Raw genomic sequence first — 55,410 nt, forward strand, 5'->3', positions numbered from 1 at the left:
CCGCACCCCGCACCCCGCACCCCGCACCGGAGGATCCATGCCCGCACGACACTGCGTCTTCATCGACTTCGACGGCACCTTCGCCGCTCACGGCGTCGCCCCGCCCCAGCATGCCGACGCCGTCCGCCGTGCCCGCTCGGCCGGACACACGGTGCTGCTGTGCACTGGGCGGCCCGCCTCGATCGTCGCGCCCGACGTCGCCGAGCTCTTCGACGGGATGGTCGCGTCCGCGGGGGCGTACGTCCGAGTGGGCACGGACGTCCTGCGCGATACACGCTTCCCCCAGGAGCTCGGCCGTCGCTCCGTGGAGATCCTGCAGGGGCACGGCGTGGCCTTCGCCCTCGAGGCCCCCGAAGCGCTGTACTGCACGCCCGAGACCGCAGCACGGATCCGCGCCGGCGTCGGCTCCCCGCAGCCCGGTCTCGCCGGCGGTGTCGGCCGCGGCCCTCAGGACATCGTGGACGCCGCGCGGACGCCTGCGGACCTCGCGTCGTGCTCCTTCGCGAAGATCTCGCTGTGGGGCTCGCCGGTCCGGGTCGAACAGCTCGCCGAGGAGATCGGCCCGGAGGTCGGGGCGCTGCCGAACTCGATCGCGCAGGACGACACCAGCTCCGGGGAGCTGCACCTGCGGGAGATCGACAAGGCCGACGGCCTGCGCCAGGTGGCCGGGCATCTCGGCATCGACCTCACCGCGACGGTCGGGATCGGGGACGGGATGAACGACCTGGGGATGGTGCGAGCCGCCGGGACGGGCGTCGTGATCCACGGAGCACCGGCTGCGCTGCGCGAGGCAGCAGATCTGGAGGTGCCCGGCCCCGCCGAGCACGGTGTACTGATCGCCTTCGAGCGCCTCGGGCTGCTCTGAGGCACGGGGTCAGCTGCGGCGGCGGAGGCCGACCAGGACCAGTCCCGCGGCTGCCACCAGGGCACCGACGCCGAGCAGGATCACGCCCTGGGGCATCAGGTCGGCCGCGAAACGGACCTCGAAGGCCTGGACGATGGGACCGATGAAATCCGCCCGGTCCACGGAGTCCGGGACCACGGTGCCGATCTGATCAGCCAGCAGGCACGTCAGCGCGCCCGCCAGGATCCCGGCGATGCCCGCCAGGATCAGGAACGACCGACGGTGCGCGGCGATCGCCAGAGCGAGGACGGCGAGGGCGAGGGCTGCCGGTCCCATCCAGGGGGTCCAGGGCGCGAGGGTCGCTGCCTGGTTCAGCAGCGGTACGTCCGGGATGGTCGCGAGCGTGACGGTGGCATCGTCGGGCCGCGGGATATCGAACGGGATGACCTCTTCGACGGAGACCAGGAGCTCGTCGATCACGGGGCCGAGGTCGACGCCGAGCGCGTCCTCGCCCGGCGTGAACAGGGCCTCGTGCAGGTCCGCCATGGTCTCGTCCCAGAGGGTCGCGTACATGTCGGTGCCGGTGATCCTCGGGGCCTGCTCCTGGGCGATGGGAGCGACCTGGTCCGCGACCCAGCCGGGGATCCGATCATCGTCCAGCAGCGTCTCCACCGCACTGTCCGAGAGGGTGCGCTGGACCTCGGGATCCTCCGCGAGCGGCTGGGCGACGTCGAGGAAGCCCTCCTGGTCGATGACGTGCTCATGGAGCCACACGCCGGGCAGCCAGAGGGCACCGAGGACGGTGGCGAGGGTCAGCAGAAGGGCGGCGAGAAGATCACGTGCGGAAGACACCCGCACACGGTACCGGGACCGCCCGGGAGATCCCCGTACCCCGACCGCCGGGACGAGATCGGCCCCGCACCACCAGGTGGTACGGGGCCGTGCTCGATGCGGGACGGATCAGCCGATGCGGATGTAGGTCCAGCTGCCGGAGTAGATGTTGCGCTCGGAGGTGTCGACGCGCTTGTTGCCGGCGTCGACGAAGGTGTTGCCTCCGGCGTAGATGCCGATGTGGCCCGGCTTGTAGACCAGGTCGCCCGGCTTGGCCTGGGACTTGGGAATCACGGTGCCCGCCGAGGCCTGGCCACCGGCGCTGTGCGGGAGGCTGACGCCGTGCTGGGCGTAGACCCACTGGACGAAGCCGGAGCAGTCCCAGCCGGACGGCGAGGCGCCGCCGTACACGTACGGCGTCCCGATGCCGGAGCGGGCGGTGGCCAGCACGGAGCTGCCCTTCGCGGCCGACGGGGCCGGTGCCGACTTCTCCTCGGAGGACTCGGAGGACTCCTGCGACTCCTCGTCCTCGGACTCGGAGCGCTCGTCCTCGGAGTCCTCGCGGCTGGAGCGCTCGTTCGACCGGGAGGCGTCCTCGTCCTCGCGGCTCTCGCGCTGCTGGTCGCCCTCGTCCTCGGAATCCTGCTGGGCCTCGTCGCTCTGGGCGTCCTCGTCGGACTCCTCGTCGACGGGCTCGGGCTCGGGTTCCGGCTCGGGCTCGGGAAGCTCGACGGTGATGTCCGCGATGTCGGCGGTGGCGCTCTCGGCCTCGTCGTCGCCCTCGGCGGACTCGGCTGCGGGGATGCCGACGGCGGGAGCGGTCACGGGGGGCAGGACCGCGGGAGCGGCACCCTCAGCCTGCGGGGCCTGCGGAGCATCGTTCTGCGGCTCGGCGGTCGCGGCGGCGGCACCGCCCAGCAGCAGGCCGGCGGCCATCACCGTTCCGGCGGCGGCGCGTCCGGCGCGGACAGCAGGGGTCACCGTGCGCATCGCGCGGCGGTGAGTGTTGTTCGCAGTCTTCGACACGTTTCGCTCCCAGCCCCGGGCATCGGCCCTCGCGCTCTGCAGCTCTCGTACTCCGCACCCGGTGCGCGATGGGCTCTTCCGGGGGGAATGTCGAGGCTCGGCCGCCTCGGCACGTGTTCGACCCTAGGGGCCAGAGCCGTCCCTGAGAGCCGAACTGAAAGCTTCTGGGGAAGAGCTTGACGGACGCTTTACCCGGCCAGAAGAGGGGTCACGTGGAGCTGGGTCGCGACAATCTCGGGCACAGCGACCTCCCCGCCGGCCGGGCCTCGCAGAACCACCGTCCCGGCAACCCTCTCCGCGCGCATCTCGACCCCGGGAAAGATGTCCTGAGCTGCGAGTTCACCGAGAAGTTCCACGTCGCTCTGGACGCGCTCGCCGATCCGGTCCAGCCGTATCGTCGCGGTGCCACCGTCGGCGATGGCCTCGAGCAGCTCCAGAGGCGGATTGGCGGGGGTTTTACCCTCCGTGGTGGCGTGGGTCTCCGCGATGCCGAGGGCGGCGAGGCCCGGGATCGGGTTGCCGTACGGATCGGTGAACGGCGGCTCCAGCTTCTCGGCAAGCCGCCGCTCGACCTCGAGGCTCATCACGTGCTCCCAGCGGCACGCCTCCTCGTGGACGTGGGCGTAGTCCAGCCCGATCACGTCCAGCAGGTGACGCTCGGCCAGCCGGTGCTTGCGCATCACGTCGACGGCGACCTCGGTGCCCTGCTCGGTCAGGCGGATGCGGCGCTGATCGTCGAGATGGAGCAGACCGTCGCGCTCCATGCGGGCGACGGTCTGGGAGACCGTCGGGCCCGAGTGGCCCAGTCGCTCGGCGATCCGGGCACGCATCGGGGCGACACCGGCCTCGTGGAGCTCGAACACCGTCTTCAGGTACATCTCGGTGGTGTCGATGAGATCTCCGGTCACGAGGCCCCTCCCTTGGTAGGCGCGCTCGGCGGGCGCGCGGTAGCTGCGACAAGCTTAGTCCGTCAGGCGGGATGGCCGTCCGCAGCGCCCGCCGAGCACAGCCACCGCACACAGCGGCACGCCCCGGACCGCGCGGGTCCGGGGCGTGCCACGGGTGGTCGAGGACGGGCCCCGACGAGGATCTGAGCTGCCCGGTGGGGGCAGCTCCGCGCTCAGGAGAGCCCGGAGACGATCTCGCGCATCAGGTCTGCGGTCTCGGTCGGCGTCTTGCCGACCTTGACCCCCGCGGCCTCGAGGGCCTCCTTCTTCGCCTGCGCGGTGCCCGCGGAGCCGGAGACGATGGCACCGGCGTGGCCCATCGTCTTGCCCTCGGGGGCGGTGAAGCCCGCGACGTAGCCGACGACGGGCTTGGTCATGTTGTCCTTGATGTACGCCGCGGCGCGCTCCTCGGCGTCTCCGCCGATCTCGCCGATCATGACCACGCCGACGGTGTCCGGGTCGGCCTCGAACGCCTCCAGGGCGTCGATGTGGGTGGTGCCGATGATCGGGTCGCCGCCGATGCCGATGCAGGTGGTGAAGCCGAGGTCGGCCAGCTCGTACATCATCTGGTAGGTCAGGGTGCCGGACTTGGAGACCAGGCCGAGCTTGCCCGGACCGGTGATGTTGGCCGGGGTGATGCCCGCGTTGGACTTGCCGGGGCTGATCACGCCGGGGCAGTTCGGCCCGATGATCCGGGTGCCGCCCTTGGCCTGGGCATAGTTGAAGAACTCCGCGGAATCCTTGACCGGGATGCCCTCGGTGATGATCACCAGGAGCTCGATGCCGGCGTCGATGGCCTCGATCGCGGCGGCCTTGGCGAACTTCGGGGGCACGAAGACCACCGAGACGTTGGCGCCGGTGGCCTCCATGGCGTCCGCGACGGTGCCGAAGACGGGGACCTCGTGGCCGCCCTCGAAGGAGACCGTCTGGCCCGCCTTGCGCGGGTTGGTGCCGCCGACGATGGTCGTGCCGGAGTCGAGCATGCGCTGGGAGTGCTTCATGCCCTCCGAGCCCGTCATGCCCTGGACGATGACCTTGCTGTTCTCATCGAGAAAGATAGACATGTCGAGTGCTGCTCACTTTCCTGCGGCGGCGAGCTCGGCGACCTTCGCGGCGCCGCCGTCCATGGTGTCGGCCTGGGTGACGAGGGGGTGGGCGAAGTCGGCGAGGATCTTGCGGCCCTCCTCGACGTTGTTGCCGTCGAGCCGGACCACCAGCTGCTTGGTGGCGGCGTCGCCGAGCTTCTGCAGGGCGCCGACGATGCCGTTGGCGACCGCGTCGCAGGCGGTGATGCCGCCGAAGACGTTGACGAACACGGCGGAGACCTGCTCGTCACCGAGGATCACGTCCAGGCCGTTGGCCATCACCTCGGCGGAGGCGCCGCCGCCGATGTCCAGGAAGTTGGCGGGCTTGACGCCGTGCTGCTCACCGGCGTAGGCGACGACGTCGAGGGTGGACATGACCAGGCCCGCACCGTTTCCGATGATGCCGACCTCGCCGTCGAGCTTGACGTAGTTGAGGTCCAGCGCCTTGGCCTTGGTCTCCAGCGGGTCCTCGGAGCTGGCGTCGACTAGTTCGGCGTGGTCCTCGTGGCGGAACGCGGCGTTCTCGTCGAGGGTCACCTTGCCGTCGAGGGCGATGATGCTGCCGTCGCCCGTCTTGACCAGGGGGTTGACCTCAACCAGGGAGGCGTCCTCCTCGCGGTAGACGTCCCACAGCTTCTGCAGCACGGGGGCCACCTTGTGGGCGGTCTCCTCGTCGAAGTTCGCGGCCTGGACGATCTCGGCGGCCTTGGCCTCGTCGATGCCGACATTGGGGTCGACAGCCACGCGAGCGAGGGCCTCGGGGCGCTCGACGGCGAGCTGCTCGATCTCGACGCCGCCCTCGACGGAGCACATGGCGAGGTAGTTGCGGTTCGCCCGGTCCAGCAGCAGCGAGAAGTAGTACTCCTCGGCGATCTCCGCGCCGGCGGCGATCATCACGCGATGCACGGTGTGGCCCTTGATGTCCATGCCGAGGATCTCGGAGGCCTTCTGCTCCGCCTCCTCGGGGGACTTGGCGATCTTGACGCCGCCGGCCTTGCCTCGGCCACCGGTCTTCACCTGCGCCTTGACGACGACGACCGGGGTGCCGAGCTGCTCAGCAGCAGCCTTGGCAGTGGCGGGGTCCTCCGCGACGACTCCTCCGAGCACGGGCACACCGTGCTTCTCGAAGAGATCGCGGGCCTGGTATTCATACAGGTCCACGGGGTGCATTCCTCTCGATATCGGCAGTGGGCGGCAGGCCTCACTCGGCCTCGGTGCCACCCCTGGGAATACGGCCAGGGTATCGCTTCCGCCGCACCGGCTCGTACGGCCGCCACCCGTGTGCGCGGTGTCTCACCCGGGGCCGGGAAACCGCCTCCCCCGCCCCCTGCCGTTCAGCTGCCCCGGATACGATGCGGAGATGAGCCGACGAAACCGCAGTCTCGCCCAACGCATCCGCGAGCACCTCGGCTTCAGCGTGGTCGCGATCGGCGTACTGTTCATCGTGCTGCGCCTGGTGGGCGTCCGTTCCACGTTCGCGGGCTTCGCCCTGTCCGTGGCGATCACGCTCGCCCTGAACGTCGGGCTGTCCTACTACAACGACCGCCGCGCCCGCTCCCCCCGCCCCCATGTCGAGCAGCGCGGGGGCGGCGACATCCGGTGGCGCGAGGACGACCGTCCGCGTGAGGACCGCTGAGGCGAGGAGACGCCATGGCCGACTGGAGAACCTACGCGAAGGCCGCACGCAACACGGCCCGCAAGCAGGCGCCCGCCGCCGGTGACGCCGCCCGGCGCGCCTCGTCCCGCGCGAGCGGCTATGTCCGCGCCGCCGGCAAGGCGATCGATGAGGGCCGGTCGGAGGACGAGGAGCCCCGCCGGCACGCCGACCGCGAGAGCGAGGGGGCTCGGGAGGAACCTCGCCGTCGCGATGCCTCCGATCGGGAGCGGGAGCCCCGCCGGCGCGAGGACATCGACGGAGACCGGGAGGAACCTCGCCGCTCCGCGTCCTCCCGGCCGGCTGCGACTACCGCGCGCGAGCGCCCGGCGGTCGACACGAGTCGTCTGCGCAAGGACGCGGCGGCGTACTACACGGTCGCGGAGCGGCGCGTGCACTCGGCGCAGATCGTCCCGCGGTTCATGCGCGCCCTGCGTGACGCCCTGCTGATCGGCCTGTCCCTATTCGTCTTCTGGATCGTGCTCGCAGCCGCCGGCATCCAGATCCCCTTCACGACTGTGCTGATCGTGGTGCTGGTCATCGTCGCGATCAGCTTCGCGACCGGACTGCTGGCCCGGCGCAGGTCCCCCGCCGCCCCTGACGACCCGGCCGAGGACCACGGGCCCGGCCCGGCATGACCTTCACGATCCTGCCGCTGACGGCCGACGACGCCGAGGACGTCCAGGCGCTTCTGGCCCGCTCCCCCGGCTACACGCTGCGAACCCGAGGGCGCTCGGTCGCCGCCGACGACGGCCACGGCGTCCTCATCGACCGCCCGCCGGGCACAGCGGCCTCCGCAAAGACCGTCTTCGGCCTGCGCGACGACTCCGGGGCGCTGCGCGGACTGTGCGACGTCATCCACGGGTGGCCCTCCCCGGAGACCGCCCACATCGGCCTGCTGCTGGTCGACGATGCCGCTCAGGGCAGCGGTCTGGGGCGCCTGCTGCACGACAGCGTGATAGCCCAGCTGCGTGCCCGCGGTGACATCGCGCAGCTCCGCGCCGGAATCGTCGGGACGAACGCCGACGCGGCACAGGGATTCTGGGAGCGGTTGGGCTACCAACCGACCGGCGAGGAGCACTCCGTGTCGGCGGGCACGATCCGATCCACCACCGCGATCCTCACCCGCCCGCTGGATCCTCCTGCCGCACCCCCGGCCTCCGGCACGACTGATTCACCCCCGACCTCCGGCACGAACCTGTAGCTGAGCGGCACTCGCCCTCCTCTGAGAGGGGTCTGGTGCCGCTCACCTACACCTTTTTGCCACACGGTCCCGGCCACAGGCCCCGGTCATGGACGTGCGCCCCCGGTCCTGCGGTCCCGGTCCCGGCCACGGGGTCCCGGTCATAGACGTGCACCCCCGGTCCTGCGCCCCCGGTCCCGGCCCTGGTTCTGTGGTCCCGGCCCCGGCCGAGCGGCCCTGGTCCCGGCCCTGCGGCCCCGGCCGGACCAGCACTATCGGTGAAGGGCACCACCGAGGTCGGCGATCGACGTCGCCGCCGCCTCGACGGCGTCCTCGAGCCAGTCGGGCATCTCGCGGGCGATGAAGGGGCGCGTGATCCCGTAGGGCGCGAGCCGGGTGGCGACCATCAGGAGCTCGCGGCGCTGCGGGGTCGGCTCCGGGTACAACCGCTCTGCCAACCGCTCGAGCGCCTGGTCCACGTCGTCGTTGAGGTGGGCGACCTCCCCGTGCAGCGACGCCGGTCCGGTCTCGAGCAGGCGCCGGGTGCTGAACAGGAGCATCGCGCGAGCGTCCGCGGGATGGCGTCGGCAGAAGGCGGGGATGTGCCGGGCGGAGGCGATCACGGCCTCTCGCGGGTCCGGGCGCGCGGCGGCCTCGAGCAGGCCGACATGGAAGCGCCGGACGGAGCGGATCCACAGCCGGCCCAGCAGCTCCTCGCGCGAGGCGAAGCGGTGATAGATCGATCCGCTGGGCCCCTGGATCTCTCGGGCGACGTCGGCGATGGTCACCGTGGGGCCGACGTCGAGCAGGGCACGGGCGGCCCCGTCGAGCACGTCGTCCTCGGTGAAGCGGGCGGGTCTTGCCATGGGACGAGATCCTAGCTAGGTTTCAGATCATGCGTTCTGGAATCCGCTCTCTATTAAAGGTGGAGGGCACCGGCAGGCCCCCTCCCCGCTGGGCACGCGCGGCAGGTTGGGCGTGCCTGCTGCTGCCGCTGCCCTCCGTCCTCTGGCGGCTCGCCATGCTGGCCGGCGTCGACGTCGGCTTCGCCGATGCGGAACTGTTCCGCGGTCAGCCTGGTCCCACGATGTACGTGCTGGGCCTGAACGCCGTCGAGCTCGTCGTCGGCGGGCTGTGCCTGGGGCTGATCATGCCCTGGGGCGAACGGCTCCCCCGGCGGGTTCCCGGCCTGGGCGGGCGTGCCATCCCCCGCACGGTGCCGCTCGCGATCGGAGGCGCCGGGAACGTGGCCATGTACGCCATCTTCGGGTCGCTGCTGGCATCGTTCGTCGGCAGCTGGACCGGCGCCACCGAGGCGTGGACGCCGGATCGGGGCATGGACGGCGCGGAGCGCGCCATGCTGGCCGTCTGCTACGTGCCGTTCATGCTGTGGCCGGTCGCCATCACGCTCGCCCTGGTCGGGTACGGAATGAGACGTCGATCCTGAGGACGCGACTCAGAGCTTGGTGATCGGGGCGTAGCGCAGCAGCAGGCGCTTCTTCCCGTTCGGCGGCTTGAACTGCACCTCGACCTGGGTTTTCTCGCCCTGACCGGCGACCTCGGTGACCGTCCCCATCCCGAAGGAGTCGTGGGTGACGCGGTCCCCGGCCGCGAGCTGCGGCATCGCCGAGGCGGGGGTGGGCGCACGTCCGGATCCGAGGCTGGGGCGACTGACGTCCCGCCGGCCGCCGCCGAGGCCGCCGCTGAACGAGGGACCTCGCTGGCCGCCGCCGTAGCCGCCCGACCCGTAGCCCCCGGACGAGCCCTGGCCGAAGCCGGCCCCGCTGAGGGTGGAACCGGCGCGGGCGACGTCGAGCACCTCCTCGGGGATCTCATCGAGGAATCGGCTGGCGGGCATGAACTGGGTCTGGCCCCACATGGCGCGCATCTGGGCGCGGGTGAGGTAGAGCTTCTCGCGGGCACGGGTGATGCCCACGTAGGCCAGGCGCCGCTCCTCCTCCAGCTCCTGGGGGTCGCCGAGGGTGCGGTTGTGGGGGAACGTGCCGTCCTCCATGCCGGTGAGGAAGACGACCGGGAACTCCAGTCCCTTGGCGGTGTGGAGCGTCATGAGGGTGACGAACTGGTCCTCGGCGCCGGGGATCTGGTCGGCGTCGGCGACCAGGGACACCTTCTCCAGGAAGCGATCCAGGAGGGAGGCGTCCGGATCCTCGGGGGCCGCCAGCGCCGCGTCCGGAGCGACATCCGCTCCGGTGACGTCCTCGCCGGCGACATCCGGGACGGCGTCGTCCGAGGCGGCGCCCTCGGGTGCGGCGGTCCCCTCAGTCTCGTCCGCCTCGTCCTCCTCGAACTCGCTGGCGGCGGCATCGGCCGCTTCCGTCTGCGCCTCGAACTCGGCGGCGACGCTGATCAGCTCCGCGAGGTTCTCGAGCCGGGATTCGTCCTGCGGATCCTCGCTGCCCTGCAGCTCGGCGTAGTACCCCGAGCGCTGCAGGATCGCTTCGATCAGCTCGGCCGGGCCGTCCCCGCGCCGAGCCATCTCCTGGAGGTCCTCGAGCATCGCGACGAAGCTGCGTACCGCGTTCAACGAGCGCGTCGCGATCCCGGGGGCCTCATCGGCCCGGCGCAGCGCTTCGCCGAAACTGATCCGTTCGCGCTCGGCGAGCATCGCGATCGCGGCCTCGGCGCGGTCACCGATGCCGCGCTTGGGCACGTTGAGGATGCGACGGAGGTTGATCTCGTCGGCCGGGTTGGCCAGGACCTGCAGGTAGGCGACGGCGTCCTTGATCTCGCGGCGCTCGTAGAAGCGGGTGCCGCCGATGACGCGGTAGGGCAGGCCCACGCGGATCAGCTGGTCCTCCAGCGCGCGGGATTGCGCGTTGGCGCGGTAGAAGATCGCGATGTCCCCGGCGGAGCGGCCATCGTCGACCAGGGCATCGATCTGGCGCCCTATGTACCGGGCCTCGGCCTGCTCGTCGTCGGCGACGTACAGAGTGATCTGGTCACCGTCGCCCTGGTCGGTCCACAGGTTCTTCTTGCGCCGGCCCTCATTGCCCTCGATCAGCGCGTTCGCCGCCGAGAGGATGCGCTGGGTGGAGCGGTAGTTCTGCTCGAGCACGATGGTGCGCGCCGAGGGGAAGTCCTGCTCGAACTCGACGATGTTGCGGATCGTGGCGCCGCGGAACGCGTAGATGGACTGGTCGGAGTCGCCGACCACGGTAAGATCCGCTCGGGGATCCTCCCCCACGAGTTCGCGCACCAGGGCGTACTGGGCGGTGTTGGTGTCCTGGTACTCATCGACCAGCAGGTGCTGGAAGCGGCGCCGGTACCCCTCGCGGATCGCCGGGTTCTCCCGCAGCATCGTCACCGTCAGACCGATGAGGTCGTCGAAGTCGACGGCGTTGGCCTGGCGCAGCCGCTCGGTGTAGTTCGTGTAGATCCGCGCCAGCGTCTTCTCGAAGGGGTTCTTCGCGGTCTCGGCCTGGTCGGCGAAGTCGATCGGATCGGTGAGGTCGTTCTTCAGCGAGGAGATGCGCGAGGCCAGCATGCGCGGCGCGTGCTTCTTGGTGTCCAGCTCCAGATCCTTGGCGATCGTCGTGATCAGCCGCAGGGAGTCGGCGCTGTCGTAGATGGTGAACGAGCTCTTCAGGCCGGCGGCCTGGGCGTCGCGGCGCAGGATCCGCACGCAGGCGCTGTGGAACGTGGAGACCCACATGCTGCGGGCCGCGGGGCCGACGAGCTCGCCGACGCGTTCGCGCATCTCGGCGGCGGCCTTGTTGGTGAAGGTGATGGCGAGGATCTCCCCCGGCATCGCCTCGCCGGTGCGCAGCAGGTGGGCGATGCGCCGGGTGAGGACGCGGGTCTTACCGGAGCCCGCACCGGCGACGATCAGCAGAGGGCTGCCCCGGTGCTCGACGGCCTCGCGCTGGGCGGGGTTGAGGTCATCGGTGAGCTCACCCAGGAGCGTGGCGTCCGGGCCGCCCCACGGGGCGCCGCGACGGATGTGGTCGACGCTGTCACGGTCCGCGGGGTGGGGAGCCTGGTCGTGCTGGGCCGGAGGCTGCGGCACGGCGGCCTGAGGTGGTTCCTCGTCGTGGGGCGGCTCATCGAACGGGGGCTCCTCCGGCGGCGGCTCCTCCAGAGGGGGCGCATCCAGCGCTGCCTCCGCGAGCCCTCGCGAGTCCGGGACGGGGTCCGCTGCCGGTGCGCCGTCGATGGCGCTGACCGCCGGCGCGCCGGCGTCGCCGGCCCCTGTGCGCTCGCCTGCTGTCCCTGCGCGCTCACCGGCGGCCGCGGGATCCGGGCTCGCCGGCGCCACCCGCACACCGTCCAGACGGCGGAAGGAGTCGGGCAGGGAGAGGTCGTCGAAAAGTGAACTCATGGGGACACCAGGATAGGCGCGGGGGCCGACGGTCAGCACGTGGCGCGGCCCTGGTGTGGACGACGGCACGCTGCGCGCCGATCCGACGCCGGGGCCCGAGACCGTGGCAGGGCCGACGAGCAGTGACGACAGAGGCCGGGTACCGGACGGACCGGGACCAACCGGCCGGGACCAGCCGGCCCGGACCGACCGGGTCTCAGACGAAGACGGCGATGACGATGTTGGCGATGATCGCGGTGGGGATGCCGAACCAGATCACCGACGGGGTCTGCTCGCGGCGATTGGCGGCCACGTAGGCGAACGCCGTCGCCACTGCCGCGACCAGGAACTTGATGCCGAGCTTCATGGAGTTCGCGTCGCCGGTGAGCGGGACCAGGACCATCAGCACCAGACCGAGCACGAGCGCCCCGGCGGCGGCATGGGACATGCCGGGATTGGGGACGCGGGTGCGGGCGGCGGCGACCCAGGTCCCCAGCGCCACGGCCCAGCAGATCATGTGGAGGACGACGAGCAGAGAGATCAGGACGGACATGGTGCCACGATACGTCGGCTTCCTCACCGGTTCCTCCAGGCCACATGCGAGAATCACCGCATGATCACCCCTGGCTCCACCCCTCGCGGTGAACCGTCCCCCGGTGATCCCGGCGATGGGGCCGCCCCGGGCCGGGGGCGCGCCGGCGACCCCGAGGTCACCGGGGGTCCCGAGACGACCGGCGGCCCGGCCGCCTGGCTCTCCGGAGATCTGGATCTCGAGCACCCGCCGCGCCTGAGTGGCCGGCGGATCGCTGCGGCGTTCGCATCGCTGCTGCTGGTCCTGGCACTGCTGGGCTGGGGCCTGCCGCTGGTGACCGGGGCCGGCTGGGCGCAGATCGGGCGACGTTTCGCCGAGATGCCCATCTGGTCGGTGCCGCTGATGGTGGTGCTCGGGGCGGTGGCCCTGGCTCTGGAGTCCGCCACGGTGCGCACCGCCTTCCGTGGTTCTCGCTACCGCGACGCCGTGCAGGGCCATGCCGCCTCCCAGGCGGTGGGGATGGCCGTGCCGGGCGGGTCGATGATCGGCACCGTCCTGCTGGGCTACCTGATGCGGCGTTCCGGCCTGTGCATGCAGGCGATCATCACCGGCGTGATCGCGGCGTCGCTGGTCGACATGGCCCTGACGTCGGCGGGGATCCCGCTGCTCGGCCTGGTGGCCTATGCCCTCACGCCCCTGGTCGGCCCGGAGGCCCCGGACCTGCCCGGTGGGCTGTGGGCCGCACTCGCTGCTGTCGCGGGCGGGCTGGTCACGCTGGGCCTGGCCGCCCTGCTCATGCGCCGCAGCGTCCTGGCCTCCGTGGTCGCGCAGATATCCCAGGTGCTCCCGGTGGCCGACCCGGAAGCGATCCTGCGCCAGCGCGATGCGCTCGTGGCCCTGCTGCGCACGCGCGCCGCGGGCCTGATCGGGCCGACGGTCCTCGCCCGGGCGGTGCAGTGGCTGGCGCTGCTGGTAGCGATCCGGACGCTCGGCATCGAGGTCCCGCTGCTGGTGACGCTCGCGATCTTCGCCCTGGGACGCGTGCTGGCGCTGGTTCCGCTCACCCCGGGCGGGACCGGGATCGCCGAGACCGTGGGGGCGGCGGCACTGGTCGCGCTCGGGACGGCCGGCGATGCGGCGGCGACCGCCATGCTGCTCCTGGCGGTGGCGACGTTCGTGGTGCCATGCCTGGCGGGCGGGGTCGCGGCGGCGATGGCCATGACGCGGGCTCCGGCCCGCAGGCGCTGAGCGCCGCAAGCGCTGAGAGCCGCAAGAACCGCAAGCGCTGAGAGCCGCGGGCGCTGGGGCTGAGGCCTGCGCTCGCTCTCACCCTCTTCTCGCGTCCCTCACTCCCGGTCGTCGTCCTCGTCGAAGTCCGGGGTCTGGGTGCCCAAGGAGTGCGAGACGTCCGGCAGGAACGGACGTGGTGCGGACGGAGCCAGCGGGTAGCCGCCGATGCTCGCACCGTGCTGGGTGCCGACGAAGTGCGCGACGTCGCCGACGTGCCGGTGCGCTTCCTCCCCGCGGCCCAGGAAGCCCGCCCCTGCGTAGCCGCCCAGTCTCCGCCCGCTGGAACGCTCGTGCACAGTGGCGACTTCGTCGAGCTGGGTGGCGCTGCTGCGCAGACCGCTCACGATCCGGCCCAGCTCCGGGTACACCTCGCTGGTCCAGCGCTCATGCAGATCTTCGCCGAGCCGGCGGGTGGGTTCGCTCCCGGATCGGGCGACGTCACCGATCGTGTTGGCCAGTCGCAGCCGGACGAGGGTGAGCCGGTCTGCGGCACGTCGCAGCGCGCCGGCCTGCGCGCGGAGCTCACGCGGGTCCGAGCTCATCGGGCTTCTCCTTCCCGCCGCTCCCGGTGCCCGGGCTGCTGCGGGGGTCGGCACCGTCGGGTGCCTTCATCGTAGGCGGTCGGCCGGCCACAGTCTCCAGCCAGTCGTCCAAGACCTCGAGGGCTCGTGCGCGGACGTCATCCTCGGAGAGGAAGACGTCGTGGCGGGCCCCGTCGATCGCCTCGATGCGGACGTCGGGTCCGAGCCGTCGGGCTGCTGCGGCGATCGAGCGGACGTCGAGCACCGTGTCCGCCCGGCGCATGTCCTCGCGGAAGCGCACACCGATCGCGGAGCGGGCCGCGTGCAGGACCAGGACGGGGATCGCGAGGGGTCCCGCCGCTGCCAGCCGGGCCTGCCCGTCCAGCACGGCGGCCAGCGTGGAGGCGGGGAAACGGTGCCCGCGCTCGGGTTTGAGGGCGAGGTCGTAGTCGAACGGTCCGCCGTACCGGGTGTGGACGGTGCGTGCGAAGTGGGAGGTGCCCGGCGGCAGGATGGGCTTGTTCTGGAGCCGCTGCGCGGCGGCCTGCACGACGGGCGCCAGCAGCAGGCGGGGCGCCGAGCCCAGGTGACTCTCGAGCCATGGGGAGTTCAGCGCGAGCGCGCGGAGGGTGCCGGGGTGGCGCTGGGCCCACAGGGCGGCGATGAGGCCGCCGGTGGAGTGGGCCAGCAGGACGGGCGGCCGATCACGGCCGATGATGCGCAGCGCTGCCCCGATCTCCTCGTCGTAGCGGCTGAGGTGATCGATCGCCGTGGGAGTCTGCCCGTCCAGCAGGCTGCGGCCGTGCTTGCGCAGGTCCAGTCCCCAGACGTCGTGGCCGAGTCCACCGAGGTGCTCGAGCAGGCCCCGGTCGAAGACGTAGTCGGACCAGCCGTGCAGGACCAGCACCGGAGCCACCTGGCGGCCCGTGGGCGGCTCAGCATCGCCGGTGCCCGGCTCACGATGGATCAGGGTGGCGATGACCGGGCCCTCGGAGTCACTTCCCAGCTCGATCCGCCGGGCCGTATATCCCTCCCCCAGCACCGGGTCAGCGCTCATAGGGCTCCGGTGCTCGCCCGCAGCAGCTCGAGGACCTCGTCCCGTCGGTACCGGCGGTGTCCGCCGAGGGTGCGCATATAGGTCAGTTTGCCGGACTGTGCCCAGCGGGTGACGGTCTTGGGATCGACATGGAACATCTTGGCGACCTGAGCCGGCGTCAACAGTTCTGCCGTCGGGTCTTCGCTCTCAGGCGAGAGATCCGTGGATCCGTTCATCGGGCGTGCGACCTTTCCAGCGGGACTTCGTACACAGGAGGCGTCGGCCACCGTTCGGGCACGCCCAGGACCCCGGGGCCGGCTGGACGAGCCACGGTCTACGGCCGGGCACTCGGGTCAGTCAGCCTAGACGTCAGACTTACGGTGTCGGGCAAACATTTGCCCCGGTTCCGGCCAAAGATCGTGGATGCTCCGGCCTCCACGGGCCCTGTGCCGCGTCCCCGCGCACGGGGCCGGAGAAGGGATGTTGGGCACGTCTCCCGGTGCGGGGTTCGCGGGATGCGAGGGCATGCATGTACTCTTGGATTCCGAATCAATGCCATCTTCCGGGCTGACACGAGGCCCGGCAGCCGACGCACAGGGGGTCAGTTCCATGGGTCGCGGCCGACAGAAAGCCAAGCACACCAAGGTGGCACGGGACCTCAAGTACTACAGCCCGCCCACGGACCTCACCGCGCTGCAGCGAGAGCTGCAGTCCGAGCGGAGCGAGGGCGCTGACGGCGACGACCTGGCCGAGGGCAGTGACGACTGGGCCGATGAGGATGCGCAGTCCGCACGCCGTCGCTGAGGACTGGCCACCACCGTGACGATGATCGAGGGTCGACCCACCGGGTCGGCCCTCGAGTCGTATCCGGCCATTTTCCTCAGGGCCCCTCAGGTCCAGCCGGGATGCTGACCGGCGAGCATGACGGATCCGCCCTCGACTCCCTTGGCGCCGGCGACGACCTGCTCCAGCGGTGAGCCGGGCTCCGGCAGGGAGTCCTCCCCGACGATCTCTCCGATCACGCGTGCGCCCAGGCCGCGGGCGGAGAGCACTGCGAGGGTCGCCTCCACCTGCTCGGCGTCGACCACGGCGACCATCCCGATGCCCATGTTCAGTGTGCCTTCGAGGTCTGTCTGCGGCACCGACCCCCACCGGGCGATCCGGGCGAACACCGCGCCCGGCTCCCAGGTGGAGCGGTCCAGGCGCGCAGCGAGCCCGGCGGGCATGACCCGGGCGAGGTTGGCGGCCAGTCCGCCACCGGTGACGTGGCTGAGGGCGTGGACCGCCCCGGCGGAGCGGGGATCGGCCAGCACTGCCAGCACGTCGGCGGCGTAGATGCGGGTGGGTTCGAGGATCTCCTCGCCCAGCGTGCGCGAGAAGTCTTCGATATGCGTCTGCAGTCCGAGGCCCTGGGCGGCGATCACGGCGCGCACCAGCGAGTACCCGTTCGAGTGCAGACCGGAGGCGTCCATCCCGATCACCACATCGCCGCGGCGCACGCGGTCCGGACCCAGCAGGGAATCGGCCTCGACCACACCGACCGCGGCGCCTGCGACGTCGTAGTCCTCGGGCGCCATCAGGCCCGGATGCTCGGCCGTCTCGCCGCCGACGAGCGCGCAGCCGGCGAGCCGGCAGCCCTCGGCGATCCCGCGCACCACGTCGGCGATCCGCTCGGGAACCACCTTGCCGCAGGCGATGTAGTCGGTCATGGCCAGCGGGGCGGCGCCGACCACCACGATGTCGTCGACGACCATGCCGACGAGGTCGCGGCCGATGGTGTCGTGCACGTCGAGCTCACGGGCGATCGCGATCTTGGTGCCGACCCCGTCCGTCGACGAGGCCAGCAGCGGCCGCCGGTAGTCCTTCAGGGCGCTGACGTCGACGAGTCCGGCGAAGGCGCCGATCCCGCCGAGCACCTCGGGGCCGTGGGTGGCGGCCACGGCTTCCTTCATCAGTTCCACCGCGCGGTCGCCGGCGGCGGTGTCGACCCCGGACCCCGCATAGGTGATGGCGGGATCCGCATCTCTGCTGGTGCTGGCGCTGGTGGTGTTCATGCGTCCTTCCCGGCGACGGCGAGCTCAGGATCAGGCTGAGCGAGGATCCCCTGCGTCCTGGCGACGGGCTCGGGAAGCGACATCGGGTACTTGCCGGAGAAGCAGGCGGTGCACAGCGAATCGGCGGGCTGCTCGGTGGCGGCGACCATGCCCTCCTCGGAGATGTAGCCCAGCGAGTCCGCCCCGAGCGAGCGGGCGATCTCCTCGAGGTCCAGCCCGTTGGCGATGAGCTCGGCACGGGAGGCGAAGTCGATGCCGAAGAAGCAGGGCCAGCGCACCGGCGGAGAGGAGATCCGGACGTGGACCTCCGCCGCGCCGGCCTCCCGCAGCATCCGCACCACGGCGCGCTGGGTGTTGCCCCGCACGATGGAGTCGTCGACGACCACGAGCCGCTTGCCCTCGATGACCTCGCGCAGCGGATTCAGCTTCAGCCGGATGCCCAGCTGCCGGATGGTCTGGCTGGGCTGGATGAACGTGCGGCCGACGTAGGCGTTCTTGACCATGCCCTGGCCGTACGGGATGCCCGACTCCTGCGCGTAGCCGATGGCCGCGGGCGTGCCCGATTCCGGGGTGGGGATCACGAGGTCCGCGTCGACAGGGTGCTCGCGGGCGAGGCGGCGACCCATCTCGGTGCGGGCCTCGTTCACCGAACGGCCGGCGATGTGGGTGTCGGGACGGGCGAGATAGGCGTACTCGAACACGCAGCCCTTGGGCCGCGAGTCCATGACCTGTTCGCTGCGCAGCCCCTGCTCGTCGATGACGATCATCTCGCCGGGAGCGACCTCGCGCACGAAGCTGGCCCCGCAGATGTCCAGGGCGGCGGTCTCGGAGGCCACCACCCAGCCGCGCTCGAGGCGGCCGAGGACCAGCGGGCGGATGCCCTGCGGGTCGCGTGCCGCGTACAGGGCGGTCTCGCTGAGCAGGGTGAAGCAGTAGGCGCCGTGCAGTCGCGGCATGAGATCGCGCAGCGCGCTCTCGAGCGTGCCCTCGGTGTTCAGCAGCGCGGAGACCAGGGCGGTGTCGGTCGTGTTGCCACGCGCCAGCTCACCGGTGCGGGGCCTGCCGTGGCGCTCCTCGACCAGCGCCAGCAGCTCGTCGGTGTTGATGATGTTGCCGTTGTGGGCGAGGGCGACCGTGCCGTCGGGCCGAGGGCCGAGCGTGGGCTGGGCATTGGACCAGACGGAGCCGCCGGTCGTGGAGTAGCGGGTGTGCCCGATCCCGATGTGCCCCTGCAGCGTCTCCAGGGAGGCTTCGTCGAACACCTGCGAGACCAGGCCCATGTCCTTGTAGACCAGGATCTGGGATCCGTCGGAGGTGGCGATGCCTGCCGACTCCTGGCCGCGGTGCTGGAGGGCGTACAGACCGTAGTAGGTCAGCTTCGCGATGTCCTCCCCTGGGGCGAACACGCCGAAGACCCCGCAGGAATCCTGCGGGCCCTTCTCCCCGGGGAGCAGGTCATGGGAGAGATTGCCGTCGCCGCGTGCCACTGGTCCATGATGGCACACCCCGGCAGCTGTGCTCGCGGCGTCGCTCGGCGGGCCGACGGGGCGCTCGTGGGCCGGCAGGTCAGCGGCCCCTCGGCGAGATCCGCAGTGGCTGTCAGCGGCCCCTCGGCGGGATGTGCAGTGTGTGTCAGCGGTCCCGTCGCCCGTGCCGGCGGTGCCTGATCGCATCGACCAGAGCGGCGATGGCCGCCAGGGGCAGGCCGATGAAGACCACGGCCAGGAGCACCAGGTTCAGGGCGGACCCCGCGTCCTCCAGGGGCAGCAGGGGCGCGGTGACCAGCGCGACCACGGCGGGCACCGCCAGGGCGAGTGCGACCCAGAAGCCCAGCGTGGGTGTGCGGCGGCGGCGCACATACAGCGTCGTCGCCTCCGGGTCCGGGGCGGCGGGGCGTTCAGCGCCCTCGGGGTTCGCGGCGCTCTCGGGTGCCTCGTGGTTCCCGGCGCTCTCGTGGTTCCCGGCGCTCTCGGGCATCTCGCGGTTCTCGGGCATCTCGGAGGTGTTCACAGCTCTCCTGCGGTCTCGACCGCGGCGGCGACGATGGCCGGGTCGGTCTCGGTGTCGGGTGCGCCGTCCTCGCGCGCGGCGCCGGGGCGGCGGCGGGCGGAGAGGTGCACGTCGGTGACGCCGCTGCGGCGCACGAGGTCACCGATATCGGCCGGGCGGACTCCTCCCCCGGCGCAGATCGCCAGCAGGTCCTCCGCCGCATCGACCATGGCGGCGAGGTCGTCGGCCCCCTCCAGTGCACGTTCGGCGCCGCCGGAGCTGAGGACCCGGTGGAAGCCGAGGCCGAGCAGGGTGGTGACGGCCTCGGCGCGCTCCTCGCGCGAGCTCATCGCGTCGACGGCGCGATGGCAGGTCAGCGACACCCCGCGCACAGCTGCCTGGGCGGAGCGCAGGGCACCGTCACGGATCGTCTCGATCGCGGGGACGTCGAGCGCTCCCTCGGTGGTCAGCGCACCGAGCACGACACCGGCGGCTCCGGCGGCGACGGACTCCCCGGCCTGGGCGGCCATCAGGTCGACCTCGTCGGCGTCGACCACGAACTCTTCGGGTCTGCCGAGGAAGTCCACTCGGCCCGCGCGTGAACGGATCAGGACGTGCACGTCGAAGTGCGGCTTCGCGTCGGCGGCGGCCACCAGCTCGGACGCCCGCCGGGTGCACTGCTCGACCAGTTCGGGCGGAGGCGTCGTGCCCCCGCTGGCGAGGTCCACGCACAGTTCGACGCGGTCGGCCCCGGCGAGCGCGGCCACCTCGAGCCCGGCGAGGTCCTGCACGGCGATCTCGACGGCGATGCTCATGGAGTCTCCTTCTGGCGGGCGGTGCGCACGGTGCGGCGGGGTCCGGGCAGCGGCAGCAGCTCGGCGAGGTCGCTGCGTTCACCGCTGGCGCGGACGCGGCCGTCGGCCACGGCGTCGGCCCAGGTCGTCTCGCCGCTGACGAGAGCCAGCCAGGTGGCGGCGTCGGTCTCGACCACGGCGGGCGGGGTGCCGCGGGTGTGCCTCGTCCCGGCGATCGCCTGGACCGCCGCGTGCGGGGGCACGCGCAGTTCGACGGCGCCGCCGGGGAACTCCTCGGCGAACAGTTCCAGGGTGTGGCGGACGGCGGGGGCCAGCACGGAGCGGGCGGTGGTGGCGGGGTCCATGGCCCAGGCGGCGAGGGCCGCGCGCCCCGCGTCGGGATCGGTGCGGCGGGTCACCACGTCAGTGCGTCGCCCGCGGCAGCAGGTCGTGGACGACGATCGTGTCCGAGCGGTCCGGGCCGACGCCGATGGTGCTGATGCGGCACCCGGCGAGCTCCTCGAGCCGGCTGACGTAGGCGCGGGCGTTCTCGGGCAGCTCCTCGAAGGTGGAGCACTGCGAGAGGTCCTCGGTCCAGCCGGGCAGCGTCTCGTAGACGGGGACCGCGTGGTGGAACTCGGTCTGGGTCATCGGCATCTCGCGGTGGATGACCCCGTCGACGTCGTAGCCCGTGCAGATCGGGACCTCGTCGAGGCCGGTGAGCACGTCGAGCTTGGTCAGGACGATGTCGGTGAAGCCGTTGATGCGCACGGCGTGACGGATCATCAGCGCGTCGTACCAGCCGCAGCGGCGCGGGCGCCCGGTGTTGACGCCGACCTCGCCGCCGGTGGTCTGGAGGTACTCGCCCCACTTGTCCTCGAGCTCGGTGGGGAACGGCCCGGCGCCCACGCGGGTGGTGTACGCCTTGACGATCCCGACGACCCGGTCGATGCGGGTGGGGCCGACGCCGGTGCCCGTGCAGGCGCCGCCCGCGGTGGGGTTGGAGCTGGTGACGAAGGGGTAGGTGCCGTGGTCGACGTCGAGGTAGGTGGCCTGACCGCCCTCCATCAGCACCACCTCCTCGCGGTCCAGCGCGGAGTTCAGCATCTCGGTGGTGTCGACGACCATCGGGCGCAGGCGCTCGGCGTAGGACAGCAGGGAGGCCGTGACCTCCTCGATGTCCACCGACCGACGGTTGTACAGCTTGACCAGCAGCTCGTTCTTCTGGCGCAGCGCTCCCTCGACCTTCTGGCGCAGGATCGACTCGTCGTAGAGGTCCTGGACGCGGATGCCGAGGCGACCGACCTTGTCCATGTAGGCGGGGCCGATGCCGCGCCCGGTGGTGCCGATCGCGCGCTTGCCCAGGAAGCGCTCGGTGACCTTGTCGAGGGTCTGGTGGTACGGCGCGACGATGTGCGCGTTGGCGCTGATGCGCAGCCGCGACGTGTCCACGCCGCGCGCGGAGAGCATCTCGACCTCCTCGAACAGCGCCTCGAGGTTGATGACCACGCCGTTTCCGATCACCGGAGTGACATCCGGGGAGAGGATCCCTGCGGGCAGGAGCTTCAGCTCGAACTTCTCGCCGTCCACGACGACGGTGTGACCGGCGTTGTTGCCGCCGTTGGGTTTGACGACGTAGTCGACCCTGTCTCCGAGGAGATCGGTGGCCTTGCCCTTCCCCTCATCACCCCACTGGGCTCCGACGATCACGACGGCGGGCATGGCAACTCCTAGACGGGCGGAGACGGGTGGTGACGGACGGACAGCGGCACATCGCCCACGGGCGGTGACGCACCGTGGGCCGTGAGGACGGGAAGGAAGTGCGCGTGGATCGTACCAAGCACAGCCTTGATCCCGACGGGGCCCACGTGATCCCGACGGGGCCCGCAGCCGCGTCGGACCGGGCCTGTGGGCCCGGCCCGGCAGGCGCGACCGGCCCGGCAGGCGCGACCGGCCCGGCAGGCGCGACCGGCCCGGCAGGCGCGACTGGGTCGGCAGGCCGGCTCGGCTCGGACGGCCGGCTCAGCCCAGCAGGCTGGGATCGGCCTCGCGCAGGAACTCGGTGACCCGGTCCGCCTCGGCCTGGTCGCCGATGCGGCGAGAGGTCTCCCCCAGCATCGCCAGGGCCCGCAGGAAACCGCGGTTGGGCGCGTGGGAGGCGGGGACAGGACCCTGGCCGCGCCAGCCGGCCTTGCGCAGGGCGTCGAGGCCACGGTGATAGCCGGTCCGGGCGAAGGCGTAGGCGGTGACCTCGTCGCCGTCGGTCAGCGCGTCCTGAGCGAGGACGGCCCAGACCATCGGGGATTCGGGGTGACGGGCGGCGATCTCCCGCGGCTCCCCGTGCTCCGCGAGCTCGTCGGTGACCTGGACATCGATGAAGTCGTCGGGCAGACGGGTCTCCGGAATGCCGAGGAGATTACCGCTGGTGAGGTTATCGGTACGATCAGCCATGCAAGCATCGTAGGCGCTGGCGCCTGATGACCACCCGGACCAGATAGAAACACCCATGTCACACACGCAGGACGGCTCGGAGCTGCTCACCGGGCCCGGAGCCGGAGGACTGCTCCGCTCGGCCGTGGGCAACTCCGGCGGTGTGCTGCACAGTTGGCAGCTGGACCACGTCGATCATCGTCCCGGCCGCAGCACGAAGGCGCTCTACCGCACGATGGTCTCCTGGCCCGAGCTGGACGGACCACAGGCCCCCGCCCGGGAAGAGCTGTTCGGGGCGAGCGCCCACATCGGCGAGCGTGAGAAGAACCTCTACGTCGCCGAGCAGACCCTGGTGATGACCGACGGCGACATCAACGTCCGCGTCTGGCGCTATCCCCACGACCCGTGGCTGCCGATGCTCCCGCAGGTCTGCTACCCCGACGTCGTCGGCCGCACTCTCCATGACCTCGGGGTGGCGATCGGCAGCGACCCCGACGTCCCGATCGCGATCGACGTCGTCTCCTACCGTCCCGGCCGGCGCGCGGTGCTGCGCGCCAGCCAGGGGGACCGGGCAGTGTTCCTGAAGGTCATGCAGCCTCATCGCAGCGGCGAGATCGTCGATCGTCATCAGCGGCTGCTCGCCGCCGGCGTCCCGGTCCCCGAGGTGCGCGCCCACCACGACGGTCTCGTCGTGCTCGAGGAGCTGCCCGGACGGCCGCTGGCCCGCGTCGTCATCGACGAGGGCGTCGAATCGTGCACCGCCCAGGATCTGGTCGCCCTGCTGGATCGGCTGCCGGCCTCGATGTATCCGCTGCCGCTGCGCCCGCCGTGGACGGACTCGGTCGAGTTCTACGCCGGGATCGTCGGCTCCTCGGTGCCCGTCCTCGGGCCGCGGCTGGATGCGCTCGTGCGCTCGATCCGCGACGGGCTGGCGGCGCTGGAACAGCGGATGGACATGCGCCCCCACGACGTGGTCCACGGCGACTTCTACGAGGCACAGGTCTTCGTGCAGAACGGCAAGGTGGTGGGTCTGCTCGATATCGACACGGTCGGTCCGGGCCGCCGCGCCGACGACCTGGCCTGCCTGCTCGCCCATCTCAGCGTCCTGGCCGACTACGGCAACGCCGGGCGCATCGATCGCGCGATGCAGGAGCGCGTCGAGGAGGCCATCGCCACCTGGCACGAGACGTTCGCCGAGCGCGTGGATCCCACCGAGCTGGCGCTGCGCTGCGCAGGCGTGGTGCTGTCCCTGGCCACCGGGCCCCATCGCCAACAGGAGGCGGCGTGGGAAGCGGCCACCGAGGCGATCGTGCGGGTGGCCGAGGAATGGGTCGAGCGGGCGCGCGCTGCGGAGTCCCGCCGCATGGCGGCCGCCGCCGGGGACACTCCCCCGCCCTCTCCCGCACCGTACGCCGGCCCACCCCGCCCGTCGGCCACGAGCGTCCCCAGCGGCCCCCCGCCCCGGGGCGCCACCGGCGTCCCGCCGGCGCCGCAGCAGCCGCCCGCAGCGCAGCCCGCGCGGCCCGCCCCCTCCGCGGCGACCGGCCAGCGACCGGCTCCCCCTGCTCAGCCGCCTCCCTCCCACGGGACTGCCGCGCCGTCGCAGCCCCAGCAGCAGAACGTGCCGCCCGGATACCAGGCACCGAACGGCGCAGCACCCGCGAGGCGTCCCGCTCCCCCGCAGCCGCCGGCGGCCGCGCAGCAGCAGCACCCGCCGCAGTCCCCGGCTGCCGCGGCCGGCCAGGCGACCACGCAGCAGCAGCCCCCGGCTGCCGCGGCCGGGCAGGCGACCACGCAGCCCATCCCGCTGCGTGATCGGCCGGACGCCGGTGACACCGTCGACAGCGGTGACGACTCCCCCACGCAGGAGCGTCGGATCGGGTCGATCCTGCCCGGATGAGGGCGGTCCTCCCCGGCTGACTGCACCTGGCTCGGCGCCTGTGCCACGATCGGCCCATGCGTGCAGTGATCCAGCGAGTCGATGGTGCCCAGGTCGAGGTCGACGGGGAGGTGATCGGCGCGCTCGAGGGCGAGGGACTGGTCGCTCTGGTCGGCGTCACCCACGAGGACGGCCCCGGGCAGGTCGCGACCATCGCGCGCAAGATCTGCGAGCTGCGCCTCCTCACCGGCGAGCGCTCCGTGCTCGATGCCGGCGCTCAGGTGCTGGTCATCTCGCAGTTCACGCTCTACGCGGACGTGCGCAAAGGGCGGCGACCGTCCTGGAACGGGGCGGCCCCCGCTGCGGTCGCCGAGCCGCTGGTGGACCAGGTCGTCGAGGCGATCCGGCAGCGCGGGGTGAGCGTCGCGACCGGCCGCTTCGGCGCGCACATGCGCGTCGGCCTCACGGGCGATGGACCGGTGACCATCCTCGTCGAGGCGTGAATGGACCACGGCCGACGACCTCGAGGCTCTCCCGTACCCTGGGGACCATGACCTACACACTCGTGCTGCTCCGCCACGGCGAGAGCGACTGGAATGCGAAGAACCTGTTCACCGGATGGGTCGACGTGGCCCTGACCGAGAAGGGCGAGAAGGAGGCCATCGCCGGCGGCACCCTCATGAAGGAGGCCGGCATCCTCCCGGACGTCGTCCACACCTCCCTCCAGCGCCGCGCCATCATGACCGCGAACCTCGCCCTGGACGAGGCCGACCGGCACTGGATCCCCGTCAAGCGCGACTGGCGCCTGAACGAGCGCCACTACGGCGCTCTGCAGGGCCTGGACAAGTCGGAGATCCGCGAGAAGTACGGCGAGGAGCAGTTCATGGCCTGGCGCCGCTCCTACGACACTCCCCCGCCGGAGATCGAGTTCGGCAGCGAGTTCAGCCAGGACCAGGATCCCCGGTACGCGGACCTCGGTGATCAGCTGCCCAAGTCGGAGTGCCTCAAGGACGTCGTCGAGCGCTTCCTGCCGTACTGGGAGGAGGGCATCAAGCCCGACCTGACCGACGGCAAGGTGGTCCTGATCGCGGCCCACGGCAACTCGCTGCGCGCGCTGGTGAAGTACCTCGACGGCATCTCCGACGAGGAGATTCCCGGCCTGAACATCCCCACCGGCCAGCCGCTGGTCTACGAGCTCAACGAGAACTTCGAGCCCGTCGCCAAGGGCGGGCGCTACCTCGACCCGGTCGCCGCGAAGGCCGCCGCCGAGGCCGTCGCCAACCAGGGCAAGAAGTGACCGTCGGCCGCTGACTGCGTCGCAGCGTCCGTCGGCTCGCGTCGGAACGCACGGCGACGACATGGTGAACGCCCCCGGGTTCCGCCCCGGGGGCGTTCGTCGTCCCCGTAGCGTGATCAGGCCGGCCGGCTCCGGTACGGCACGTCCTCCGACACCCCCTGGAAAGGGAATGCCATGACGATGATCGCTCCCGACCGCAGAACGTTCTTCCGGACCCTCGGCGTCACCGCGCTGGCCGGCCTCGGCGCCACGACGCTGGCCCCGTCGGCCTCCGCTGCGGGCGAGTCGCTGCTGCCGACGACCTACCTCCAGCAGCCCAACTTCTTCTACTGCGGTCCCACCGCGGTGTGGATCGCCCTGAGCGCGAAGGTGCAGCCGCCGAGCCTGGACACGCTGGCCGCGGAGCTCGGCACCACGTCGGCTGGCACGAACTTCGGCGCCATCTCCCCCGTGCTGACCAATCGCCTGCCGGGCGCCGTCTACCGTGACCAGTGGATGGCCGGGACCGGAGCGAGCGAGGCCGATGCGAACCTGCTGTGGGACCGGGCGGTCACCAACGTCGACGCGGGCTACGCGACCGTGTGCAACTGGTGGGTCCTGGCCGGGCAGTACCCGAGCTGGGGCGGCAACACCAGCGACATCTTCCACTTCGTGACGATCGACGGCTACGACACCGAGTACCGGACGCTGCGTGTGGCCGATCCCGCCGGGGCCACGCTCGTCTCCGGCCTGCCTGCCCACCATTGGCTGACCCCGCAGCAGGTCGCGGGCTACTGCGCGGGGCGCGGCTACTTCTGGTGACCCCGATTCCCGGCGTCCGCCGCTGATCCTCCCGTGCTGACCGGCTCATCAGGCTGGCTCGACCCGGCGATCAGCGGCGACGCCCGGGCCGGTGGTCAGCGGCGACGCTTGGTGCCGAACAGTCCGCGGGTGACCTCGCGCCCCAGCGCGGTCCCGGCCGAGCGCAGGAACGACCTCACGGCGGGATTGTCGAACAGGCCCGTGTCCTTCGACGAGGAACGGGAGGATCTGCCGCGCGGGGAGGACTTCTCCGAGCCTGCCCGGGTGGAGGACTCATCCTCGTCCGCCGGTGCACTCTCCTCGGTGCGGGACGCCTTCTCCTGCGCATCGGCCTGCTTCTCCGCACGGGCGGCGAGAACCTCGTAGGCGGACTCGCGGTCGACCACCTCGCCGTACTTCTCCGTGAGTTCGGAGGCCGCCACGCAGTCGGAGATGGCCTTCTCCCCCGCGGGCTCCATGGAGGACTCCGGGGCGCGCACCGCCGTGATCGCCACCGGCGTGGGGGCTCCCGTCTCGCTCATCACGGTCACGATGGCCTCACCGGTGCCCAGCGCCGGGATCACCTCGACCAGATCGTGCTCACTGGTGGGGAACGTGGACGCGGTGGCCTTCAGTGCCTTGGCATCGTCCGGGGTGAAGGCACGCAGAGCGTGCTGGACCCGGTTGCCGAGCTGGGCGAGCACGTCACCGGGGATGTCCTTGGGGGTCTGGGTGATGAAGAAGATGCCGACCCCCTTGGAGCGGATCAGGCGCACGGTCTGGACCACCTGATCCAGGAACGCCTCGGAGGCGTCCTTGAACAGCAGATGCGCCTCGTCCAGGAAGAACACCAGCTTGGGCACCTCGAGGTCGCCGACCTCGGGGAGGTCCTCGTACAGCTCGGCGAGCATCCACATCATGAAGGTCGAGAACAGCGCCGGCCGCGTGGCGACCCCGGGCAGCTCGAGGCAGGAGATGATCCCCGAGCCGTCCTCGGCATGGCGCAGCAGCTCCTGCGCGTCGAAGGCCGGCTCGCCGAAGAACACGTCCGCCCCGGAGGCCTCGAAGGCGGTCAGCGAGCGCAGGATGACCCCGGCGGTGGCGGTGGAGATCCCGCCGATGCCCTTGAGCTCGTCCTTGCCCTCGTCGGAGGTGAGGAATTGGATCAGGGCCCGCAGGTCCTTGAGGTCGAGCAGTCCCAGGCCCTGACTGTCGGCGTAGTGGAAGATCAGTCCCAGCGAGCTCTCCTGGGTCTCGTTCAACTCCAGCACCTTGGACATCAGCACCGGGCCGAAATCGCTGACGGTGGTGCGGATCGGCACTCCCTCGCCCTGCCCGCCGAGGGTGAAGAACTCCGTGGGCGCTGCGCGGGAGACCCACTCCTGGCCGCGCGCGGCGGCCCGGGCCGAGAGCTTCTCGGACTCCTCGCCGGGCACGGCGATACCCGAGAGGTCGCCCTTCATGTCCGCGACGAACACGGATGCGCCGGCGTGGGCGGCCTGCTCCGCGATCACCTGCAGGGTGCGCGTCTTGCCGGTGCCGGTCGCGCCGGCGATCAGCCCGTGCCGGTTCAGCATTCCCACGGCCAGGTTCACCGCCGCGGCGGGGTTCGGCTCGCCGTCCTCCAGCATCGCGCCGAGGTGGATACGGCCGCCCTCGAAGGCGTAGGCGTCCCTCACGGCGGCGGCCGACGGGCTCAGCTCGGCTCCCCCGCCGGCCGGGCCCGGGGCCGCAGCGGTCTGGTCCGGGGAGGCCGGGGCTGTCTTCTCGGTGTTCATGCTCGTGCTCCTCCTGCGTCGGCCGGGCCGACGGGCGCGTGGTGTCGACTCTGTGATCGTAGCGGCGCAGATCACAGAGGGCAGGCTGTCCCGGGATACGGTGAGCTCATGACCGAACGCCTCGATGCGCGCCCCGAGATCCTCGGCGATCCGCCCACCGCCGTCCGCCGCGACGACGAGCTCCCGGCCGACGCGATCGCCCAGATGCTGACCGCCCCGTCGGCCCCCGCCCTGATGGAGAAACTGGGCATCACGGGTCAGGACGCCGAGGAGCTCGCTCCCCTGCTGCCGCGTGCTGCGGAGGACGCGGAGATCCTCGCGGAGGTCACGCGGACGGCGAACCTGCTGCGGGCCGGCGCCGGGCTCACGACGCCGACCGTCGGCCTCGAGTCGTTCGCGCAGGCGCAGAATGCCCTGCAGGAGCGACTGGCGCCCGGCGAGGGCCTGATTGCGATCCTGGCGCACCTGGTCAGCACCAGCACGGTGCGCGAGTGGCACGCGGCGCGCGGCCTCACCGCGCAGCAGTCGTGGCTGGTCCTGGCCGACCTCGGCCAGCAGATGCGGATCCACCGTCGCAGCAGCGGGCGCCTGGGACTGCACCAGGTGGGGTGGACGGCGCTGAACTGGGCCGGGCGGCTGTTCCATCTGGGGCGGCTGCAGTTCGACCTGCACCGCATCGACGAGGGCACCGGCCGGGAACGCTGGGTGGTGGGTACGCACATCCCTGCCGACGGCCCGCTGGATCCCGACGCCGTCGAGGACTCCTTCGCCCGCGCCACCGCGTTCTTCACCGAGCACTTCGGCGACCTCGACACCGCTCGCCCCGCCGATGCCCCTCGCTTCGGCCACGAGTTCCGCTGCGAGTCGTGGCTGATGAACCCTGTGCTCGTCGAGGAGCTCGGCGCGGAGTCGAACATCGGCGCGTTCGTCAGCCGCTGGGAGATCATCGACACCGCGCCGGGGGCCGACGGAGCCGCGTTCTTCGTCTTCGGTGTTCGCCCGCCCTACGACCCGGCCACGCTGCCGCGCTCCACCCGGCTCGAGCGCGCGGTCGCCGAGCGGCTGGCCGACGGCCGCGGGTGGGACAGCGGAACCGGCGCCCTGGTGCGCTGACCTCTGCGCTGGCTCGGCAGCGCCGCGATCCCGCGCTCTAGAAGGGCACTCGCCCCGCATCATGCAGGGCCACGACCTCGTCGAACGCCGTGACCAGGTCGATCCCGCGCGCCATGGAGACGGCGAATGCACTGCGGGTCAGGGCGAAGCCCAGCTGGACGGTGATCACCGCGCGCTCGTGCGCATCGGGCCCGTCGAAGGCCTCGGCCATGGCGTCGACCATCTCCGTCTGGACCGAGATCAGGTTGCCCGAGGAGATCGAGTGCAGTTTCGGCTCCCTCGCCATGACCTGCTTCTTCAGCTCTCGCAGGCTGGGATCGGCCGGTGTCGACTCCAGCGCTTCCCGCAGCACCGAACGCAGCGCGTCCCGCGTGCCGGAGCGCACGATCCGCTCATGCAGGCTCTCGACCAGCCTCTCCCCCTCCCCGGAGAGGATGCCGAGGATCGCGGACTCCTTGGTGCTCCAGTGGTTGAAGAAGGTGCGGGTCGAGACGCCGGCGCGCGCGGCGATCATGTCGGCCGTCACGTTCGACAGCCCCTCTTCGAGCACCAGCTCGAGCGCGGCGCGGTGCATGGCGACCCTGGTCAGGCGCTTCTTGCGCTCTCGCAGGCCCATGGAGGCCTCATCAGATGTCTCGTCGTCGTTCACGCGCCCATCGTAGTCCGTGATGTCACAGAAGTTGCACTGAGTGAAATAGTGCAGTGAATGCAACACTTGGTTAGAGTGGAGCGGTCGAGGCCCACCGATGTGCTGCGACCTCCGGCCGCGTCCAGCCACGTCCGGATCCTTCAGCTTCGTCCCTTCGACTCTCCCCGAGGAGCTCAGTGAGCACTGCAACGACCCCGGCGGCGCCCGACGGCACCGCCCCCACCGCCTTCACCGGCCTGGACCGCACGGGCAAACTCGTCTTCGCCGGCCTGATGCTGGGGATGTTCGTCGCATCCCTGTCCCAGACCATCGTCGGCCCCGCCATGCCGCGCATCGTCGCCGAGCTCGGCGGCGTGGAGCACTACAACTGGATCGCCACCGCCGCGATGCTGGTCTCCGCCGTGGCCGTGCCGATCGTCGGCAAGCTCTCGGACCTCTACGGGCGCCGCTGGTTCTACCTCGGCGGCGTCGCCGTGTTCATGATCGGCTCGATCCTGGCCGGGATGTCCCAGGGCTTCTGGTTCCTGGTCTTCGCCCGCGCCGTCCAGGGCGCCGGCATGGGCACCATCCTGCCGCTGTCCCAGACGATCATCGGCGACATCATCCCCCCGCGCCAGCGCGGCAAGTACCAGGGCATCATGGGCGCCGTCTTCGGCGTGACCAGTGTGATCGGCCCGCTCATCGGCGGCACCGTCACCGACAACCTGGGCTGGCGCTGGCTGTTCTACCTCACGCTGCCCGTCGGCGTGGTCGCCTTCGTGTTCATCTGGAAGTTCCTCCACCTCGAGCGCGCGGCCCAGCACGGCAAGGTCGACCTGTGGGGCATCTCCACCCTCACCCCCGGCCTCGTGATCGCCCTGCTGGCCACCAGCCTCGGGGGCACGTCCTACGACTGGGGCTCCTCGATCATCATCGGCATGTACGCCGTCGCGGCGCTGTTCCTGATCGCCTTCGTGCTGATCGAGAACCGCGTCGCCGAGCCACTGCTGCCGATGCATCTGCTGACCCGCCCCATCGTGGCGCTGTCGGTGGCCGCGTCGTTCGCGATCGCCGTCGCCATGTTCGGCGCGATCATCTACATCCCGGTCTACGCGCAGGGCGTCCTGGGCGTCTCGGCCACCAACTCCGGGGCGATCCTCATCCCGCTGTCGGTGGCGATGATCCTGACCTCGATCGTGGTGGGCCTGCTCATCACACGCCTGGGCAGCTACAAGGTGTTCCTCGTCCTCGGCGGCATCGTGCTGGTGACGGGCTACTGGCTGCTGACGCGCCTGCAGTACGGCGATTCGCAGTGGCACCTGACCCTGGCGATGATCGTCATCGGCCTCGGGCTGGGGCTGTGCATGCAGGTGTACACGCTGGTCGTGCAGAACGCCGTGCCTCAGCGGGAGCTCGGGGTGGCCACCGCCGCCGTCCAGTTCTTCCGCAACGTCGGCTCGACCATCGGCACCGCGGTGCTGGGCACCGTGATGACTGCGCAGATGGGCAGCTCCATCCGCGAGCAGATGCAGGCCCTGCCGGCCGAGCAGCAGGCCGCGCTGCAGCAGTCCGGCACCCAGATGGACGCTTCGCAGCTGGAGTCCGCCGTGCTCGATCCCGACGCGCTCTCCCAGCTGCCCGGCTTCCTGGTGGAGCCGATCCGCATGGGCATGGGCGAGGCGATGCACGCCGTGTTCCTGACCGCGGTGCCGTTCGTCGCCGCGGCCCTGCTGCTCTCGCTGTTCGTCAAGCAGGTCCCGCTGCGCAACACCCTGCACTCCGCCGACGAGGCCGCTGCGAGCGCACCCGCCGGCGCCGGCCCCGCCGCGGAAGAGTTCGGCGAGGAGGAGCTGGTCAGCACCAGCACCGGGGCGATCGCCGCGGTCGGGGCCACCGAATCGGTGACCGGCTCCGGCGACGGCCTCGAGACCAGCGGCACCGAGGGGTACGCGCGCTCCGGCGCCACCGGGCTCTCCGGCGCGACCGGATCCGGATCCGACGAGGACCAGCACACCGAACGCTGAGGTTCCCCGGACGAGGATAGAGAGAGAACGGGTCGGCGGCACCACCACGGTGCCGCCGGCCCGTTCTCTCTCTGCCGCGTCCACCGGCGGCGTGGGACCATGAACGGGTGCTTCTGACTGATCACTTCCCGCCCACGATGCCCGCCGCGCTCACCGGCTCCCTCACCACCCGGCTGCCGGTGGAGACCGACGTCGAACCGCTCGCCGAGCTGGTCACGCGAGACATCCGCTCCCACACGCCGGATGGCGTCGAGGATGTCGACGGGCTCCGCTCCCGGCTCGTGGGGCTGAGGTCGTGGGCCCGGCGACAGGTCGTCGTGGTCCCTTCCGCGCCCGACGGCTCCCCGACCCTGGATCAGCCACCGGTGGCCTGGGTGGCCGTCGAGGACCGGGCCGCGGGACGCTCGGACGTGCAGTTCGTCGTGGGCCGCGAGGTGCCCGAGCGGGACCAGCTGGCGGCGGCGCTGCTGGACTGGGCGGAGGAGGCGGCCGGGTCCTTCGCCCGCCATCGCGGCGTGAAGACCACCCAGCTCGACGTGAGCGCGCACGAGGCCGACACCGACCGCGCTCGGCTGCTCACCGCCGCGGGCTACACGATGATGCGCACCTGGCTGCACATGCGCCGCCCCGTCACGCTCGAGGAGACCGGGCCACCGCCGGCCACGCGGCCCGGTACCCGCGTGCGCCGCGTGCACTGCCATCCCTCGGGTCTTCCCGTCGCACAGGACGTGCGCACCGTGCATCGGATGCTCGAGGAGTCCTTCGCCGATCACTTCAGCTCGTACCGGGAGTCGTTCGTCGAGTTCGCTCAGCGCCTGATCGAGGGGCCCGACGAGGCGGACTGGGACCACTGGTGGATCGCCGAGGTGGAGCGCGAGGGACGCTGGCTGCCCGCCGGAGGGCTGGTCACCGCCAAGCTGCGAGCGCGGCCGGAGCTCACCGATCCCGTGGCCCGCGGAGAGGGCACCTACCTCGAGTACCTCGGCGTGCACCGCTCCGCGCGGGGCCTGGGCATCGCGAAGGCGCTGCTGCGCGTGGCCATCGCCGATGCCGCCGAGCGCGGCCGCACCCATGTCGATCTCGAGGTCGACGCAGACTCCCCCACCGGCGCCGACGGGCTCTACGCCGCGATGGGATGGGAGACCTTCGAGCGCACCCAGTCCTGGCATGCCGGCGCCGAGGCGCACCCCTCCCGGCTGCTCGAGCCGCCGGAGGGCTGAGCCCCTGCTTCGCCCGGCCCACGCCCGTCGGACTGTGGCCAGTGGCGTCGCAGAATCGGCCGAAAATGCGACACCACTGGCCAAAGTTCCCTCGCCGTTCCGGCGCGAGACGCGGGCGGCGCGGCCGCGGCGGGCCGGCTACCTGCCGGGGCTCACTCCCACTCGATGGTCCCCGGTGGCTTGCTGGTGATGTCCAGCGCCACTCGGGTGACCTCGGCGACCTCGTTGGTGATGCGGGTGGAGATGCGACCGAGGACCTCGTAGGGCACCTTGGCCCAGTCCGCGGTCATGGCGTCGTCGCTGGTGACCGGGCGCAGCACCACCGGGTGGCCGTAGGTGCGGCCGTCACCCTGGACGCCGACGGAGCGCACGTCGGCCAGCAGCACCACGGGGCACTGCCAGATGTCGCGGTCCAGGCCGGCGGCGGTGAGCTCGGCGCGGGCGATCGCGTCGGCCCTGCGCAGCACGTCCAGGCGCTCCTTGGTGACCTCGCCGATGATGCGGATGCCCAGGCCCGGCCCGGGGAACGGCTGGCGCCAGACGATCTCGTCGGGCAGGCCCAGCTGGGAGCCGACGGCGCGCACCTCGTCCTTGAACAGGGTGCGCAGCGGCTCGACCAGCTCGAAGTTGAGATCCTCGGGCAGGCCGCCGACGTTGTGGTGGCTCTTGATGTTCGCGGCGCCCTCCCCGCCGCCGGACTCGACGACGTCGGGGTACAGCGTGCCCTGGACCAGGAAGGCCTTCGCCTCGGCGTGCGCCTCGCCGCCCTCGTCCTCGATGACGCCGCGCTCGCGGAGGATGTCCGCCTGGGCCTGCTCGAAGGTGCGGATGAACTCGCGACCGATGATCTTGCGCTTCTGCTCGGGGTCATCGACCCCGGCGAGTGCGGTGAGGAACTGCTCCTCGGCGTCGACGACGACGAGCTTCGCGCCGCCGGTGGACTCGCCGAAGGTCTTCTCGATCTGCGCGGATTCGTCCTGTCGCATCAGGCCGTGGTCGACGTAGACGCAGGTGAGGCGGTCGCCGATGGCGCGCTGGACCAGCGCGGCGGCGACGGCGGAGTCGACCCCGCCCGAGAGCGCGCAGATGGCGGTGCCCTCCCCGACCTGCTCACGGATCCGCTCGACCTGCTCGTCGATGACGTTGCCGGTGGTCCAGGTCGGCTCGAGGCCCGCCCCGCGGTACAGGAAGTTCTCCAGCACCTCCTGGCCGCGGTCGGAGTGGCCGACCTCGGGGTGCCACTGCACGCCGTACAGGCACTTCTCGGGGTGCTCGAAGGCGGCGACCGGGCTGCCTGCGGAGGTCGCGATAACGCGGAATCCCTCGGGAGCCGCAGTCACGGAGTCGCCGTGGCTCATCCAGATGTTCTGGTCGACATCCTGGTCGGACAGCAGCTGCGAGGCGGAATCGACGGCCTCCAGACGGGTCGCGCCGTACTCGCGCACACCCGTCGGGGCGACGGTGCCCTCCAGGGCCGCTGCCATCGACTGGAAGCCGTAGCAGAGCCCGAGCACGGGCACGCCCGCGGTCAGCAGCTCGGGATCCAGGCGCGGGGCGCCCTCCTCGTAGACGGAGCTGGGCCCGCCGGAGAGGATGATCGCGCGCGGCTGCCTGGCGAGGATCTCCGCGGCCGGCGTCGTATGCGGGACGACCTCGGAGTAGATGCGGGCCTCGCGGACTCGGCGGGCGATGAGCTGGGCGTACTGGGCGCCGAAGTCGACGACGAGGACGGGGCGCTGATCGGTGTCGGTCACACTCCGAGTCTACGGGCGCGCCGCGCCTTCAGGGTGCTCCGTCCGGGTGCGGGCGGCGCAATGCTCGTCACGCTGGCGAGGCGTGGCACGCGGATGCGGCCAGGGCTGGATCGGCGGCTGCGGGCGGAGCGTTCTCCACCTGCAGCCACGGTGGCTCAGGCCGTGCTGGACCGGCCACCGCGACCGGCGCCGTCCTCGTCCTGCAGCGTCGGCCGCTGGGCGAGGTCGGTCTCCACGGCCTGGTGGGTCCAGCGCTCCCCGAAGAAGGACAGCACGGGGACGACCCCGAAGAACATCAGCAGCAGCATGCGCGGCAGTGCCCATCGCATCTTCAGCCACAGGTCGAAGCCGAGGATCACGTAGACCATGTAGATCAGGCCGTGGATCGGGGACCACACCTCGGAGATCTGGTCCCAGGTGGCCGAGGTGGAGGAGAACCAGGTCTCCCCGCCGAAGACGACGTAGCGCATCGTCATGATGCCCACCAACACGAGCAGGGCGACGCCCTCCACGATGGAAGCCACGCGGAAGCGGGCGAAGGAGGTCCTGATGGCGACTTCGTCGAGAGGCCGGGGGGTGGGCACGGGTCACACGTCCTTGTCGGGGGTCGGGCTGGTCTGCGCGGTGGCAGTCGGTGAAGAAGCCGAGGCGGCGGTGGCCGGTTCGGGTGAGGATGCGTCGGGATCCGTCTCGCTGGCCGCGCGGGCCAGCTGGTCCTGCATCGCCTCGCGCCGCTCCGCGAGCTCGTCGAGGTAGGCGGTGCGCACCGAGCGCCACCAGAGGTAGAGGAAGAAACCGCCGAACAGTATCCACTGCGCGGCGTAGCCGAGGTTCTGCCAGTCCAGGCCACGGCTGAAGGCGGATTCGGCCGCCGGCATCGGGTGCAGCTCGTCGGCCTCGGAGACCTGGGCGAGGTAGCCCGAGTACATCGGGGATCCCCACTCGTTGACCAGCAGCGGGGTCGCGATCGCATCGGTGAGGCCGCCGGAGACGCCGTCGGCCGCGGGTTCGCTGGCCTCCAGGCGCCCGCGGACGGTGACCTCGCCGGTCGGCACGGGCGGGGCGAGCGCGGGGTCCGGCTCGCCGTCCGTCCCGGTGACCGCGTCGGACTCGATCCAGCCGCGGGCCACCGGCAGACGGGCCTCGGTGCCGTCATCGAGCCGGACGTGCAGGGCGGCGACGACGATCACGGCGTCCGTCCCGTCGATCCGGCGGTCGGGCACCAGCACCTGCTCGTCAGGGGCGTACTGGCCGGTGGCGGTGACGAAGTCGCCGACGATCTCGTTGGTGACCGCGTCGCCCACGCCGAGCACATCCTGGATCTGACCCAGCTCTGCGGGGCCGTCCGCCCGGTCCGTGATCGCGCGGTGCGCCCTGTCCCACTGCCAGGAGGCGAGCAGTCCGCACACGAGCGTGGCCACCACCATCAGGGCGAGCAGCCCGAGGTAGCGGGGTCGGAGGGCGGTGCGGAGCATGGGCCCATGGTAGGAGCGGCGACTGGGAGCACCGCTGGGACGGGTGCTGGTCCTCACACCCGTGCAGCCCGCGGTGGCCGGCGGGACCGAGGGCCTCCCCGGTCGCGGCCTGGCCGCCGTACGCTGTGGGCGTGCCGCACAGTGTGTATATCGCCAGCCCGGAGGGGATGACCGGCAAGTCGATGGTGGCTTTCGGTCTGCTCGAGACCCTCGCCTCCCGTTCCGACCGCGTCGGGGTCTACCGCCCCGTCGTCAAGGCCGACCACAGCCGCGACTACGCGGTCGACCTGCTGACCAGCCATCCCGCCGTCGACCAGGCCTACGAGGATGCTGTCGGCGTCGACCACCAGCTGCTGCTGTCGGACCCGGACGCCGCCCACGAGCGGATCCTGGGCCGGTACCGCGAGCTCGCCGAGCGCTACTCCATGCTGGTCGTCCTCGGCTCGGACTACGACGACCTCGCCAACCCCACCGAGCTCGCCTTCAACGCCGAGGTCGCGGCGAACATGGGTGCCCCGGTGGTGGTCGTCGTCTCGGGCCTGGACCGCAGCCCGGACCAGATCGCCGCATTGGCCGCGGTCTCCGTCGGCGAGTTCTCCGGCCACCACGCCGCCCCGATCGCCGTGGTCGTCAACCGCGCCGAGGCGGAGTCGCTGGACGCCGTCCAGGCCGCGGTGAGCGCCAAGGTCGACGGCGCCCTGGTCGCCGTGATCCCCGAGAGCCCGGTGATCATGGCGCCGACGGTCCAGCAGGTCAAGGACGCCGTGAGCGGGACGCTCCTGCAGGGCAGCAGCGAGTGGCTGGACCGGGTCGCGATCGGCACCGTGGTCGCCGCGATGAGCCTGCCCAACGTGCTCAGCCGCCTCAGCGAGAACTGCACCGTGATCGCCCCCGGAGACCGGTTCGACCTGCTGCCGGGACTGGTGATGGCCCAGCAGTCCGGCACCTTCCCGTCCCTGTCCTCCATCGTCCTGACCGGCGGCTACGACGTGCCCGAGGAGGTCCAGCGGCTGATCTCCGGGGTCCGGCAGGACCTGCCGATCATCGCCACGGACCTCTCGACCTTCGACACCGCCGTCCGGGTGGCGCGGACCCGGGGCCGGCTCTCGGCCGGCAGCGGTCAGAAGGTCGACGCCGCCCGCCGCGCCGTCGCCGAGCACCTGCCCACCTCACAGCTGCTGGCCGCGCTCGAGGTCAACCGCAGCGAGGTCATCACCCCGATGATGTTCGAGTTCGAGCTGCTGGCCCGCGCCCGCGGCCGGAAGAAGACGATCGTGCTGCCCGAGGGCGACGAACCCCGCATCATCGCCGCCGCCGAGTCGATCCTCGCCCGCGGCGTGGCGGACCTGATCCTGCTGGGCGAGGAGAACCAGATCCGGGCGAAGGCCTCCCAGCTCGGTCACGACATCTCCGAGGCCCGGATCGTCTCCCCGCAGGACGAGGACCATCTCCAGTGCTACGCCGCCGAGTACGCCCGGCTGCGCGCGAAGAAGGGCGTCACCCTCGAGCAGGCCCGGGAGAAGATCCAGGACGTCTCCTACTTCGGCACCATGATGGTCCAGCTCGGGGAGGCCGACGGCATGGTCTCCGGCGCGGTGCACTCCACCGCCCACACGATCCGCCCGTCGTTCGAGATCATCAAGACCAAGCCCGGCGCCCAGATCGTCTCCTCCGTGTTCCTCATGGCGCTGGAGGACCGGGTGCTCGTCTACGGCGACTGCGCCGTGAACCCGGACCCGACGGCCGAGCAGCTGGCCGACATCGCGGCGCAGTCGGCCGCCACCGCGGAGCAGTTCGGCATCGCCCCGCGCGTGGCGATGCTGTCCTACTCCACCGGGACCTCCGGCTCCGGGGCCGACGTCGACAAGGTGCGCGAGGCCACCGAGCTGGTCCGCAGCGCGAACCCGCAGCTGGATGTCGAAGGCCCGATCCAGTACGACGCCGCGGTCGATGCCTCCGTCGCCAAGACGAAGCTGCCGGACTCCTCGGTCGCCGGGCGGGCGACGGTGTTCGTCTTCCCGGACCTCAACACCGGCAACAACACGTACAAGGCCGTCCAGCGCTCGGCCGGGGCGATCGCCATCGGCCCGGTGCTGCAGGGGCTGAACAAACCGGTCAACGACCTCTCCCGCGGCGCGCTGGTCGACGACATCATCAACACCGTCGTCATCACCGCCATCCAGGCCCAGGCGGCCGACGCCGAGGCCGCCTCCACCCCGAGCATCTCGAAGGACGACGCATGAGCTCGCAGCCCTCCCCCGCCGACGGCACCTCCGGGACCGACGCCACCTCGGGTGCCGACGCCTCCGGGCCCGGAGCCACCTCCGGCGCCGGAGCCTCCGACGCGGCCGAGGCGTCCACGCCGCTGCCCGCGGCGGACACCTCGACCGTGCTGGTCGTGAACTCCGGATCGTCCTCGCTGAAGTTCCAGCTGCTGGACCCGGTCAGCGAGACGGTGTTCGCCTCCGGCCTGGTCGAGCGGATCGGCCAGGACGATGCCAGCGCCCGCCTGAGCGTCGGCGACGCCTACGCCCCGTACAACGGGGAGGTCTCCGACCACGTCGCGGCGATGAAACTGGTCAGCCGACTGTTCGAGGACGCCGGGCTGTCCCTGGCCGATGCCCACGTGGTCGCCGTCGGCCATCGGGTGGTCCAGGGCGGGGCGCGGTTCTCCGAGCCCACGCTGATCGACTCGTGGGTCCGCGACCAGATCGCCGATCTCGGCAAGCTCGCGCCGCTGCACAATCCGGCGGCCGTGGACGGCATCGACGCGGCGCGCACCCTGCTGCCGGACATCCCCCACGTGGCGGTGTTCGACACTGCGTTCTTCACCCAGCTGCCGGAGGCCTCGCGCACCTACGCGCTGAACAAGTCCATCGCCGCCGAGTACCGGATCCGCCGCTACGGCGCCCACGGCACCAGCCACCGGTACGTCTCCCAGCAGGTGGCCTCGATGCTCGCCGCCGAGGGCGCGGACACCTCCCAGCTGCGCCAGATCGTGCTGCATCTGGGCAATGGCGCCTCCGCCTCGGCGGTCCGCGGCGGGCGCCCGATCGACACCTCCATGGGGCTGACGCCGCTGGAGGGCCTGGTGATGGGTACCCGCACGGGCGATATCGACCCCAGCGTGTACGCCCACCTGCACCGCAGCGCCGGCATGAGCGTCGATGAGATCGACACGGTGCTGAACAAGCAATCCGGCATGCAGGGCCTCAGCGGCATGAGCGACTTCCGGGACATCACCGCCGCCATCGACAACGGCGACCAGAACGCGGAACTGGCCATGCAGGTCTACGTCCACCGGTTGCGCAAATACATCGGCTCCTACGCGTTCGCCCTCGGCGGCCTGGACGCGATCACCTTCACCGCCGGGATCGGCGAGAACGTGCCCCAGGTGCGCGAGCGCGCCCTGGCCGGCCTCGAGGGCTTCGGGATCGTGCTCGATACCCGGCGCAACGCCGAGCGCTCGAAGGACGCGCGCGTCATCTCCGCCGACGACTCCGCGGTGCGGGTGCTCGTGGTACCGACCGACGAGGAGCTCGCCATCGCCCAGCAGTCCCTGGAGCTGGCCCGCTCGCGCAAGGGCTGAACCTCCGGCGGGGTTCCGGCGAGCTCGACCCCCTTTGTGGACGGGCGCCGAGAGGCGGCCGGGCCACCGTAGGCTGGGCACGCCCGTCGCCTCCCGTCCCAGGAGAACCATGGCCTACCAGAGCCCCTACGGCGCCCCGTACCAGTCCTCGTACGGATACGTGCCGCCGCCGAAGAAGCGCGGCATGAAGCGGATCGTGTTCGGGATCCTGGGGATCGTCGCGAACCTCATCGGTCTGGTGGTGATGCCGATCATCGCCGGATTCGTCGCAGCGGTGATCGCCGGGATGGGGCTGCTGGAGTCGGAGCCGCTGGACCCGAACGGCGGGACCATCAGCACCTCGTCGATGAACGCCTACATGATCGCAGTGCCGGTCGACGAGGTCGACCAGGTCACCTGCGACTTCACCGGCTCGGACGGCGAGGAGGTCATCGTCGAGCCCCAGGCGGACACCGACCTCACCACGACGGTCGACGGCGTCGAGTACCAGTCGATCTACCAGATCAACACCTTCGGCGGGCAGGACGTCACCGTGGACTGCCAGGGTGCGAGCTCGGCGGCCTACTCCGAGATGGGGCTGACCGGGGTCTTCGTGAGCATCGGCATCGGGCTGCTGCTGCCGATCGTGCTGGGCATCGCGGCGCTCATCCTGCTGATCTGGGGCATCGTCGCCCGCGTACGCTCCTGATCCACGGGCCGGGACACACCGGCCCGCGAGATCCGTGACCCGGTGGGTATGACTGCCGAGTTCCCCTGCTTTCGCAGATCCCGCGCCAGGACGCCCGCGGCGCGCTGGGGTCCGAGCGCCTCAGGCCGTGGTGACGACCTCGACGCGCTGGAACTCCTTGAGGTCGAGGTAGCCGGTGGTGGCCATCGCGTGGCGCAGAGCGCCGACGAGGTTGGTGGTGCCGTCGGCTCCGTTGGAGGGCCCGAACAGGATCTGCTCGAGGGACCCGGCGGTGCCGACCTCGACGCGGTGACCGCGGGTCAGGGTCGGGTGGTGGGCCTCCGAGCCCCAGTGGTGACCGCCGCCGGGGGCCTCCTCGGCGCGAGCGAGCGCCGCACCGACCATGAGGCCGTCGGAGCCGCAGGCGATCGCCTTGATCAGGTCACCGGAGCGGCCCAGGCCGCCGTCGGCGATGACATGCACGTAGCGGCCTCCGGATTCGTCCATGTAGTCGCGGCGGGCGGCGGCGACGTCGGCCACCGCACTGGCGAGCGGGACGGAGATGCCGAGGGTCTCCTCGGTGGTCTGGGAGGCGCCGCCGCCGAAGCCGACGAGGACTCCTGCCGCGCCGGTGCGCATCAGGTGCAGCGCGGCGGTGTACGTCGCGCAGCCGCCGACGATGACGGGCACGTCGAGCTCGTAGATGAAGCGCTTGAGGTTCAGGGGTTCGCGGCCGGTCGAGACGTGCTCGGCCGAGACGGTGGTGCCGCGGATGAAGAACAGGTCCACCCCGGCATCGACCACTGTCTTCCAGTGCTCCTGCGTGCGCTGCGGGGACAGTGCCCCGGCGGCGGTGACGCCCGCGTCGCGCAGCTGCTGGATGCGGTCACGGATCAGCTCGGGCTTGACCGGCTCCTGGTAGATCGAGCGCATCACGTTCACCACCTCGTCGCCCGAGGCGGCGGCGACCTGCGCGAACTGCGCCGAGGGATCCTCGTAGCGGGTCCACAGGCCCTCGAGGTCGAGCACGCCGAGCCCGCCGAGCCGGCCGAGCTGGATCGCGGTCTCGGGGGACATCAGCGAGTCCATCGGGGCGGCGAAGATCGGGATGTCGAAGTGGTAGGCGTCGACCTGCCACGCCGTGGAGACGTCCTCCGGGTCCCGGGTGCGTCGGGAGGGGACCACCGCCACGTCGTCGAAGCTGTAGCTGCGCCGTCCCCGCTTGTTGCGGCCGATCTCGATCTCGCTCATCACGCAGGGAGTCTACCGGCGACGAGCTATGTCCCGTCCGGCCTTCTCGTGGAGGCGGCTGCCGCGATGAGGCCGGCCACCACCAGGAGCAGGCCGATCCCGGTCAGGGTCGGGACGAGGAAGGTGTTCACCGACTCGAACGCACGGACCGCACCCAGGTCCGCGTACAGGGACAGCCGCGATTGGAACCAGACGAACATCCCGCCGAAGATCTCCTGGACGAGCACCCTGATCAGCAGCGCGCCGAGCAGGAAGCCACCATCCGCGCGGGCGAGGCGCGAGGGCGACCCCAGTGCCATGCCGCCGCCGATGCCGGCGAGGACCATGCCGAGCAGCGCCACGATGGTCACGGTGGCGGTAGCGGGCCACCCCGTGAAGAACAGCCCGGCCCATCCGTAACTCCACCAGCTCACCCCCGACATCAGCACCCGCACCAGGGCGACGGCGGATTCGCCCAGCAGAATCAGCGCGCCCGTGATCGCGACGGCTCCGGAGGCGACGGACGCGCGCACGGTCGGGGCACGGCGCGGCGCAGTCAGCAGCAGCACGCAGGAGAGCAGGCCAGCCACCAGGCCGGTTCCGGAGGCCAGAACCAGCACCCCTGCCACCATGGCGAAGAAACTGTTGTCGAAAGTCATCGAGGCGTACCGGCTGAGAACCGCCGCGGGGATGGTGAGCACCAGCGGTGCCACCACCGCGATGATCGCCGCGGCGCCGCCCACCCGGGCGCGGCCGCGGGAGAGTCCCAGCGCCATCGCGCCGCCCACGATCGCCAGTACGCTCAGTGCCATCCAGGCAGCAGTCTGCGCCACGTCGATGGCGATCGCCGGCGGCGATGCCAGCGACCGGCGCAGGACGATGGTGGCGCCGGCAAGGTCGTTGACCGTGAACCTGCCGGTGCCCAACAGCCGCTGAACCATGTCGCCGCCGTGCAGCAGGCCGAGAAGTCCGGCGGCGATCCCCGTGATGATCGTGCTGGTGGTGAGCACGGACGAGGGCCGCCGCGAGGCCCCGGCCGCTTCGGCGGAGACGGCTGCACCCGGCCCGGCCCCCTCGGCAGGTGCGGCGTCACCGCCGTGGAATGCATCGCGGGGTTCCATGGCACTCACCCTAGAGGCGCTCTACGGGCGGCGCACCCCGACACCTCCCCGGGATACCGTGGTCCGATGACCTCGGAGGACGGACGCCGCGAGCGGGGACCTTCCCTGCTGTGGCCCTGGGCGGTCACCGGCGTGGGCGTGGCGCTGATGGCTCTCGAGGTCATTCGACTCGTCCAGACGGAGCCGGCCGCCGGGGACGCCCGGCCGATGAGCGGACTGGTCCTGGCCAGCGCGCTGGCACTGGGAGGGTTCTCGCTGACCCGGCTGCTGCAGCTGATGAGGTTCGCCGCCTCCCGACGTGGAACCGCGAACTCCGCGGCCGCCGGCAGAGCCGCCCGTGGTCTCCCGGAGGTGCCATGGCAGCTGACCGATGCGCACGCCATGCATGCGGTGTGGGTCATCGGCGTCGGCGCATCCGTCGCCCTCATGGGCGTACTGGGTCTGTGGTCCGCGCTGGATGGCAGGCCCTCCGGCCTCGAGCCCGGGTGGCCGCTGCTGTTGCTCGGTGCCGTGGTGGCCGGGCTGGCACGGGCGGCATCGTGGCGCACCACGGCGATGTGGAAGGACTCCGCCGACGGGCTCTGACGGGTCAAGGCAGGTCAGTGCGCTCTTCTCGCAGCGTCACCCGGCGCAGGCGCGCTCGGCTCACAGCGGCCAGGTGAGGCTGACGTCGGGCGTGCGGCCCTTCTTCTGGAGAAACTGGTTGAAGTTCTCCGCCCACGAACGGTGCCAGGCGATCTGTTCGCGGTGGAGATCGGCCAGGGTCGATGCGGCCAGCTGCCGGTGGGCCGTGACGAGGGCGCGCAGCACGTCCAGGGTGGCGGAGACGTCGACGTCGGCCGTGTGCAGCTGCCCGTCCTGCTCGATGCCGTAGTGGGCGAGCAGGTCGGTCAGGGTGCGCTTGCCCTTGCGGTACCGGTCCACTCCCCGGTCCACCACCAGGGGGTCCAGCACCGGGGCGATGTCGTGGCCGAGGCGGGCGGCGAGCGTGGGCAGGCCGAGCCGGGTCAGTTCGTTCTCGAGGATGGCCAGGTCGAAGCTGCCGTTGAAGGCGACCAGGGGCACGTCCTTGCCGAGGGCCTCCGCGATCATCGTGGCCACTTCGTCCAGTGCCGCGGCGGCGGCCATGCCGTGCGCGCGGGCGTGCTCGGTGCTGATGCCGTGGACGCGCTGCGCGGGCTCGGGGATGTCCATCTCGGGGTCGATGAGCCAGGTCGCGATGGTCTCGTTCTCCCGGCCGGGGCCGACCGAGTGCACCAGCGCCACGGTGACGATCCGGTCGGAGGTCACGTTCGTGCCGGTGGTCTCGGTGTCGAATCCGAGCAGGGGGAGGTCGATCCAGGTGGAGGGCATGCACTCAGGCTATCGGCCGCGGCTGACGGCCGGTCCCTGCGCGGGCGGCAGTGGACGAGGGCGTGTTGGGGAGGACCCGTGCCGTGCGCTCGATGGCGTGTGCGGGATCAGCGGGACGTGCGGAGTCAGACAGGTGCGGGCCCAGCGGCACGTGTGCTCACAGAGCGACGCGCGGCCTCAGTGCGACGTGTAGTTGGGAGCTTCCATGATCGCGGCCATGTCGTGCGGGTGGGATTCCTTCAGACCGGCCGAGGTGATGCGCACGAACTGGCCGTTCTCCTTGAGCTCGGCCACGGTGTTCGCGCCGACGTAGAACATCGACTGGTGCAGCCCGCCGACGAGCTGATGGATGACCGTGCCGAGCTGGCCGCGATAGGCGACGCGGCCCTCGATGCCCTCGGGAACGATGTTGTCGTCGCTGGAGACGTCGGCCTGGAAGTAGCGGTCCTTGGAGAAGGACTGCTTGCCGCGGGAGGCCATGGCCCCGAGCGAGCCCATGCCGCGGTAGGACTTGTACTGCTTGCCGCCGACGAGGACGACCTCGCCCGGGGACTCCTCGGTTCCGGCCAGCAGCGAGCCGACCATGACGGTGTCGGCCCCGGCGACCAGGGCCTTGGCGATGTCACCGGAGTACTGCAGGCCGCCGTCGCCGATCAGCGGCACGCCCGCGGGCCCGCAGGCCTTGGAAGCTTCGTGGATGGCGGTGATCTGGGGGACGCCGACGCCGGCGACCACGCGCGTGGTGCAGATGGAACCGGGTCCGACGCCGACCTTGACCGCGTCGGCCCCGGCATCGACGAGGGCCTGCGCGCCGGCGCGGGTGGCGACGTTGCCGCCGATGACCTGGACGCCGGCGAAGGCGGGGTCGTTCTTGATGCGCCGGATCATGTCCAGGGCGAGACGGGCGTGGCCGTTGGCGGTGTCGACGACCAGCACGTCGGCCCCCGCATCGCGCAGCGCGCCGGCGCGCTCGAGGGAGTCACCGAAGAAGCCGACGCCCGCGCCGACCAGGAGGCGCCCCTGGGAATCCTTGGAGGCGTCGGGGAACTGCTCGGACTTCACGAAGTCCTTCACGGTGATCAGCCCGCGCAGCACGCCGTCGGCGTCGACCAGCGGCAGTCGCTCTCGCTTGTTCTTGCGCAGCAGGGCGGTGGCCTGCTCGGGGGTGACGTCCTCGGGCGCGGTGAACAGCTCGGTGGTCATGACGTCGCGGACCTTGGTGCGGGCCCACTCGGCGACGGGGATGAAGCGCAGGTCGCGGTTGGTGCAGATGCCCAGCAGGTGCTCAGTCTCGTCGACCACGGGCAGGCCGGAGACGCGGTACTGGCCGCAGACCGCGTCGAAGTCCTCCAGGGTGGCTTCGGGGCCGATGGTCACCGGGTTGGTGATGCGACCGGTCTGGGTACGCTTGACCAGATCGACCTGGTGGGCCTGGTCCTCGATGGAGAGGTTGCGGTGCAGGATGCCGATGCCGCCGTGGCGAGCCATGGCGATCGCCATCCGGGACTCGGTGACGGTGTCCATCGCGGCGCTGGCCAGCGGCACCCGCAGGGTGATCTCCCGGGTCAGCCGACTTGAGGTGTCTGCCTCGGAGGGGATCACATCGGTCTCCCCCGGCAGCAGCAGGACGTCGTCGTAGGTCAGGCCGATGAAACCGAAGGGATCCGCGCTCGTCATGGCCCGATCGTAGCCGCGCGGGCCCGGCCCGTGCAGTCCTGCTCGCCACACCTGCCCTCACAGGCCGCCTCCTGACCTGCGAGAACGCCATGGGTGGCCACCATCACCCCGCGCAGGGCGAGAACATCGCCCTGGGCAGGGCGGGAAACGGCCGCGGCAGCTGCGCGGATGAGTGTCGCATCACCCCGGAAGAGCCTCGCGCGCCGGACCTCGCCCGGCCCGAGGATCGCTACGGCCGGGGGTCGCCCTCGCGCGGCGGCTCTTTGCCCCCGAGCACGCGGCGGACGCGGTCGAACTCCTCCTGGAACGCGGCCTCGTCATGCGCGTACTCGTCCTTCCACGGCATGCCGAGTCGATCGGCGAGCTCCCGGTGGGCAGCCGCTCTGCGCACGCGACGATTCTCCGCCACGAGCTCGGCGCGGGACGGGGCGGGGCGGAGTCCCGCGGCGGCCTGCAGCGCACGCAGCCCGTCGAAGGAGGCGCTGTCCCAGCCGATCTCGGGGACGATCCACTGGCGCACCGGAGTCTCGCCGTCGGCCGTCTCGCGGTCGCGGACGGCGCCCTGGGTTCGCACCGCGCCCTGGGCTCGTGCCGCACCCTGGGTGCGCACCGGGCCGCTCCCCCGCGTCCCGGCGCCCCTGATTCCGATCACGGCGATGCTGCCCCGCTCGGCCTCGCCGACGGCATGGTCGACGTCCCTCAGGTCGGCTCGATCGATGGTGCGCAGACCGCGGCGCAGAAGGAGGGTGCCCGCGCGCTCGTCCAGATGCACGACCCGGTGGGTCAGCAGCATCGGCACCAGCGCCCACAGCGCGAACAGCGCCCACAGCAGCACGGCGCCGAGCAGCAACTGGACCCACGCAGGTGCCAGGAGATCCGCCAGCGCCGAGTCATGACCATCGGTGAGCTGCGCGCGACGCCACTGCTGCAGCGCGGCCCCGGCGAACGGTGCCAGCAGCACGGAGACCAGCGGCAGCCCGATCAGCGCGCCCGGCACGTAGCGGGCACGCAGGCTGGGGCCGACGAGGACGGCACCGCCGCGGGTGCGCCGGGGGCTGGGGGGTTGCACCGCCCCAGCGTAGGCGGTGGCACGGCGAGTCCAGCTCACCCGGGACCGCCGAGCTCCTGCCGGCTCGTCCAGCTCCGGTCCTCGCCCGTGACCGGGTCGGTGAAGGCCAGCGTGCGGGCGAGCAGCTGCAGCGGCTGCCGGGTCGGCTCCTCGACATGGTGATTCCGCGCCGGAGCGTCCCCGCCGTCGGGGTTCGTGCTGTAGAGGGTGTCGCCGAGGATCGGGGCGCCGCGCGCGGCGAGCTGGGCCCGCAGCTGGTGGGTGCGCCCGGTGCGCGGCCGGAGTCGCAGCAGGAGGACGTCGTCGGGTTCGACGGCGATGACCTCGAGCTCGGTCTCCGCGTTCGGTGCCCCGTCGACCGTCCGGGCGCGCAGCTCTCCCCGCGGCTTCTCCAGCCGGTCGCGGAGGATCGCTCGATGCCCCGGGCGGGCGGCACCCTCACCGGCCGGACCAGCCGGACCAGCCGGACCGGTCAGCTCAGCGATTCGCTCGCCGGGCGGGCCCGAGCGGGAGATGCGCACGCGCGCCAGGTATTCCTTGTCCGCCTCGCCGCGTGCGAACAGCTGCTGGTACGCGGACCGCTCCTCGGGCCGGATCCCGAAGGCAAGGACCCCGGCCGTGGGCCGGTCCAGGCGGTGCAGCGGCGTCAGCGTGGTCAGCCCGGTGAGACGGCGCAGCCGCACGAGCGCGCTGGCGAGGATGTGGGTGCCCCGCGGCATGGTCGCCATACCGTGGGGCTTGTCCAGCACCAGTAAATGTTCGTCGCGATGGAGGATGTCGAGTTCGATCTCGGGCACGTCCTCGGTGCGCAGCTCACGGTGGAACCACAGCTCGTCCCCGGGGCCGACAAGATCCGCGGCGACCCAGGGACGTCCGTCGGCGTCGACGATGTCGCCCCGTGCGAATCGCTCCGCCAGAGGCGTCGCCTCCTCATCGGTCAGTGCCGGGTACCGCTCCCGCAGGGCCTCCAGCGCGGGAGTCTCGACCGCATCCCGCGGTACCTGCCACCGCACGGCGTCCAGTCCGTCCCGCTGAGGCAGGGGCGCCGGCCTGGCACGGGCGCGTCGCCGAGCGGCGCGCCCCGGCTGGTCTGGCCGGTGCAGCAGCTGCCGACCCCGGCCGCCGTCGTCTCGTCCCGTCACGTCGGCCCTCGCACCGTCGGCGGCCGACCCGCCGCTCACAGTCCCCACACGGCGAAGGTCAGCACGTTGTGGAAGACGTAGATGAGCATCAGCAGAACCAGGATCAGGTTGGGGTGACGGTCGCTGAATCGCATGGCCTGCGGCACCTGCCGGCGCAGCTCAGCGGTGGTGATCGCCTCGATGTGGTCGACGTGGACGCCCGCCTCCTGGGCGCGGCGCAGCGTCATCTCCTGGGCTCGGGGGCCGAAGAAGCGGCTGGAGACGGCGAGGATCCGCCGGCCCTCGGGGTCCAGGACGTACACGCCGTCGTAGGCGGTCTCGGAGGCGTCCAGCATCTCGGTGGGCCCGAGTCCGCGCTCGATGTCGCGCACCGCGATCACCTGGCCCACCTCGTCCCACCGGGCCTGCCGGGTGCGGCGACCCAGGCCGCGCAGCTGGAACCCCTCGGCATCGATCTGCAGCCAGGCGGTCAGCACGCGCAGGCAGCCGACGGCCGCCGTGGCCGCGATCAGCACCCACAGCAGCAAGGGCGCGGTGAACACCGGATCGCGCATCATCTGGGGGTCGTTCCACAGCCGCTGGCCGACGAAGCTGATGATCACGAGGAACTCGAGGACCACGACGAACACGAAGCCCGCCACCAGCGTGCCGATCACGACGGCGGCCGGAGGCCCGTAGGTACGGGTCGGGCGGTCGTCGTCCGCCGCCCGCGCGACGTCCTCGGAGCTGCGGGTCATCACTTCTCCTCCGGGGGCGGGTCGTCTGTGGCTTGCTCATCTTAGGCCTGCCGGAGCCGCTTCGGAGCACGTATCGGTGCTGGTCCGGCCTGCTGATCCGGCCCCGCCGGTTCGAGGATGCTGCCCGGGGGACGAGAACGGGCGGGCAGCCCGGGGTGTCCCCGTTCTGCCCGCCCGTCGGCCGAGTGGATGACCGTCAGGTCAGTCCTGGATCACTCGTCCTCGTCGTCCTGCTTCTCGATGACGAGCGTCTCGGTGGTCAGGACCATGCCCGCGATGGACGCCGCGTTGCGCAGCGCCGAGCGGGTGACCTTGACCGGGTCGATGATGCCCGCGGCCACGAGGTCGACGTACTCGCCCGTCGCGGCGTTCAGGCCGTGTCCGACCTGAGCCTCCTTGACCCGCTCGACGACGACGTAGCCCTCGAAGCCGGCGTTCTCGGCGATCCAGCGCAGCGGCTCGACCACCGCGCGGGTGACGGCGCGCGCACCGACAGCCTCGTCGCCGGTCAGGCCGAGGTCGCTCTCGAGAGCCGCAGCGGCCTGGACGATGGCGCTGCCGCCACCGGCCACGATGCCCTGCTCGATGGCCGCACGAGTCGCGGAGACCGCGTCCTCGATGCGCATCTTCTTCTCCTTGAGCTCGACCTCGGTGTGAGCGCCGACCTTGATCACGGACACGCCACCGGCGAGCTTCGCGAGGCGCTCCTGGAGCTTCTCGCGATCCCAGTCGGAGTCGGTGTTCTCGATCTCGGAGCGGATCTGCCCGACACGATCGGCCACGGCCTGCTCGTCACCGGCGCCGCCCACGATGGTGGTGGAGTCCTTGGTGACGACCACGCGACCGGCCTGACCGAGCACCTCGGTGCCGACGGTCTTGAGGTCCAGGCCGAGGTCGGAGGTGACCACCTGGGCACCAGTGAGCACCGCGATGTCCTGCAGCATCGCCTTGCGGCGATCGCCGAACGCGGGAGCCTTGACGGCCGCACCCTTGAAGGTGCCGCGGATCTTGTTGACGACCAGCGTGGACAGTGCCTCGCCGTCGACGTCCTCCGCGATGATGAACAGCGGCTTGCCGCCCTCGACGATCTTCTCCAGCAGCGGCAGCAGATCCGCCACCGCCGAGATCTTGCTCTGGACGAGCAGGACGTGGGCATCCTCGAGGACGGTCTCCTGGCGATCCGCGTCGGTGACGAAGTGCGGGGAGATGTAGCCCTTGTCGAACTGCATGCCCTCGGTGAAGTCCAGCTCCATCGCGGTGGTCGAGGACTCCTCGACCGTGATGACGCCGTCCTTGCCGACCTTGTCGAACGCCTCGGCGAGCAGCTCGCCGATCTCGCGGTCCTGGCTGGAGACCGATGCGACGTTCGCGATCTGCTCCTTGCCCTCGACCTCGATGGCGATGTCGCCGAGCTTCTCGGAGAGCGCCTCGGCGGCCTTCTCGATGCCGCGCTTCAGGGCGGCCGGAGCCGCGCCGGAGGCGACGTTGCGCAGGCCCTCGTGCACGAGCGCCTGGGCCAGGACCGTGGCGGTGGTGGTGCCGTCACCGGCCACGTCGTTGGTCTTGGTCGCGACCTCCTTGGTGAGCTGAGCGCCGAGGTTCTCGTAGGGATCCTCGAGCTCGATCTCACGGGCGATGGTCACGCCGTCATTGGTGATGGTGGGCGCGCCCCACTTCTTGTCCAGGACCACGTTGCGGCCCTTGGGGCCGAGCGTGACCTTGACGGTGTTGGCGAGCTTGTCGACACCGCGCTCGAGGGCGCGACGCGCTTCCTCGTCGTAGATGATCTCTTTTGCCATGAGTTTCCAGGCCTCAGTTCACTCAGTTGTCGATGATGGCGAGGATGTCACGGGCGCCGAGGACCAGGTACTCCTCGTTGCCGTACTTCAGCTCCGTGCCGCCGTACTTCGAGAAGACGACCTTGTCGCCCTCCTTGACGTCCATGGGCACGCGCTCGCCCTTGTCGTTGAAACGACCGGCGCCGACGGCGACGACCTCGCCCTCCTGGGGCTTCTCCTTCGCGGTGTCCGGGATGACCAGACCGGAAGCGGTGGTCTGCTCGGCTTCGAGCGGCTTGACGACGACGCGATCCTCGAGGGGCTTGATGGAGACCGACATGGCGGCTCACTCCTTCATGAAGAGATGACTCTGTGAGTTCGGGGTTCCAGGGACCTCGATCCCGGTCGTCGTCGCGGTGCCGACCGGGGAAGATTCCTGACTGACAGTCTCTGGCACTCTCGGCCTTCGACTGCCAACGACGCCAACTCTAGGACCGAGCTGGCACTCGTGCAAGGCGAGTGCTAAACCGGGGTCGGCCGGGCACGGCGGGTGCCTCGCCGACGGGTTCTCCGGGGCGACACCGGAGGGGCCTCGCGGACGGGCTCACCGGCCGGCGGCCTCCAGGATCGCCGCGACCTGTTCCGGCCCCATGTCGTAGACCGGCACGCTCATGTCGGACAGTGTGTCTCCGGCGTTGGGGAACACAGAGGTGACCACCCGCGGGGCGTCCGTCGGGGCCTCCCCCAGCTCGACGATGCTCATCCCCGACTGTGCCAGCGACTGCTCGTGATCCCCGGCGGTGACCGGGTCGACCACGTTGGTGATGCCCGGGACCACGTGCACGGGGATCCCCGCGATCGCAGCGGTCATCTCGTGGTGGTAGTGGCCCGAGAGCACGATCCGCACGTCGGAGCCCGCCAGCACGCTCGCCAGCTGGTCGAGGCCGTCGAGGTCCAGGCCCCGCAGCAGCGTGGTGGCGGCGACCAGCGGCGGATGGTGGATCCCGAGCACGGTGCCGCCCGGCGCGGGCTCGGCGAGGACGCCGCGCAGCCACTGGAGCTGCTCGTCCTCCAGATGCCCGTACCCCGCGCCGGGGATGCTGGAATCCAGCACCACGATGCGGGCCCCGTTCTCCAGGCGGACGACGCGATCCTGGCTGGTCGCGCCCCGGTCACCCGGGGCGATGGTCTCGCCGTACGCGACGGAGACGTCGTGGTTGCCCATGGCCACGACGAGGGGAGCGCCCAGGGCGGCGGCGAAGGGATCGAGGATCTCGTGCAGCAGTCGGTAGCTGGCCGGGGTGCCGTCCTCGGAGGCGTCTCCGGTGTGGACGACTGCGTCGATGCCGGTCAGCCCCTGGCAGCGGGAGAGCAGTCCGTGCAGGGCGGCGGTGGTGTCGATGCGGTCGTAGTGGCGAGCGGCCGGGTCGCCGTAGAGGTGGGTGTCGCTGAGGTGGAGGATGCGCATGGAGGCACGGTAGCCACCGCGGGTGACGGGCAGGTGAAGAGGGGCGGACGGAGCGGCCGGTCGGGCGGGGCGACCTCAGGTGCGGGCGAATTGGAGCCACCATGTGCACCGATAGCGCTATATAGGGGCCAGCTGTGCACATGCTGGCTCCAATCCTGAGCCGGCCCGGCCCGCCTGCCGGCCCGGTTCGCGCGGCCGGTCGGGATCAGCCGCGGGTTCCGGTGCTGTCGGCGGTGCCAGTCACGTCGGTGAGCCCGGGGTTGCGGCGGATCATGTACAGCCCGATGCGGACCAGGATTCCCAGCACGAACCGGTTGCGGGTCTTGGTCACCGGGCGCAGCGTCGCCGGCGGCACGCGGCGCAGCACGTCCACGATGCGCGGGACCTCGCCGCGGCGGGGCGGGGCCACGGCGGTGCGCCAGGGATGGCGCTCCTGCACCCGGTCGACGTAGCCGCGCAGTGTGGCTCCGTCGGCGCCGCGCCAGGATCCGGATTCGTACAGGTCCTCGAGATCGGTGAGGCCGGCCTGGAGGGCGGCGCGGTCGTATCCGGCGAGCTCGGGGCGGATCTCGTGCTCATCGAGCGCGGCGAGGGTCTCGCGCGCGAGGGGCATGCCGAGCCGGTAGGCGCGGTCGAGGTCGTTCTCGAAACGCGCCCGCACCTCCGGTGGCGTCGCGGCGGAGGTCCCGACGCCCGGCCGCTCGGCGGCGGGCGGCGGCTCCTCCTCGAGCGAGAGATCCGGGTACTGCCGCCCGACGCGCCGGATCTCCTGCCACAGGGCGTCCAGCTCGGGCAGCCGGCTCACCGTCTCCGGGCGGACGCCGAGGGCCAGCAGCACCTCCTGCACAGGCTCGTGCGGGGGACTTTCGTTGTCACGACGCCGGTTGCTCCCGGGCGCGGATGGCTGGGACACGTGGTGGCCTCCTGGCGATGGCGAGTGGTCGTGAACGGCACGGCGACGGGTCAGCCGAGGGCTCCGACCCATTCGGTGCCGCCGTCCTCGAAGATCTGATGCTTCCAGATCGGCACGCGCTGCTTGACGGTGTCGACCAGGTCGTCGCAGGCGACGAAGGCCTGTTTGCGGTGCGGGGCGGAGACCGCGCAGGTCAGTGCCGAGTCGCCGATGCCCAACGGGCCGTGGCGGTGGGCGACGGCGATCATGGCGTCCGGGTAGCGCTCGGCGATCTCCCGGGCGACCTCGGCGATCACCTCGCCGGCGCTCGGATGTGCGGTGTATTCGAGGCGTTGGACTCCGCGACCTCCATCGTGATCGCGCACCACCCCGTCGAAAGTGACGACGGCGCCGCAGCGAGGATCACTGACGGCGTCGGCCATCTGGGCCACGGAGATCGCGCTCTCCCGTATCTCGGCCAGGCGCACTCGCTGGCCGGGCTCGCCCATCGGCGGTCCTCCGGGGACGCGCAGCCGGTGCGGATCTGCGGCGGGCTCCCCCGCGAACGGGGCCGCGCCACGGGTCGGGTCCGGCACCTGGTTCCCGGTCGCGCTGAGGCGATCACCGCCGCTCATGCGTGGTCTCCACCGTCGCGCTGTTCGAGCAGGTGGTCGAGGATCGGATCGAGCACGGCGATCCCGTCACGCACTCCCCCGCGCGACCCGGGCAGGTTCACCACGAAGCTGCGTCCCGCCATGCCGGCGACGCCCCGGCTGAGCAGCGCGGTCGGGGACTTCTCGGCACCGAGGCGGCGGACGGCCTCGAGCACGCCGGGCATCTCGCGCTGCAGCAGCGGGGCGGTCTGCTCGGGGGTGACATCGGTGGGACTGATGCCGGTGCCGCCGGAGGTGACGATGATGTCGATGCCGGCCTCGATCGCTGCGGAGAGGGCGGTGCCGACGTCCGGCCCGTCGGGCACGACGTGCCGCTCGACCTGGTCCAGTCCGCGGTCCTCGAGCCACTGGACGAGCAGGGGTCCGGTGCGATCCTCGTAGGTGCCGTCGGCCGCGCGGGTCGAGGCGATGATGATCCGGGCGGTGCCGCTCAGGGCCGGGGCGTCCTCGGGGTCGGTGCGTGCGGAGCAGTCGGCGTCGCTGCGCTGGGCGGGCATCTGCTTCATGGGGTCTCCTCCTCCGTCGCCCTGTCGCCGTCGCGCTCGCTCTCGCGGCTCCAGTCGCCGCTCTTGCCTCCGGACTTCGCGAGCACGGCGACGTCCTCGATGCGGGCCAGGTGATCGACGGCCTTGATCATGTCGTAGATCGTCAGGGCGGCCACGGTGGCTGCCGTCAGCGCCTCCATCTCCACGCCGGTGACGCCCTTGGTGCGCACGCGCGCGGTGATCTCGACGCGGTCCTCTCGGGGCGCGAGGTCCAGCTCGACGCCGGACAGCGGCAGCGGGTGGCACAGCGGGATCAGGTCGCTGGTGCGTTTGGCGCCCATGATCCCTGCGATGCGGGCGGTGGCCAGGGCCTCCCCCTTGGGCAGGTCCCCGGCGGCGATCCGCTCGACGACGTCGGGCCGGGTGCGCAGCACGGCGCGGGCGCTGGCCTCGCGTGCGGTGATGTTCTTGGCGGTCACGTCGACCATGTGGGCGGAGCCGTCGGCCCGCACGTGCGAGAGGTCGTTCATCTCTCTCCTCCGGGGATCAGCAGGGTCTCGAGGATGTCCCCGTCGCGCACCACCTCGGTGCCGACGGGGATGATCGCGAGGGCGTCGGCCGCGGCGAGCCCGCCGATCAGGTGCGAGGAGGCTCCGGCGACCAGGCGCACGCGCCCCGAGGGCAGCACGCGGGCCCGACGGTACTGCGCGAGCTGCGGCGGGGAGGACTCCTCTCCCTCCAGCTGGACGGGCAGGTGCAGTCGTCGCCGAGGCGGGGCGCCGAGTGCGGGACGGGCGATGAGTTCACAGCTCAGCAGCGCGGAGACGGGGTTGCCGGGGAAGGCGAGCCAGGGCACGCGGCGGTCGGGCAGGTGGAGGGTGCCGATGCCCTGCGGTCCGCCCGGCTGCATCGCGACCGAGGGGAACGCCATGGTGACGCCGTCGCCGGCGGCCGCGTGGCGGACCACCTCGAAGGCTCCGGCGCTGACGCCACCGCTGGTGACGATGAGGTCGGCGTCGTGCTCGGCGACCTGGGCCCGCAGGCGG

Annotated in this window: 56 protein-coding genes (1 of these 56 only partly in view); 18 read left to right on the forward strand and 38 right to left on the reverse strand. The window is 71.4% G+C overall.

The window, feature by feature from the left end:
* Nucleotides 1-865, forward strand: an 865-nt coding sequence (locus ACFQS2_RS08230; RefSeq protein WP_377793324.1) for an HAD hydrolase family protein, incomplete at its 5' end; no start/stop codon positions are given.
* A gap of 9 nt (nt 866-874) precedes the next feature.
* On the opposite strand, the gene ACFQS2_RS08235 is transcribed toward ACFQS2_RS08230, so the two are convergent.
* From ACFQS2_RS08235 to sucC, 5 genes are all read right to left on the reverse strand, one after another.
* Nucleotides 875-1,696 (reverse strand): hypothetical protein, encoded by an 822-nt coding sequence (locus tag ACFQS2_RS08235; RefSeq protein WP_377793325.1) that lies wholly within the window; start codon nt 1,694-1,696, stop codon nt 875-877.
* A gap of 108 nt (nt 1,697-1,804) precedes the next feature.
* A complete protein-coding gene (locus tag ACFQS2_RS08240; protein WP_377793326.1) occupies nt 1,805-2,701 on the reverse strand; it encodes a C40 family peptidase in 897 nt (298 codons plus the stop codon).
* A 188-nt stretch (nt 2,702-2,889) separates the two neighbouring features.
* Nucleotides 2,890-3,609: a metal-dependent transcriptional regulator gene (locus ACFQS2_RS08245; RefSeq protein ID WP_377020254.1), complete on the reverse strand. Its 720-nt coding sequence runs from the start codon at nt 3,607-3,609 to the stop codon at nt 2,890-2,892.
* 212 nt (nt 3,610-3,821) lie between these two features.
* A complete protein-coding gene (sucD, locus tag ACFQS2_RS08250; RefSeq protein ID WP_377793327.1) occupies nt 3,822-4,712 on the reverse strand; it encodes a succinate--CoA ligase subunit alpha in 891 nt (296 codons plus the stop codon).
* 12 nt (nt 4,713-4,724) lie between these two features.
* Nucleotides 4,725-5,894 carry an ADP-forming succinate--CoA ligase subunit beta gene (gene sucC, locus ACFQS2_RS08255; protein WP_377793328.1) on the reverse strand — a complete coding sequence of 390 codons (1,170 nt, stop codon included), beginning with the start codon at nt 5,892-5,894 and terminating at the stop codon, nt 4,725-4,727.
* Nucleotides 5,895-6,093: 199 nt separating this feature from the next.
* On the opposite strand from sucC, the gene ACFQS2_RS08260 reads away from it, so the two are divergent.
* Genes ACFQS2_RS08260 through ACFQS2_RS08270 form a run of 3 tightly spaced genes read left to right on the forward strand, consistent with a single transcriptional unit; the run spans nt 6,094 to nt 7,591 of the window.
* Entirely contained in the window at nt 6,094-6,369 is a 276-nt protein-coding gene (locus ACFQS2_RS08260) for a hypothetical protein (RefSeq protein WP_377020251.1), read from the forward strand.
* Nucleotides 6,370-6,383: 14 nt separating this feature from the next.
* A complete protein-coding gene (locus tag ACFQS2_RS08265; protein WP_377793329.1) occupies nt 6,384-7,025 on the forward strand; it encodes a hypothetical protein in 642 nt (213 codons plus the stop codon).
* Nucleotides 7,022-7,591 (forward strand): GNAT family N-acetyltransferase, encoded by a 570-nt coding sequence (locus ACFQS2_RS08270; protein ID WP_377793330.1) that lies wholly within the window; start codon nt 7,022-7,024, stop codon nt 7,589-7,591. Before ACFQS2_RS08265 ends, ACFQS2_RS08270 begins: the two co-directional genes overlap by 4 nt.
* A gap of 251 nt (nt 7,592-7,842) precedes the next feature.
* Here the strand turns inward: ACFQS2_RS08270 and ACFQS2_RS08275 are convergent, their stop codons facing one another.
* Entirely contained in the window at nt 7,843-8,436 is a 594-nt protein-coding gene (locus tag ACFQS2_RS08275) for a TetR/AcrR family transcriptional regulator (RefSeq protein ID WP_377793331.1), read from the reverse strand.
* Between the two features lie 29 nt (nt 8,437-8,465).
* On the opposite strand from ACFQS2_RS08275, the gene ACFQS2_RS08280 reads away from it, so the two are divergent.
* Complete coding sequence (locus tag ACFQS2_RS08280) at nt 8,466-9,017, forward strand: hypothetical protein (RefSeq protein ID WP_377793332.1); 552 nt, start codon at nt 8,466-8,468, stop codon at nt 9,015-9,017.
* A gap of 9 nt (nt 9,018-9,026) precedes the next feature.
* Here the strand turns inward: ACFQS2_RS08280 and ACFQS2_RS08285 are convergent, their stop codons facing one another.
* Complete coding sequence (locus ACFQS2_RS08285) at nt 9,027-11,909, reverse strand: UvrD-helicase domain-containing protein (protein ID WP_377793333.1); 2,883 nt, start codon at nt 11,907-11,909, stop codon at nt 9,027-9,029.
* Nucleotides 11,910-12,105: 196 nt separating this feature from the next.
* On the reverse strand, nt 12,106-12,441 hold the full coding sequence (locus tag ACFQS2_RS08290; RefSeq protein WP_377016360.1) for a hypothetical protein: 336 nt from the start codon (nt 12,439-12,441) through the stop codon (nt 12,106-12,108).
* Between the two features lie 60 nt (nt 12,442-12,501).
* Here ACFQS2_RS08290 and ACFQS2_RS08295 point away from each other — a divergent pair, with 60 nt between their 5' ends.
* Nucleotides 12,502-13,668: a YbhN family protein gene (locus ACFQS2_RS08295; protein ID WP_377793334.1), complete on the forward strand. Its 1,167-nt coding sequence runs from the start codon at nt 12,502-12,504 to the stop codon at nt 13,666-13,668.
* A gap of 98 nt (nt 13,669-13,766) precedes the next feature.
* On the opposite strand, the gene ACFQS2_RS08300 is transcribed toward ACFQS2_RS08295, so the two are convergent.
* From ACFQS2_RS08300 to ACFQS2_RS08310, 3 genes are read right to left on the reverse strand one after another with little or no spacing between them, the layout of a single operon-like run.
* Entirely contained in the window at nt 13,767-14,252 is a 486-nt protein-coding gene (locus tag ACFQS2_RS08300; RefSeq protein ID WP_377016356.1) for a hypothetical protein, read from the reverse strand.
* Entirely contained in the window at nt 14,233-15,288 is a 1,056-nt protein-coding gene (locus tag ACFQS2_RS08305) for an alpha/beta hydrolase (protein ID WP_377793335.1), read from the reverse strand. The genes ACFQS2_RS08300 and ACFQS2_RS08305 overlap by 20 nt, the downstream gene beginning before the upstream one ends.
* A complete protein-coding gene (locus ACFQS2_RS08310; RefSeq protein ID WP_377016352.1) occupies nt 15,285-15,503 on the reverse strand; it encodes a BldC family transcriptional regulator in 219 nt (72 codons plus the stop codon). Before ACFQS2_RS08310 ends, ACFQS2_RS08305 begins: the two co-directional genes overlap by 4 nt.
* A 373-nt stretch (nt 15,504-15,876) precedes the next feature.
* Between ACFQS2_RS08310 and ACFQS2_RS08315 the strand changes: the two genes are divergently transcribed.
* Entirely contained in the window at nt 15,877-16,071 is a 195-nt protein-coding gene (locus tag ACFQS2_RS08315; protein WP_377016350.1) for a DUF3073 domain-containing protein, read from the forward strand.
* 86 nt (nt 16,072-16,157) lie between these two features.
* On the opposite strand, the gene purM is transcribed toward ACFQS2_RS08315, so the two are convergent.
* From purM to ACFQS2_RS08350, 7 genes are all read right to left on the reverse strand, one after another.
* On the reverse strand, nt 16,158-17,321 hold the full coding sequence (purM, locus tag ACFQS2_RS08320) for a phosphoribosylformylglycinamidine cyclo-ligase (protein ID WP_377793336.1): 1,164 nt from the start codon (nt 17,319-17,321) through the stop codon (nt 16,158-16,160).
* The gene (gene purF, locus ACFQS2_RS08325) at nt 17,318-18,808 is read right to left on the reverse strand and encodes an amidophosphoribosyltransferase (protein WP_377793337.1); all 1,491 of its coding nucleotides are present in this window, start codon (nt 18,806-18,808) and stop codon (nt 17,318-17,320) included. The genes purM and purF overlap by 4 nt, the downstream gene beginning before the upstream one ends.
* Before the next feature lie 145 nt (nt 18,809-18,953).
* Complete coding sequence (locus tag ACFQS2_RS08330) at nt 18,954-19,331, reverse strand: hypothetical protein (RefSeq protein WP_377793338.1); 378 nt, start codon at nt 19,329-19,331, stop codon at nt 18,954-18,956.
* Entirely contained in the window at nt 19,328-20,125 is a 798-nt protein-coding gene (locus tag ACFQS2_RS08335) for a copper homeostasis protein CutC (protein ID WP_377793339.1), read from the reverse strand. Before ACFQS2_RS08335 ends, ACFQS2_RS08330 begins: the two co-directional genes overlap by 4 nt.
* Complete coding sequence (locus ACFQS2_RS08340; protein ID WP_377793340.1) at nt 20,122-20,526, reverse strand: sterol carrier family protein; 405 nt, start codon at nt 20,524-20,526, stop codon at nt 20,122-20,124. Before ACFQS2_RS08340 ends, ACFQS2_RS08335 begins: the two co-directional genes overlap by 4 nt.
* 1 nt (nt 20,527) lies before the next feature.
* Nucleotides 20,528-21,826 carry an adenylosuccinate synthase gene (locus ACFQS2_RS08345; protein ID WP_377016338.1) on the reverse strand — a complete coding sequence of 433 codons (1,299 nt, stop codon included), beginning with the start codon at nt 21,824-21,826 and terminating at the stop codon, nt 20,528-20,530.
* A gap of 300 nt (nt 21,827-22,126) precedes the next feature.
* Nucleotides 22,127-22,555 carry a DUF3151 domain-containing protein gene (locus ACFQS2_RS08350; protein WP_377016336.1) on the reverse strand — a complete coding sequence of 143 codons (429 nt, stop codon included), beginning with the start codon at nt 22,553-22,555 and terminating at the stop codon, nt 22,127-22,129.
* A 55-nt stretch (nt 22,556-22,610) separates the two neighbouring features.
* On the opposite strand from ACFQS2_RS08350, the gene ACFQS2_RS08355 reads away from it, so the two are divergent.
* The 4 genes from ACFQS2_RS08355 to ACFQS2_RS08370 all read left to right on the forward strand — a co-directional run bounded on the left by ACFQS2_RS08355 (nt 22,611) and on the right by ACFQS2_RS08370 (nt 26,511).
* Entirely contained in the window at nt 22,611-24,434 is a 1,824-nt protein-coding gene (locus ACFQS2_RS08355; protein ID WP_377793341.1) for a phosphotransferase, read from the forward strand.
* Between the two features lie 56 nt (nt 24,435-24,490).
* Entirely contained in the window at nt 24,491-24,916 is a 426-nt protein-coding gene (gene dtd, locus ACFQS2_RS08360; protein ID WP_377793342.1) for a D-aminoacyl-tRNA deacylase, read from the forward strand.
* Between the two features lie 47 nt (nt 24,917-24,963).
* Entirely contained in the window at nt 24,964-25,710 is a 747-nt protein-coding gene (locus ACFQS2_RS08365; protein WP_377793343.1) for a phosphoglyceromutase, read from the forward strand.
* 174 nt (nt 25,711-25,884) lie between these two features.
* The gene (locus ACFQS2_RS08370; protein WP_377016328.1) at nt 25,885-26,511 is read left to right on the forward strand and encodes a C39 family peptidase; all 627 of its coding nucleotides are present in this window, start codon (nt 25,885-25,887) and stop codon (nt 26,509-26,511) included.
* A gap of 95 nt (nt 26,512-26,606) precedes the next feature.
* On the opposite strand, the gene ACFQS2_RS08375 is transcribed toward ACFQS2_RS08370, so the two are convergent.
* Complete coding sequence (locus ACFQS2_RS08375) at nt 26,607-28,268, reverse strand: helicase HerA-like domain-containing protein (RefSeq protein ID WP_377793344.1); 1,662 nt, start codon at nt 28,266-28,268, stop codon at nt 26,607-26,609.
* A 108-nt stretch (nt 28,269-28,376) separates the two neighbouring features.
* On the opposite strand from ACFQS2_RS08375, the gene ACFQS2_RS08380 reads away from it, so the two are divergent.
* Entirely contained in the window at nt 28,377-29,381 is a 1,005-nt protein-coding gene (locus ACFQS2_RS08380) for an acyltransferase domain-containing protein (RefSeq protein ID WP_377793345.1), read from the forward strand.
* A 37-nt stretch (nt 29,382-29,418) separates the two neighbouring features.
* Here the strand turns inward: ACFQS2_RS08380 and ACFQS2_RS08385 are convergent, their stop codons facing one another.
* Nucleotides 29,419-30,030 carry a TetR/AcrR family transcriptional regulator gene (locus tag ACFQS2_RS08385; protein ID WP_377793346.1) on the reverse strand — a complete coding sequence of 204 codons (612 nt, stop codon included), beginning with the start codon at nt 30,028-30,030 and terminating at the stop codon, nt 29,419-29,421.
* A gap of 176 nt (nt 30,031-30,206) precedes the next feature.
* Between ACFQS2_RS08385 and ACFQS2_RS08390 the strand changes: the two genes are divergently transcribed.
* Nucleotides 30,207-32,033, forward strand: a complete 1,827-nt coding sequence (locus tag ACFQS2_RS08390; protein WP_377793347.1) for an MDR family MFS transporter — start codon at nt 30,207-30,209, stop codon at nt 32,031-32,033.
* A gap of 107 nt (nt 32,034-32,140) precedes the next feature.
* On the forward strand, nt 32,141-33,253 hold the full coding sequence (locus ACFQS2_RS08395) for a GNAT family N-acetyltransferase (RefSeq protein WP_377793348.1): 1,113 nt from the start codon (nt 32,141-32,143) through the stop codon (nt 33,251-33,253).
* 152 nt (nt 33,254-33,405) lie between these two features.
* Here ACFQS2_RS08395 and guaA read toward each other — a convergent pair whose 3' ends face one another.
* The 3 genes from guaA to ACFQS2_RS08410 form a co-directional block, all read right to left on the reverse strand.
* Nucleotides 33,406-35,007, reverse strand: a complete 1,602-nt coding sequence (gene guaA / locus ACFQS2_RS08400; protein ID WP_377016316.1) for a glutamine-hydrolyzing GMP synthase — start codon at nt 35,005-35,007, stop codon at nt 33,406-33,408.
* Nucleotides 35,008-35,162: 155 nt separating this feature from the next.
* Entirely contained in the window at nt 35,163-35,591 is a 429-nt protein-coding gene (locus ACFQS2_RS08405; protein ID WP_377016314.1) for a DUF3817 domain-containing protein, read from the reverse strand.
* Nucleotides 35,592-35,594: 3 nt separating this feature from the next.
* Nucleotides 35,595-36,482: an SURF1 family protein gene (locus ACFQS2_RS08410; protein WP_377793349.1), complete on the reverse strand. Its 888-nt coding sequence runs from the start codon at nt 36,480-36,482 to the stop codon at nt 35,595-35,597.
* Nucleotides 36,483-36,613: 131 nt separating this feature from the next.
* Between ACFQS2_RS08410 and pta the strand changes: the two genes are divergently transcribed.
* The 3 genes from pta to ACFQS2_RS08425 all read left to right on the forward strand — a co-directional run bounded on the left by pta (nt 36,614) and on the right by ACFQS2_RS08425 (nt 40,759).
* Complete coding sequence (gene pta, locus ACFQS2_RS08415; protein ID WP_377793350.1) at nt 36,614-38,725, forward strand: phosphate acetyltransferase; 2,112 nt, start codon at nt 36,614-36,616, stop codon at nt 38,723-38,725.
* The gene (locus tag ACFQS2_RS08420) at nt 38,722-40,071 is read left to right on the forward strand and encodes an acetate kinase (RefSeq protein WP_377793351.1); all 1,350 of its coding nucleotides are present in this window, start codon (nt 38,722-38,724) and stop codon (nt 40,069-40,071) included. Before pta ends, ACFQS2_RS08420 begins: the two co-directional genes overlap by 4 nt.
* Before the next feature lie 109 nt (nt 40,072-40,180).
* On the forward strand, nt 40,181-40,759 hold the full coding sequence (locus ACFQS2_RS08425; protein ID WP_377793352.1) for a hypothetical protein: 579 nt from the start codon (nt 40,181-40,183) through the stop codon (nt 40,757-40,759).
* Between the two features lie 120 nt (nt 40,760-40,879).
* On the opposite strand, the gene ACFQS2_RS08430 is transcribed toward ACFQS2_RS08425, so the two are convergent.
* Nucleotides 40,880-41,989, reverse strand: a complete 1,110-nt coding sequence (locus tag ACFQS2_RS08430) for a GuaB3 family IMP dehydrogenase-related protein (protein ID WP_377016305.1) — start codon at nt 41,987-41,989, stop codon at nt 40,880-40,882.
* 26 nt (nt 41,990-42,015) lie between these two features.
* Nucleotides 42,016-43,089: a hypothetical protein gene (locus ACFQS2_RS08435; protein ID WP_377793353.1), complete on the reverse strand. Its 1,074-nt coding sequence runs from the start codon at nt 43,087-43,089 to the stop codon at nt 42,016-42,018.
* A 66-nt stretch (nt 43,090-43,155) separates the two neighbouring features.
* On the opposite strand from ACFQS2_RS08435, the gene ACFQS2_RS08440 reads away from it, so the two are divergent.
* Nucleotides 43,156-43,674: a hypothetical protein gene (locus ACFQS2_RS08440; RefSeq protein ID WP_377793354.1), complete on the forward strand. Its 519-nt coding sequence runs from the start codon at nt 43,156-43,158 to the stop codon at nt 43,672-43,674.
* Nucleotides 43,675-43,734: 60 nt separating this feature from the next.
* Here ACFQS2_RS08440 and ACFQS2_RS08445 read toward each other — a convergent pair whose 3' ends face one another.
* The 13 genes from ACFQS2_RS08445 to glp all read right to left on the reverse strand — a co-directional run.
* Nucleotides 43,735-44,442, reverse strand: a complete 708-nt coding sequence (locus ACFQS2_RS08445; protein WP_377793355.1) for an exonuclease domain-containing protein — start codon at nt 44,440-44,442, stop codon at nt 43,735-43,737.
* Nucleotides 44,443-44,619: 177 nt separating this feature from the next.
* Nucleotides 44,620-46,119: an IMP dehydrogenase gene (gene guaB / locus ACFQS2_RS08450; protein ID WP_377016295.1), complete on the reverse strand. Its 1,500-nt coding sequence runs from the start codon at nt 46,117-46,119 to the stop codon at nt 44,620-44,622.
* Nucleotides 46,120-46,348: 229 nt separating this feature from the next.
* The gene (locus tag ACFQS2_RS08455) at nt 46,349-47,188 is read right to left on the reverse strand and encodes a hypothetical protein (protein WP_377793356.1); all 840 of its coding nucleotides are present in this window, start codon (nt 47,186-47,188) and stop codon (nt 46,349-46,351) included.
* A gap of 35 nt (nt 47,189-47,223) precedes the next feature.
* Nucleotides 47,224-48,201: a pseudouridine synthase gene (locus ACFQS2_RS08460; RefSeq protein ID WP_377793357.1), complete on the reverse strand. Its 978-nt coding sequence runs from the start codon at nt 48,199-48,201 to the stop codon at nt 47,224-47,226.
* Between the two features lie 164 nt (nt 48,202-48,365).
* Nucleotides 48,366-49,067 carry a hypothetical protein gene (locus ACFQS2_RS08465; RefSeq protein WP_377793358.1) on the reverse strand — a complete coding sequence of 234 codons (702 nt, stop codon included), beginning with the start codon at nt 49,065-49,067 and terminating at the stop codon, nt 48,366-48,368.
* Between the two features lie 212 nt (nt 49,068-49,279).
* Nucleotides 49,280-50,866, reverse strand: coding sequence for a chaperonin GroEL (groL, locus tag ACFQS2_RS08470; RefSeq protein ID WP_377016287.1), 1,587 nt, complete (start codon nt 50,864-50,866; stop codon nt 49,280-49,282).
* Between the two features lie 22 nt (nt 50,867-50,888).
* Nucleotides 50,889-51,185, reverse strand: a complete 297-nt coding sequence (groES, locus tag ACFQS2_RS08475) for a co-chaperone GroES (protein ID WP_377016285.1) — start codon at nt 51,183-51,185, stop codon at nt 50,889-50,891.
* Nucleotides 51,186-51,449: 264 nt separating this feature from the next.
* Nucleotides 51,450-52,313 carry a metallophosphoesterase family protein gene (locus tag ACFQS2_RS08480; RefSeq protein WP_377793359.1) on the reverse strand — a complete coding sequence of 288 codons (864 nt, stop codon included), beginning with the start codon at nt 52,311-52,313 and terminating at the stop codon, nt 51,450-51,452.
* Between the two features lie 205 nt (nt 52,314-52,518).
* Nucleotides 52,519-53,226, reverse strand: a complete 708-nt coding sequence (locus tag ACFQS2_RS08485) for a hypothetical protein (protein ID WP_377793360.1) — start codon at nt 53,224-53,226, stop codon at nt 52,519-52,521.
* A 50-nt stretch (nt 53,227-53,276) separates the two neighbouring features.
* Nucleotides 53,277-53,840 (reverse strand): molybdenum cofactor biosynthesis protein MoaE, encoded by a 564-nt coding sequence (locus ACFQS2_RS08490; protein WP_377793361.1) that lies wholly within the window; start codon nt 53,838-53,840, stop codon nt 53,277-53,279.
* A complete protein-coding gene (locus tag ACFQS2_RS08495) occupies nt 53,837-54,385 on the reverse strand; it encodes a molybdenum cofactor biosynthesis protein B (RefSeq protein ID WP_377793363.1) in 549 nt (182 codons plus the stop codon). Before ACFQS2_RS08495 ends, ACFQS2_RS08490 begins: the two co-directional genes overlap by 4 nt.
* On the reverse strand, nt 54,382-54,894 hold the full coding sequence (gene moaC, locus ACFQS2_RS08500) for a cyclic pyranopterin monophosphate synthase MoaC (RefSeq protein WP_377793364.1): 513 nt from the start codon (nt 54,892-54,894) through the stop codon (nt 54,382-54,384). Before moaC ends, ACFQS2_RS08495 begins: the two co-directional genes overlap by 4 nt.
* On the reverse strand, nt 54,891-55,410 hold the end of the coding sequence (gene glp, locus ACFQS2_RS08505) for a gephyrin-like molybdotransferase Glp (protein WP_377793365.1). Its footprint extends 821 nt past the window's final position; only the last 520 of its 1,341 coding nucleotides appear in the window; the start codon falls outside the window, past its right edge — the gene reads right to left on this strand; it ends in the stop codon at nt 54,891-54,893. The genes moaC and glp overlap by 4 nt, the downstream gene beginning before the upstream one ends.

The sequence above is a fragment of the Brachybacterium sp. GCM10030267 genome (assembly GCF_042666875.1).
GTDB lineage: Bacteria > Actinomycetota > Actinomycetes > Actinomycetales > Dermabacteraceae > Brachybacterium.

Coding starts and splice junctions, on each gene's coding strand:
- ACFQS2_RS08430 (WP_377016305.1), bottom strand. CDS start 41,989: ATGAGCGAGATCGAGATCGGCCGCAACAAGCGGGGACGGCGCAGCTAC.
- groL (WP_377016287.1), bottom strand. CDS start 50,866: ATGGCAAAAGAGATCATCTACGACGAGGAAGCGCGTCGCGCCCTCGAG.
- ACFQS2_RS08375 (WP_377793344.1), bottom strand. CDS start 28,268: ATGAACACCGAGAAGACAGCCCCGGCCTCCCCGGACCAGACCGCTGCG.
- ACFQS2_RS08270 (WP_377793330.1), top strand. CDS start 7,022: ATGACCTTCACGATCCTGCCGCTGACGGCCGACGACGCCGAGGACGTC.
- groES (WP_377016285.1), bottom strand. CDS start 51,185: ATGTCGGTCTCCATCAAGCCCCTCGAGGATCGCGTCGTCGTCAAGCCG.
- ACFQS2_RS08355 (WP_377793341.1), top strand. CDS start 22,611: ATGTCACACACGCAGGACGGCTCGGAGCTGCTCACCGGGCCCGGAGCC.
- ACFQS2_RS08380 (WP_377793345.1), top strand. CDS start 28,377: ATGACCGAACGCCTCGATGCGCGCCCCGAGATCCTCGGCGATCCGCCC.
- ACFQS2_RS08465 (WP_377793358.1), bottom strand. CDS start 49,067: ATGACCCGCAGCTCCGAGGACGTCGCGCGGGCGGCGGACGACGACCGC.
- ACFQS2_RS08410 (WP_377793349.1), bottom strand. CDS start 36,482: ATGCTCCGCACCGCCCTCCGACCCCGCTACCTCGGGCTGCTCGCCCTG.
- purM (WP_377793336.1), bottom strand. CDS start 17,321: ATGAACACCACCAGCGCCAGCACCAGCAGAGATGCGGATCCCGCCATC.
- ACFQS2_RS08260 (WP_377020251.1), top strand. CDS start 6,094: ATGAGCCGACGAAACCGCAGTCTCGCCCAACGCATCCGCGAGCACCTC.
- ACFQS2_RS08310 (WP_377016352.1), bottom strand. CDS start 15,503: ATGAACGGATCCACGGATCTCTCGCCTGAGAGCGAAGACCCGACGGCA.
- ACFQS2_RS08370 (WP_377016328.1), top strand. CDS start 25,885: ATGACGATGATCGCTCCCGACCGCAGAACGTTCTTCCGGACCCTCGGC.
- ACFQS2_RS08315 (WP_377016350.1), top strand. CDS start 15,877: ATGGGTCGCGGCCGACAGAAAGCCAAGCACACCAAGGTGGCACGGGAC.
- ACFQS2_RS08480 (WP_377793359.1), bottom strand. CDS start 52,313: ATGCGCATCCTCCACCTCAGCGACACCCACCTCTACGGCGACCCGGCC.
- ACFQS2_RS08490 (WP_377793361.1), bottom strand. CDS start 53,840: ATGAGCGGCGGTGATCGCCTCAGCGCGACCGGGAACCAGGTGCCGGAC.
- ACFQS2_RS08305 (WP_377793335.1), bottom strand. CDS start 15,288: ATGAGCGCTGACCCGGTGCTGGGGGAGGGATATACGGCCCGGCGGATC.
- ACFQS2_RS08265 (WP_377793329.1), top strand. CDS start 6,384: ATGGCCGACTGGAGAACCTACGCGAAGGCCGCACGCAACACGGCCCGC.
- ACFQS2_RS08345 (WP_377016338.1), bottom strand. CDS start 21,826: ATGCCCGCCGTCGTGATCGTCGGAGCCCAGTGGGGTGATGAGGGGAAG.
- ACFQS2_RS08300 (WP_377016356.1), bottom strand. CDS start 14,252: ATGAGCTCGGACCCGCGTGAGCTCCGCGCGCAGGCCGGCGCGCTGCGA.
- ACFQS2_RS08285 (WP_377793333.1), bottom strand. CDS start 11,909: ATGAGTTCACTTTTCGACGACCTCTCCCTGCCCGACTCCTTCCGCCGT.
- ACFQS2_RS08275 (WP_377793331.1), bottom strand. CDS start 8,436: ATGGCAAGACCCGCCCGCTTCACCGAGGACGACGTGCTCGACGGGGCC.
- ACFQS2_RS08280 (WP_377793332.1), top strand. CDS start 8,466: ATGCGTTCTGGAATCCGCTCTCTATTAAAGGTGGAGGGCACCGGCAGG.
- guaB (WP_377016295.1), bottom strand. CDS start 46,119: ATGACGAGCGCGGATCCCTTCGGTTTCATCGGCCTGACCTACGACGAC.
- dtd (WP_377793342.1), top strand. CDS start 24,491: ATGCGTGCAGTGATCCAGCGAGTCGATGGTGCCCAGGTCGAGGTCGAC.
- sucD (WP_377793327.1), bottom strand. CDS start 4,712: ATGTCTATCTTTCTCGATGAGAACAGCAAGGTCATCGTCCAGGGCATG.
- ACFQS2_RS08290 (WP_377016360.1), bottom strand. CDS start 12,441: ATGTCCGTCCTGATCTCTCTGCTCGTCGTCCTCCACATGATCTGCTGG.
- ACFQS2_RS08440 (WP_377793354.1), top strand. CDS start 43,156: ATGACCTCGGAGGACGGACGCCGCGAGCGGGGACCTTCCCTGCTGTGG.
- ACFQS2_RS08350 (WP_377016336.1), bottom strand. CDS start 22,555: ATGGCTGATCGTACCGATAACCTCACCAGCGGTAATCTCCTCGGCATT.
- ACFQS2_RS08425 (WP_377793352.1), top strand. CDS start 40,181: ATGGCCTACCAGAGCCCCTACGGCGCCCCGTACCAGTCCTCGTACGGA.
- ACFQS2_RS08365 (WP_377793343.1), top strand. CDS start 24,964: ATGACCTACACACTCGTGCTGCTCCGCCACGGCGAGAGCGACTGGAAT.
- ACFQS2_RS08435 (WP_377793353.1), bottom strand. CDS start 43,089: ATGGAACCCCGCGATGCATTCCACGGCGGTGACGCCGCACCTGCCGAG.
- ACFQS2_RS08420 (WP_377793351.1), top strand. CDS start 38,722: ATGAGCTCGCAGCCCTCCCCCGCCGACGGCACCTCCGGGACCGACGCC.
- ACFQS2_RS08295 (WP_377793334.1), top strand. CDS start 12,502: ATGATCACCCCTGGCTCCACCCCTCGCGGTGAACCGTCCCCCGGTGAT.
- ACFQS2_RS08495 (WP_377793363.1), bottom strand. CDS start 54,385: ATGAAGCAGATGCCCGCCCAGCGCAGCGACGCCGACTGCTCCGCACGC.
- ACFQS2_RS08335 (WP_377793339.1), bottom strand. CDS start 20,125: ATGAGCATCGCCGTCGAGATCGCCGTGCAGGACCTCGCCGGGCTCGAG.
- moaC (WP_377793364.1), bottom strand. CDS start 54,894: ATGAACGACCTCTCGCACGTGCGGGCCGACGGCTCCGCCCACATGGTC.
- ACFQS2_RS08445 (WP_377793355.1), bottom strand. CDS start 44,442: ATGCCCTCCACCTGGATCGACCTCCCCCTGCTCGGATTCGACACCGAG.